Below are 57671 nucleotides of genomic sequence, written 5' to 3'. Positions count from 1 at the left end.
TAAATTTTATCCCTAAAGTTAATAATTCTATTAAATGTTGCAAGTGGTATTTTGATTGAATCATCACCTGCAAAAGGTGACATTATGATTGATTCACAGAAATAATTTTTAGTTAAGGCACTAAAAAGTTCATTTTTAGACTTATTTATCACTGAGAGTATAGAGGAAGAGGCTTTCTCTGCAATGTCATTATTATTTGTTATGTTGGCAATAATTGATTTAATTTCCATAGCAATGGATGGTATCTCAGATTCAAGATTTTTTTGGGCCTCTATAATTGTATTTTTAGGAAATATTAATTCTGATAAGTTATTTATTTCTATATCTGTGGTTAATTTAAAATTTTCCAATAATTTATCTAATTTAAATAAACAATTTGTTTTACTGTCCATTATATATTCTATTTTTTCTAATGAATCAGATAACATATTTTTTCTCAGGAAGTAATCTGCATTAGATTGTGATAATAAATTAATATTTTCTAATACAGAAATACTGATCAGTTCTATAGATCTATCTTTAATCATGCTACTAAAAATTACACTTATACTTATTGGATATGTTCCGACATAATTAAGAACTTTGTCACAAATTTTGGTTTTATCTTCTCTTGGATCTTTTTCAAAGGTGCTATTTTCGCTATGGAGACATGTATTTTCTACCATATTAGTTTTGCTGATATCTAATGCAGATTTTTTATTAGTTTTTTGATTAAACTCTGAATATTGTTCTTTATCTTTATAGGTAATTTTTTGTTTATGCAGTGAATTAGCATACGGTTGATGTAACGAATATACATCATATGAGAAATCTCTGTTTTGTTCTCCTGTAGAATTCATCATTGATGATATATCTTCATTTTGTTGAGTGACCTTATCGTTACATGAGTATGATTGTGCTAGCTGAGATGAGAGTAAATCATATGGTAAATCACTAGCATATCCAGTTTCAATAGTTGTTATTGATGGGATATTACTATATTGTTGAGTGGCATTATCGTTATATGAGTACGACTGTGCTAGCTGAGATGAGAGTAAATCATATGGTAAATCATTGGCATATCCAGTTTCAACAGTTGTCATTGGTGGGATATTGCTATATTGTTGAGCGGCATTGTCGTTGTATGCGTATGATTGCGCTAGCTGACACGAACGTACATCATATGGTAAAGCACTGGCATATCCAGTTTCAACGGTCGTTATTGATGGAATATTACTATATTGTTGAGCTGCATTGTCGTCGTATGCGTATGATTGTGCTAACTGACACGAACGTACATCATATGATAAATCACTGGCATATCCAGTTTCAATAGTTGTTGATGGAGTATTATATTGTTGAGTAACGTTATTACTGCATGCATATGATAATTCTGATTGATTATTAGTTACATGGCCTGGATTATAGTTATTACTATTATGTGTTGCTGTGTTTGTGCATGGTTGCTCTGAGTAGTATTGATCGTATTGATAGACATCATATTCGTAATCTGGATGTAATAGCGACGTAACTATATCTTGCTCTGCACCTGTATTTATAGGGGGTAAAAGAGGATCATATCTATGGTGTGGTTCTACATATGTTTGTTGTGGTGGTAAATTTGTGCTAGCTGACTGCAATTGCAAATTAGTTTCATATAATTCTACTTTTTCTGAATGTGGTTCCGCATTTTCTTCTGTAGATGATGTGTTGATGCTTGTGTTTTTATCTTGTTGTTCCGGTTCATAAAATGATGACGATCTGTAAGATATCATGATTAAATCCTGGAATGAAGATAATACTAGTGATTTTGTTTACCTTGATACAATACATTAAATATGCTCTATAAGTTGTGCCGAGATTGTTTTATTCACATAAATTTATTAACATATTACAACATAATTTATATTTTCATGTATTAATGTACAAACTAGTTTCGTGTATTCTTATACACCATACTGGTATGGCAGTATGTTACTTTCTTAAAAGAAATGATTTAATTAAATATATACTTATTTATATGTCATCTTACATCTGTACTTAAATATGCCCAATATATTAACATTAATTAAAATCAATATCCATTGATTTTATAAGCTACCTGTTTGTGGATATAAATAATGCTTACTACTAGATAGTTGCTATACTAAGAAATCCCGGAAATTATATTTTATCGGTAATATGTATAAATAGCGATCTACATTGGCTTATATGTGTTGAGATAATTTAGGGGGTAGTATGCACGGCGCAGGATAGCACTAAACATTTTTAACAAAGATGCATGTGTGACTAACAATTTTAATTATAGTAACTAGTTAATTTGTGGTGTTTTTGGACATTTTCTTGACAACTTTGGCCTCTTGATTTATGTACAAGTTGAATTCATCTACCATTTCTTCAATTAAATCTAATATAAGTGTTTCCCTCAGTGAATCACTAAGATTACATATGGTGCCTTCTTTATTTAGTACTACCACGCAGTCAGCAATAGTTTGCCTAATCACGTCTGGTAAATCTGGAACTGAGCGTACTAATTCGCTGGCAGAGATATTACTGTAGGCTCCCTCATGACATTCGAAATATTTACGTAATATTGAATATCTGTTATTGTATAACACCGTCTCGCTAAGGGAGCGTGCACTGTCAAATAGTTTTATCTGTATTTCACGTACTCTGTGAAAGTGCTTCCTAGGTAACTTGAGTTTTTTACTTACACTATCTGAAAATAACGAATGCTCCACATAAGTTGAAAAAAATCCAGAAGTTAGTTCTAATGACCTTACCTCATCGTTGTAAGTTGCAATATACCCTTCCAACATATCTTTAGTTTCGTCTGAACAAGGTAATATCATAGAACCAACAGTTCCTATTTTTGAGGGCAATGACCTCTTTACTTCTTCTAAAGTAATAGTAGATAGCTCCTTTATCTTACTTATTACCTCACTAGTAAAAATACTATTACTATAATTATCTATAGTATTTCCTGACTCTAATTTTGCACCTATTATTTTTGATTCTATATCGTTTGTATATACTTCAGATTTAAGTTTTTCTAGTACTAACGCAAAAATACCTTCATATGTGTGGATTTCAAAATTTTTGTAAGTTTTTGGTCCCTCTTGGGGATGTGCCTTTTTACATAAGTCAAGGATAAGTTTTGATATATTGCCTATTGGTGCATCCAATGTCCTCATTATGTAGAAGTGCATTCCTCTGTTGGTATATTCTCTATTACCCTGCATAATAGTTCTCTTTGCTATTATCCTATGTAGATAATCACTTTTAGTTCCATTTAAAAAATCGACAGCAAACTCTGAAATTTGTTGTCTATTGATATGGTAAACGTTCCCTTCATCCCCTATAACAGGGGTATTTTCTTTTAATTCATTGCAAATAAATTCAGAAAAAAGCTTCAAGCGTTCGTCTAATTTAATATATATCTCCGGAGATAGCTTTCTGGTACAGCAAATGCCATATATCCTCGGTATCATGCTAATAGATTTGATGCAATCTCGTTCTACATGTTCCAATTCGTAATAAATGCTATCCCTGAAACTCATGATTCTATTAAATATTGGTGTCGGTATCTTTGGCATTTTTTTACGTGATAAGGATGAGGTAATTATTGATTCACACGACGAATTTGTAATCAATGATTTAATTAAATCATCTTTAGATTTGCTCATTATTGACATGATAGAGTCAAAAGTTTTTTCAGCAACACTATCAACACCAGATATTAGTTCGAGAGCAAATTTAATTTCGGTAGCTCTGCATTCTATTTCTTCTTCAAGTCCAATTCGTGTTTCTTCAACTACAGCAGAAGAGAATATTGTTCTTGATAATTCACTCATTTTTACATCTGCAGTTAGCTTAAAATCTCTTAACAATGTGTCTAGCTTAAGCAAACAATCTACTTTTCTGTCTAGGGCAGTTTCCATTTTTGATAATGATTCACGTAACTTATTTCTTGAATTTTCTTCTACGTTTGCTTTTCTTGAGAAGGATACAATTCTACGAGTTTCAAATACATACACATTAACTGGCATCATACATTGATCTTTAATCATGCTATTAAACATAGTATTTATGCTAATTGGACATGGATTAATGTACTTGAGAACTGCGTCATAAGCACTTGTGTCTTTCTCTTGCAGATTTTTTTTATTGTACTCACTATGATTTTTGCGGGAACAAAGCATTCCTATCTCATCAGTCTTTTCATCACCTAATTTGGCTCTTTTTGCTTCACCAACATGTGAAGCATCTTTTTTTCTTGATTTTTTTTCACTATTATTGCCTTTGCCTAATTCTTTCCCAGCAGTTACTGGTGACGGTGTATTGTTTTGTTGTTGCGCAATATCATTGTCTACACACGATAATTTTGGCACTGCAGTGCTAGCTGTACGGCCTTTATTATTAACATTACAACCATACATTTCTGTATTTAGACTGCTGGGTGCACTTGTAGGTGGTTGCTGTGTACATACACGGGATAAATTACTGCATCCCATTTCTTCTTCAGAGGTTATCGATAATGATGTGTTTCCTGGTTTCTGTGTGATGCTGCTATCTTCGTATAACAATCCCATCAAATCTTGAATTTGAATAGTATTCGTGACATCGACATTGCTACAATCACATTCGTCTGTTGTAATATTAGACGTACTGGTGTGTGGCTGTTGTGCAAGATCACGTGCACATAGTAGTTCCAGCATTTCTTTAGTTTCGCTGGGTTCATTGACGTCTATAGTGCTGTAATCATGCCCATTAGTTGAACCACTACAATCACGTTCTTCTGTTGGAACACTACTCGCACTTGTGTGTGATTGCTGCAGTGAATGCGCACAAGATGATAAACAATCATAACGTTCCGCTGCAGCAGTCGTTAGTGGCTCGGCACTATCACATTGTGTACGAGGATAAGCTTCACCTAATTCAAGCAACAGATCAACAATTTTGCTGGTTTCCGCACCGGTTACGTCGTTATTGTGCTCTATTGCGTCCGTGTTACTAGCCGTTTCTTCATCCTGTTCTGCGGCTGCGCATGCGCCCTTTTCTTGGTTTTTCTGTATGTAACTACGCGGCAACATTATGTGTAAACCCTCAAACAAAGACAATTCTAGTTATTTTACCTATACCCACACACAGTAGGTGTATTGGGCGCTGCTTTATTCGACAATGCTACCAACTTTTACGGTGCAGTGCAGTACAATTAATGTAAGTGGTTGTTAATTGTTCCTATCTTTTCTGTCGTGCAGTTAGCACATTAACCGTACCCAACGGTGCAGCGATGGCTACATTGTACTAACACTGTACGTGTTACCCCATTCTCATCATCTTTGATACTTTACGCTTTTGTGTTGCCTTGTATCACGTACATTGTAGGTTCGTGATTTGTTGTGATCTATGTAATGTATTATGTGATCCATGTAATATATTACCTGATAGATCTAAATTATTTTATAACATTTGCAGTAGTTATATTCTATACTTCTATACCGCCGTAAGTTGCATTCGTCTGAGATTGATGTGAATTTTGTGGACGGAAGTGTTAAATTTTTTTGTCCTGTGGCACCGGAGTAATTTGTAAGTACTATGTTAGGCCCCTTAGAGGGCCTTTGTCTTTATTTCGGTCACGGTTGCTCCAACCAGATGGGTTATGTTTTCCTATTTGGTACCCTATTTTTTGAGCTGCAAGGTACACTACCCCTATTAGTTTTTTCATGGCTATGTCTCTATCCAGAGTGAGGTTTTTTTCTTTAGGAAGAAACTTTCTAATTACTCCTGTGTCTCTGTCTGTGAACGATAGGTTATTTTTCTCCTTATAGTAAGATACTCCCCTGGCTATGCTTTGTTGGAAGTACTGTTTTATTGATGGTGTAGGCGAGCGCAACACTGCCGCTTTAGGGCAATAATCTATAGTTTCTTGATTTTTCAGTAAGTGATCCATGACTATTATATCATCTGCTGCTATGACTTTGTTTGGAAGGTTATAGTTAAATTTTAGCAGTTTTTTTCTGAAATAAGCTGCGAAGGCATGATAGTATACGCACAGCCTCATTGCCGCTGGAAGTAGCTTCTCTATTTCATTAATGTTGAGATTGTGCGTGGGGAAAAAGCTTTTGTAAATTTGCTTTATGTTAGGTGGGGCATCATGGCCGCATTTTTGCCTGCCATATACCATGTATGAATTTTTTGATATTAGTTTGTCAACTAATTGCTCTAATGAATAATAGTCATCCAGGATGCAGTCTTGACTTAAGTACACTACTATGTCCGATTCCTTGGTTTGAGATGCGGCCCATTGTCTAGTGAACCATGGGTCCCAGTCTTTTGCGAATATTGGGATGACTCTTGCAAAATGATCTTCTGCAATATTGATTGTTGAGTTTGTAGATTCTATATCTAGAACAACTATTTCTTTGACTTTTATGGATTGTTTCTGGATGGCCTTTAGTACTAATGACCAGGTATTACCCGCATTATGAGTGGGAATAACAACAGCGATAGATGCCATTTTTAACTGTACCTTACAATTGTCGTAAGAATAATTTTATGTAGAGGAAGGTTTGTTATCCAGATTTCCCTTTGGGTAATATCGGATTTGTTCATACATGAATACGAAGCTATGATTTTTGTTAAGTACAGGTTTTAATTAACTAAATTTGGTGAGTTCTACAGTAGGGGAATAATATGGTTAGTCATAGTGATTTATCGCCCTTTGTGGGTTTGCTCAAGCTGCAGTTAGAGAGGTCATTGCTTGCTTCATATAGGAATAGCTATTCTGTTTACAATGGCAATGATGCGGATAATTTTCCTAATGTGCACGAAATGATGAGTATGAGTAGGTTGGTTGAGTTTTTTTACAGTAATGGTGTGGTTTCTGGTGTAAGTCTTACAAGCTTATCTAAGCCCGTTTTGGGGAATTTTTGTTACGTTATTTCTCATGCACAAAGGGTGTTAGCTAATCTACCACCTCAGTCAGAATTAGCATTGATTGACCTATCCTGGTTACGTATGCAACTAGACTGTGCTTATTCGCAATTTTTTCCAGAAATTTGTGATCCCCGCGCCAACTGTGCTGTTTTCTGTTTTTCTCTTAGGGGTATAGTCCAGGCCAGTCTTATGGTAGAGAAGCTTATTTCTATGTTTAAGCGTATGAACCGTTGGTCCGTAGAGCTTATGGCTGCATGCGACAAAAAATTCCTATCCAACTCTGCGTATTGGCAATCCCACCTGTTTGGTGATATTTCTACGTGCTCACCAACTGCGGTATCTCGCAACTTGCTGATAGAATACACTAGCTTTTGGGGGTGTTTAGAGAGCCTAAGATCAGAGCTGGGGGTTTGTCCGCACATAGCGCGGGAGGAAGTGAAAAGGACCAAGCATGAAGGACTTAGACCACGCGAACTGTGCTGCCACCTTCACGTCACCGTCAAACATGTCAACAAAGTCATAAGACCACATCAAGAGCACGGGAATAAAGCCCACTAGAAAAATTTTGGCATAATTAAAAAAACAACAACACCAGCGAGGCCCCTAGAAGGCCCCGCTTTTACCTCAACAAGAATACCTGGCGTCAGACCGTGGAGGGACAGGCACAGTGGCCAGTTTGCCTGATTCACAGGGTATCAAGTTTCAAGCAATGCTATTAAACAGGTAGTATCGCCATATGTCAACAAAAATTTTGTTATTTTCTCACATTAGGATAGTGTTAGCATTGGATCGTAAATAGCCAACTATTCACAAATTAATGGTGGGGTGGCTGATGGGGCTCGAACCCACGACAACCGGAATCACAATCCGGGACTCTACCAACTGAGCTACAGCCACCAAATAACATTGGCGCGCCTGGCGAGACTCGAACTCACAACCCCCGGCTTAGAAGGCCGGTGCTCTATCCGCTTGAGCTACAGGCGCCGAAGAAACGCCGACTTGTTTTATGTTAGTCAGGCAAAACGGGTCACGCAATAATTGTCACTCTAAGCTTTTACAGAGTTTACCTTGAGCTAAATTCGATGAGTAAGATCCTATACACATAACAAGACAAGTCTCGCGAGCAGGTGGTCGGGGTGAGAGGATTCGAACCTCCGACCTTCTGATCCCAAATCAGATGCGCTACCAGGCTGCGCTACACCCCGGCCAAGGCGTCCAATCTTATTACGCTTCATCCATCTGGTCAAATATAAATGCTCAGGTGTTAAGGTTCATACAATTTTTGCTAGAGCATGCTTTTCGGGCAAAAAGACGGCACGGCTATGGTTGTGCTAGTAGTTTCGTGTATAAGATTTTGCTTTATACTTTATTTCAAAGTAGGTTCATTATTGCTAGCGCTATGTCGTACTAGCTTGTACCAACTTCATAGTATTAACCTGTACTGGTTTCCTAGTACGTAGTGTTTTGCCACCTTGACTCTATCATTTTCTTTCTTTTACCATCCGTAGGGAGTAGAATAGTACGTGGTTTACTTTGTTTGGAGCGAGGGAGTTATGCGTAATTCTTCTTTTGTGTCAACTAGGACTTTATCGGGATCTTCTGCTAGGGTCCTCAGGAATGCCTATGTTTTGCTGGCACTGACCTTGGTTCCTACCGCCATTGGTGCTTGGGTTGGTATGGCCATGAGTTGGCAGTTCTTCATGAGCAGCCCTATTTTTGCATCTATTCTTCTTATGGCCGCCTTGTTTGGCTTGAGCTACGCTATTCAGAGGAATAGCAACAGCGTTATGGGAGTTTATCTTCTTTTCGCTCTGACGTTTGTTATGGGGGTTACCCTGGGTCCGTTGTTAACATTGGCCTTGTCTCTAAGGAACGGCCCAATGTTGATTTCGTATGCTGCTATTGCTACGTCTTTTACACTGTTTGGATTGTCTACATGGATTACTTCCACCGGTAAGGATTTGTCCTCCATGGGGCGTTTTATGTTTGCAGGCTCTATAGTTCTTATAGTCGCTATTTTTGCTAATTTGTTTCTTAACATTCCTGCATTTTCTCTCGTAATAACGTCCTTGATTGCTATGTTTTCAGTTATGGGTATTGCGTATTCATTGAGTGCAGCTGTGAATGGAGGTGAAACGAATTACATAATCCTGGCTACCTCACTGTATATCAATCTATTTAACCTATTTGTAAGCTTGCTTCGCCTTTTGATTGCTTTTTCTGGCCAACGTGATTAGGTATGTCTAGTTTACTTGCCGTTTAGTCAGCAGAGTTTTGTTACTCTGCTGGTCTCTTTCTCTTGTTGTTTGAGGGGTAGTGGTTCTCTCCCAGAAGGTAAGATAGCGATGATGTGAAGTTTTGTTCTGGCTTCCATGGTGTTTCGGTGGTGATTTTTTGGTTGTCTCCTATTATATTGTGAGTATCTTCTAGCTTCTCCCTTAGTACGTCCACGTGTAGTCCCACCGTTAGTCCGGATATCTTTATCAGTTCACTTACTAAATCAAATAAGCAGGATGCCTCACCTGAAGACACATTGTATATCTCTACTTGTTCTGATTTTTTTTGTATAAGTGTTAGAAGTGCTATGGCTACGTCCTCTATTGCCAAGAAATCGTAGTAAGAGTTTAGATTTCCTACCCATATCTCCGGAGGTCTAATGCCCCATCTTATGGTATTAATTTGGCTGCAATAGTACTGAAGAGGATGTTTGCCAAGGAAGTTTGGATACGTACTTTCAAACAACCTAGCAATTGTTGCTGTAAGATTATGTTTTGAAGAGTATGATTTTATGATATTCTCACATGATATCAGACAGTTGGATTCTTTTTTTTGCTTGTCTAGTTCTGAGTTTTCTCTTACGATATTTATGCTTGCCTTGGAGTTATATATGTCTACGCTACTGCAATATAGGTAGTGCGGGTTGTAGTTGGGTGCTTCTGTAATTATTTTTAACAGCTCCTCAACCTCATCTATGTGTTTTTTGTAGTGCTCTTGGACTTGTTCTCTCCTACCCACCTCTGAAAGAGGCCGTGGAAGTCCCAGATGTATTATGTACTTTGGTTGGCTTTGTTTGATTATGGCTGTGGCCTTGGGCATGGTTTCTATGTTGCTTTGCTCTTGCCCCCATTTGAGAATACGAATATCCTTGAACCTTTGTTCGTTGGCTGATGCCGTCTGTAATGCTGTTCTAAGTTGTTGGTTTAGTCCAACTATGATGATGTCGTTGTTCATTGCTCGCTTGGTTACTGCAAATTAGCTATTCTATTAGCTAAAGATTTTTATTAGTAAAAGTATAGTTTTTTCTAAGGTTGTTTGGGGGTTTACTGCTTATGGTTGCGAGGTAGTCTCTATGCTCATGAGAAGTTTTATATGTAGGTTCTTGTTGCCTTGTCTTACTGCCGTGGCCTGGCCTGTTATGCTCTTAGCAAACGATGTAAGCAGCTTGTATGAGTTAGGATCATATCCCGTACTTGTTAATTTATCCATTATACCTGAAGAAAAATCTGGTGAAGCTGTAGAAAACTATGGAGATACTCGAGTTCGTGTTGTTGTGAAATCAGCTATTTCAGGATTGTTTCACAGAAGAGGCCTCCTTAATGATGCTCGTGATGTTTATGCCCCGTTTTGCTCTACTGTACGTATTGTCTCTTTTGTTGATGGCTTGTCTGTGGCTCCCATTTTTAGGGATAATCTTCAAACTTATCTTATGTTGGATCGCGTAAAACATGCGGAATTTTTTTACGTTGAACCATTATTTTACCCCGATCATAGTAGTGTACAGCTTGTGTTTCATTTAGCACGCGATCCATCGATAGTTTTATCTTCTCCTACTAATGTAAAGCAAAGTGGCTTGCTTTCTTTGGATCAGTACCATGCCTATGACAGAACACAGATGTGGGTTTTGCATTCTAATATCAACGAGAGCGTTTCTATTTTGTCAACTGCTGAGCCTGGGTACTCTGTTAGTACTAGGGGTAGGGATTTGGGTGGAAATTTGTTTCTTAGCTTAAATGGTGCATTGGGTTTTCAGCAAGCATGGCTGCTGGTTGATTCCAGGACCAGTGTTGATTGTACTCAGTATTTACTTAATTTGTTTGCGCAACCGTATTTTTTAGATATTCGTTGGGGTAAAATGGATAGATGGTTGAGGTTGGATTTTTATGACCGTAAGCCATTTTTAAATTGGAGACGTAAATCTGATTTTATTGATGAAACAATTCCTCAATTTGTGTTTTCATATGACGATCGCTATACAAATATTTCTTCGTTTTCTAAAAAATTGCGATTGAGCAGTGGAGATTGCTTAGTTCCAGCTTGGAGACGTGGTTCTCAGGATGTTTCTCTATATAGCTTATCTTGTGCCGATGGGCATGCTTCTGTTTGGCGATATGGATCGGAACCTGGAGAGGATTTTTCTAAAACTCAGGTTTGTGTGAAGCATCTGCGGCGTGTGTTTTGTTTAGGTGCTATGCCGGATCCTAAGGATTCTTCAGTGCATTGGTTGCGTGAAAAGGTTGATGGAAGACTTAATCCTTACACAATTTTGTACTTTGGCCATGCTTCACCACAGATGAGTCTAGGAAGTAGGGGCATAGCTCTTTTTGATCGAGATAAAACAGGTTGTTCGCATGGAAGTAGTATAGATGGTGCGATATGTCAGGTTGTTTCTAAAGGCAGCTTAGGGTGGTTTTCGGGTGATTACTACTCTAGGTATTTTATGTCAGGTGGTGGTTTGTGTATGCCAGAATATTTTATTGATGATTTTTCCCCCTGTTGAATGATGCTTGGATATTCTAGTGTAAGTTTTAGTTGTTGTTTCTTTAGTATTCGATAAGTATCCTACCAATTTGTATTTAAAGACATTACGGAATTTTTCTATCTTGTTTACGTGGATGTACATTTGTTGATGAATGACGAAGTTTTATCGGTTTGTATTGAGTCAATTGACAATAGAGGGCGAGGTGTTGGGCGTCTTAATGGTAAGACTATATTTGTAGATGGGGCTATAACGAGTGAACGTGCTTTATGTGTTCCCATTAAAAAAAGGAAATCTTACGATGAGGTACTATGCAAAAAATTAGAGACTGCTAGCCCCTATCGTCAGGAGCCACGCTGCCCTTACTATGGAGTTTGTGGTGGTTGCTCAATGCAGCATATGTCTTCGGCTCTTCAAGTTTCTTCTAAGCAACGTGCGCTTGAACAGACAATGTTACGTATAGGTAATGTTAGGCCTCGCCGCATTTCTTCTCCTGTATATGGGTTGGATTGGTTCTACCGCAACCGTGCTTCGCTTTCAGTTCGCTTTGTTGCTAAGAAAGGCCGTGTCGTTGTTGGGTTTCGTGAAAAAAATGGACGGTATGTAACTGATATGGGAAGTATGGGATCCTGTTGTGTTCTGGCTAAGCCCATATCAGATCTGTTGCCTCTTCTTCCTGACCTAGTCCATTCATTAGATGCCTATAAGAACGTGCCTGTTATTGAAGTAGCTGTGGGACACGATTTATTAGCATTGTTATTTCGCTTCATGGTTCCTTTATCTGATCATGACCATCAGATTCTTCTCGATTTTTCTAAGGAGCATGGTGTGCAATTTTGGATACAGGAGAAAAAATCTCCTGATTCAGCATATCTATTGGATCCAAATGATTCAAGAGATTTGTTTTACCGCATATCAGATTTTAATCTAGACATTAGATTTCTCCCCTACGAGTTTACTCAGGTTAACCATGTAATGAATGCTGTTCTCGTACGTTTGGCCATGATGTACCTGGATGTTTGCGATACTGACCGTATCCTTGATCTGTTTTGCGGTATAGGAAATTTTACTTTGCCTATAGCTAGATTAGGAGCAGAAGTTGCAGGCGTAGAAATTAGTGAATGTTTGGTTAAAAAAGCAATAAAGAATTCTGAATTGAATGGCTTGAGTGATTTGGCAAGATTTTTTGCTATGGATCTGTATAAAACTCCACTGAATGAGGTTTTTAACCTAGTGGGGGAATGTGACAAAATTTTGTTGGATCCTCCTAGGTCTGGAGCGTTTAGCATTTGCCAACAGCTTAACTACTACAAGCAGCCTAAGCGTATAGTTTACGTTTCCTGTCATCCAGCTTCTTTAGCACGTGATGCTGGGGTTTTGGTTCATCAGAATAACTATGTATTATCTGAAATGATGTTGTTGAATATGTTTCCTCATACATCACATGTTGAGGTGTTGTCAATTTTTGATTTGGACTCTTGATATTCTTTTCTGAGAGTCTATTACATATATGTTGTGGTTATAAAATGGATTTTCTTCAAACTGGCATTTTGGATACTATTTGTAAAATCTCAGACATTGATTTGAGAGGTAAAAGGGTTTTTATTCGTGCGGATTTTAACGTACCGCATGATAATTACCACAGGGTAACTAATGATGCCCGGATTCGCGCTGTTATCCCAACGATTCAACAAGCACTTTCTTCTGGGGCTGCAGTAATGCTTTCTTCTCATTTAGGTCAGCCAGAACCTGGTGTTAATGAAGATAAGTATTCACTAAATTCAGTGGCCCTTGTGTTGGAAAGGTTATTGGGTAGGAGTGTTGTCTTAGTTAAGAATTGGCTTGATGGAGTTGATGTTAGCACTGGGCAGGTTATAATGCTTGAAAATTGCAGGCTTAATATCGGAGAAACTTCTGATGATTTAGTTTTGGCAGAAAAGATGTCATCTTTGTTTGATGTATATGTTAACGATGCTTTTTCTGTATCACATAGACAAGAGGCAACTGTTTCGGCATTGGCTCGCTGTGCCCATGAAGCTTGCGCTGGTTTGTTAATGTTGAGGGAATTGTCAGCATTGTCCTACTTGCTTCGTTCACCTCAGCGACCAGTGGTTGCTGTTATCGGTGGCTCCAAATTAAGTACTAAGTTAAGAGCTATTCAGTCTCTGTCGCACTGGGTTGATGCTCTTATTGTTGGCGGAGGAATGGCTAATACTTTTATTTTGGCATCTGGTTACTATGTTGGGTCTTCTTTGGTCTCTGAAGATATGCTTGATCTTGCACATGCCGTTTTTAAAAATATGTCCGAACGTGGGTGTTCGTTTCCAATTCCTACTGATGTTGTGGTGACGGGGAGTATTTCCGGCGGGGAACTTGGTAGAATCAAATCTGTTAGCGATGTTGTAACAGGAGAAATGATAGTTGATATAGGACCAGATACACAGTCTATTTTTAAGAAATTTATTGATAATGCTGGTACTGTGATTTGGAATGGTCCGATGGGGGTTTTTGAATATGATGCCTTTAGTATTGGCACATGTGCTATTGCGCGTGCTATTGCTGACTCTAGGGCTCTGTCTGTCGCTGGAGGAGGGGATACCCGTGCTGCTATTTCCAAGGCTGGTGTAGATGACCTTATTGATTATATTTCTACCGGTGGTGGTTCCTTCCTGTCGCTTTTGGAGGGTAAAGGGCTACCTGGTATAACGGCTCTGATTGACAGACAGAGACGATAAAATACCAGCAACTTTTGCTAAACTGATGATTTTATGCTCAAAAAAGTAACTGTAGTCGTCTTATACTGTGCGGGTATGCTTGTACTGTGTGCAATCACAATTCTTAAGGATCTGGCCACTACTCAACGAGCTCCTCGTTAATAGCTAATACCAGAGCCTCTCGAGCTTGGCTGGCGTCTATCTTTCCAGAAAACTTTTTCATTATTTTCCCCATGAGGGCATTGATGGCCTTTATTTCACCCGCTTTTACTTGTTTTGCAATATTGATATTATCACGAATAATTTCTTTGGCAGCATCGTTTAGTGAGCTCAGTTCGTTTATTTGAGCTAGGCCGCGCTCCTCTATAATGTTGCCTATTTCTTTGTCTTGCTCTTCTATTGCATACTTGAATAGCTCGCGTCCGGACGATTGACTGAGGTTTCCATTGCTGACATTCTTTATAATCTGTGCGAGTCTGCACGGAGATATTGGTGGTTGCTCCCAAGATACGCTATGTTCGTTTATGTAGGCTTGAAGGGGCCCATTCATCCATTTTATACACTGCTGGGCTTGTATGCTGCTACATTCTTTTAGGACGCTTTCAAAATACAAGGTATGTGCTAATGATTGAGTTATGAATGTGGTCTCATCAAGATCCAAGTTATGTTCCCTAGAAAGAGTTTCTTGTACTGTCCATGGCATAGGTGGCATTGATCTTTTGACGCTGTCTATCCACTCTTGTGAGACTATTAAAGGTGGGAGGTCAGGGTCAGGCAAATATCTGTAATCTATAGCACTTTCTTTTTGTCTCATGCTAAATGTTTTGTTTTTGTTGGCATCATATAGTCTAGTTTCTTGTACTACTTTTTCTCCCTTTATGTAGGCATTGATGTGCCTGTTTGCTTCATACTCAATGGCTTTACCAAGAAAGCGAAAGGAGTTGAGGTTCTTTATTTCGCACCTAGTACTAAGTGACTTTTCTCCACTTGGACGGACCGATACGTTTGCGTCTATACGAAAAGAACCATTTTGTAAATTGCCATCACATATATTTATCCACTGAACTAGGTGGTGAATTGCTTTTGCGTACGAAACAGCTGCTATAGGTGAGTGCATGACTGGATTGGATACTATTTCTAGCAAAGGTATGCCGGCCCTATTTAAATCTATTCCGGTATGAGAATTTAAGTTTTCATGTATTGACTTTCCAGCATCTTCTTCTAGGTGTGCGTGATCTATTCCTACCGTGATAGTGTTTTTACCTACAAGTATAGCTATATGGCCACCTAGTATTATTGGGTCCCTGTCTTGAGTGATTTGGTATCCTTTTGGCAAATCAGGATAAAAATAATTTTTTCTTACAAAAATACTTCTCTTATTTATATCTGCTTGTATTGCAATTCCAAATCTTAAAGCTAGTTCTACAGCTTCTTTATTTAAGCTTGGTAGAATCCCTGGTAAACCGGCATCAACATAGCTAGCCTGAGTATTACTGCTTTTACCAAAAGCAGTTGAAGATCCTGAGAAAATTTTAGATTGTGTTTTTAGTTGAACATGAATCTCCAAGCCAATAACTATCTCCCAATCCATAGGTAATCCCCTTATCTTTAGAAAAATTGACTTGAATACTACAAAGATACATAATATCCGCTAATGGTCCGTTGTGTGCAGTCATTTTTGTAACGTATTGAAGGGTGTGGGGTGGTGCGTACCGTATTTTGCAAAAAACTTAAAAAAGAGGCCAAGGGTCTTGACTTTCCGCCGTATCCTGGTGCTGCTGGCCAGCGCATTTTTGAAAATATAAGTGAAGAAGCATGGCAGATGTGGTTGTCCCAGCAGACTATGTTAGTCAATGAGTACAGGTTGAGCTTGGCTGATCAGAGGGCTAGGGCGTATCTAATGACTCAGATGGAGAAGTATCTGTTTTCAGATGACATTGTTGATACACCTGAGGGGTACCGTCCAGTAAATACTTAGTTTTTGCTCTGTTATTTTGTTAGGCCTTTGTTGTTTCTGGTGCCTGATGTTGGTTGCTTCCTCCGTTCTTTCATATAAATACTTCTAAAGTAAGTTTATCCCAGGCACTTCTGGTTGGTGTTTTGCTATAAAAATAAATATGTTGTGCTAAGCATCCGCAACTTATACATAAGGTATGTTTTGTTGGGAATAAGTTTTTATTTAAGGATTTGTATATTAAATTTGGGCTGTATCCTATGCAGTTGCATGTGTGCTTCATACGTTGTACATGCGTTGGGTAATGGTAACATTTCTTCGGTTTAATAACATAAATGATATGCTAATTGAGCAGCAGACAGTTCTGTCTTACTAACATGGCATTTTTATTAGTATTTAATATTAGCTATTACAAAAAATTATAGCAATGCCACCGCTAATTTAGTTACTTGCATAAATAATATGATGATCATATAAGTTACCAAGAATTTTAATTAATATTAACTACAACATAGGTCCATACGATTAATTACTACGCTAACAAATAGCGCTGTTGTTTGAAAATTTTTTGAGTTGACATTGGATTATTTTGTTCGATTTATGTTAGGTACATGCTATTGTGTTTGTGCATCACGTGTATTAAACACTGAACATCACAACATAATTTTTGTTACGCTTGGTTACATTTTACATTGTATTTTTTATTAATTATGTGGCATATAATTACTATGTTATGTTATTTGAAGTGGTTTGTTTATGCCAATTAGAAATAGAGTTCCTTTTCTTGCTGGTCCTAATTCAAATTTACATACAGGGGATCGACAGCAGCCTACCTTCTTGTTTCGGAGGTTACGCGACGAGTCTGCTTCACCAAGTTGGAGAAGAATTGTTACCGGAAACCGCTTTGGTATGGCTGGTTATTCTTTAATGGCAGTGGGTGCTGGTGGGTATGTAAATGTTATTTATAGGCAGAATCACGAATACAGTGAGGACAATGAGGTTTCATATTTCATACAAACTTTTATTTCTGTTTTAATAGTTTCTATAGGGGTGCTTTTTATATCTTTTTCTGAGTTAATAGAAACTAATAAAATGAAGTTGGAAGCTGAAAGAGATCTGGGATGATAACTAGATTGTTTTTATTCGGTATTTATTTTTTGTTTGACCTTTATGGGATAAGTTAATGAGGCCTGTTGCTAGCTTTGGTGCTTACGGAGGCGACCATAATAAGGTCGCCGGTATGCGTCGTAAAAGAAGGAGGGGTGATTCTTCCTTGAGAACAACTCAAGGTGGGAATATGCTAAGTTCAATTAGGGGTAGGGGATACTGTTCCGCTATTCTTAAGTCTGGTGCTTTTATGGTTTTAGGATCACTTCTTACTGCTTTTTCTCAGTCGTGCATTATGAAAGGACTGCACCAACAACGGCGTAGATCACTGGAGAACCCTGAATCAGATAATGATCCTATCTTTGGTGAGGCAGTTATGTATTTTCTTGCCAGCTTTTTTACTATATTTATCGGTTCACAAATGCTAACTTACTCCCAGCTACTTTCAATTTCTGTTTTCTTTCCAGATCAATCTGTGATAGATAACCCAGTTGCATCAGGTCAAGGAAGACGCAATGCTCACAGGCGCTGAATTATGTGGCTTATGTAGCGGTGGTGAGAAGGCTTCATTTGCATATCCTGCACCACATATTTTCCTAGCCGCATACAGGCTAGTACCCACACTACTTGAGGTGTAATGTGTCTTTGTTGTTTGTTTTTTTTGCTACGAAATATCTCACCTAGAATTATGTCTACCGACTCCATAATCTCAACATCGGAAATAAAGCGCCTACCATTTTTAGAGTTACTGTCCCACTCCGAACAACCGCATATATGCGAAATGTGGTCGTGCAAAATTCTCAGTTGACTAAAGATTTCATCCACATATTTCTTCTTTTGTAGAGCTATTCTGGGTTTGCCTGGTAAGCTAACCCCCTTTAGAAAATCTATATTGCGAAATCTTTTCAGAGCATCACTCATGCTTATATCAATGTTTAGTATATCCTGATTGGATTTTTCTATAAAAACATGATTTTTGGCCTTCTCATCTTCAATCTGCACTATTATTTCATTTATAGCGTGCAAGTGGTTCAGGATGTCTCTGGCCTTTCTAGATAAGGATAAACTTTCATCATCAACAATGCGATTTATCTCATGACTTTTTACTATAGCAGACCGAAGCACTTCTGCTAGATTACAGTCTTCTAACTTTTCTTGGTTGTGTGTACGTATCGTGTAGTTTGCAACCGTGCCGTTGGTGGAGGGGTAGTTACCACCATCTTCTTCTATTTTTAAGTACATCACTATCCCCCTCATAGTTACAAAACATCAATATAATATGAGGGGTTAGTCATTTTTGAGGAAGGCTAATTCCAGAAATTTTTTTAAAACCGTTATTTACTATCAATGCTTATTATGTGATAGTTAGTTTGCTTGGTACGTTCTGCGATTCATCTATGTCTTATCTCAACTTTAGTTCTACTCTTCTTTTTCAACATAAGCGCTTTCCGGCACGTGTAATGAGAGTAACCACCCCTCACGGGACCTTTGAGACTCCAACGTTTATGCCAGTTGCTACACGGGCAAGTATAAATGGTCTGCAGTGTGGCGAGATAATTCAAACAGGTACAGATATAATACTAGGAGGCAACACATATCATATGATGTGTTCCCCAGGAATGGAAGTTATACGTACCTGCGGAGGTATGCACCGCTTTATGAATTGGAGCGGTCCTATGCTTACCGATAGTGGAGGTTTTCAGGTATTTAGCCTATCTAGAAGGTCCCCACGTACTTGTATAGTTAATGATGAGGGTGCGCATTTTCAGCACCCCAACACAGGGCAGATCATACGTTTGACACCCAAAACGTCAATAATGTCCCAAAAAATTATTGGCGCCGACATAATAATGGCCTTCGATGAATGCACTACACATTCCTATGATCGCAATGTCGCCATAAGAGCTATGGATCGTACGCACATATGGCTTAAGAAATCAAAGGAAATTCACGAATTTAATCCTTGTTCTGAATACGGCCACAGGCAAGCATTGTTCGGAATTATTCAGGGAGACTATTTTCGTGATTTACGTGAACAATCAACTAATTTTGTTCTTAGTATGGAAACTGACGGTATAGCAATAGGAGGAGAAATAATTGGACGTGATATGAGAGCAACTGATGAGATAATAGATTGGGTGGTTCCTAGTTTGCCACGTGATAAGTTGCGCTACACGATGGGGGTAGGGTTGGGTCCTCAGGACTTGATCTCTGTTGTACAAAGAGGTATAGACATTTTTGATTGTGTTTCCCCCACTCGTAATGCACGCCATGGATCTTTGTACCATGGTCATCCTAGAATAGAGAATGATTGGTTAAAGTTTGATACAGAAGATATTCCGGGAGGAAAATTGTTAATAAAAAAGGGAACTTATGAAAATGATGATCGCCCCATACTAGAGGGGTGCGAATGCTTTACTTGCAAGACTTACAGCAGAGCGTATCTTCGCTATCTGTTCAAAAGCAGGCAGATGCTGTATGGTGCTCTTGCTGGTATTCACAACATACGGGTTATGCAAAACGTTTGCGATCATATGAAAACAGTAATAAAACAAAATCATGCTACGACTTAATTTTAAAGTTCCCATAGTTCATCAAACGCTTCATTCTCCTCCTCTTAATATCAGCTAGGCTGTGCTTTCTGCATTCCCGCAACTCATCAACTAGCGCCTTCTTCAAGTTTTTTGACGCCTGTTCATGGTCTCTGTGAGCTCCGCCCAGAGGTTCTGGGATTACACGGTCTATTAACCGCAAAGATTTTAGTCGCTCAGCTACAATTCCAAGGCTGTTTGCTGCTACGTCTGCCTTCTTCTGATCCTTCCACAAAATGGCTGCACATCCTTCAGGAGAAATTACTGAGTATATTGAATATTGAAACATCATAATTACATCGGCTACCGATATTGCTAATGCCCCACCAGATCCACCTTCACCTATAACGGTTGTTAATATAGGAACGTTTAAATTACTCATTTCATATATGTTTTTTCCAATAGCTTCAGATTGTCCTCGTTCTTCCGCTTCAATTCCTGGATAAGCACCTGGGGTATCAACAAATGTAATTATAGGCATTGCAAAACGTTCAGCCAATTTCATTATGCGTAATGCCTTACGGTAGCCTTCTGGACGAGGCATGCCAAAATTTCTTAATAATTTCTCTTTAGTGTCACGTCCTTTTTGATGCCCTATAACTACCACTGGTCTACCAGATAAGCTAGCTAAACCACCAACTATTGACAAATCATCAGCAAATTGTCTATCTCCGTGCAATTCTTCAAATTTATCAAATATGGATGATATATAGTTAATGGTGTAAGGACGGTTTGGATGACGCGCTACTTGAGTAATTTGCCATGGTGTAAGCTTGCAGTAAATTTGTTTAGCTAAAACAGACGCTTTCTTTTCTAATCTAGCAATTTCTTCAGAAATATCAACTGCAGACTCACCTTGCATGTACCTAAGTTCGTCTATTTTTTCTTCCAATTCTAGTAATGGACGTTCAAAGTCTAGCGCTACCCATTTAGATGTAGAAGACATAAAGATCCTTAACCATTATTTACACGGCGCCTAAATTCACCCGTCCTGGTGTCAATTTCTATTTTGTCACCAATTTTACAGAATGAGGCAACCTGAAGTTCATGCCCGGTAGATATCTTAGCCATTTTCATTAACTTACCAGTTGTATCCCCACGAACAACAGGTTCTGTGTAGACTATTTCTAGTACTACTGTTTGTGGAAGCTCAACCGATATAGCCATTTCCTTAAAAAATGTTAGAGAGCAATCTATTCCCTCTACAAGAAATTTGACAACACCTGATAATTGAGATACCGGAATTTCGTGTTGGTTATATTCACCATCAATAAATACATATATATCATCATGTATATATGAAAAAAGACAAGATTTTTTCTCCAGTATTAGTACCTGTAGTCTTTCATCAGCTTTGTAAACAGACTCAGACACTGCGCCAGTTAACAAATTTCTAAGCTTCATCTTTACTACAGACGCCAGACAACCAGGGCTATGGTACTCAGTTTGTTGTACCACTAGCGGGACATCCTTAACAAGTATTACATTTCCAACACTCAACTCCTGGGCCATTTTCATCTCATACACCTACCAAATTAAGTTTCAATAATTATTACTAACCCCAATAACCTGCTCAGTATTAACCAAATTTTGACTAGTATGGTATGTAGCTGATCACAGATTTACTGCCACTCGCTATTTTTCCTTTAAAACCCACAGTATTATCATAAAACTCGTTATCATCCGCAATAATAGATGGTAAGTAAGAACAATAAATTATATGAGATGATTTTAGCTATTTTAGGTGTTGCAGTTCAAGACGATAAGAACCAATTAAAATTACTCTGGTAGATTAATACAACTCAATAGTGTCAATATTTTTGACTAAGGTAATTGGTACTTCAAATAGTTATGGCATAGCTATCAAGTTAAATCGTAGTTATATATTGCCACCAACGGTACATATTGTAGTAGCATGTGCGTATATTTGCATTATATTATCTGAGACAATGGCAGGTTAGTGAAGAATAGATTTCCGGATCGTGCTTTTACCTATAGGTGATGGTAGTTTGTGATTTATGGGGAATCTGCCTCTTCAGTTACATTTTAGTTTTGATCTAACAAAATTTACTGCTCAAGTATGATAATGAATTTGATGCTATACTGGACCCATGAAGATACATTTGTCCACGTATTGTTGATTACACGTTTGTCATAAGTTGATTACATGATAATGTTTGTACTGATATTTTCGTAATTAATGTGTACATTCTCGGAATTAATTTTTTCTGTAGAGCTATCATTGGTACTAATAACACAAGTGCTAGGTATAAATTTGTGGATAGCCAATTAGTATTTATATTTTTAATAAGAGTGCTTAGTTTTTTTATTATTAAAGCATAAAAAATGTATAATTGCCCCATAAATATTTTTTATATATCATTAATCGTTTAATTCTTGATCTTGTCTATGTCTATTTAAATTATCTTGGGTAGAATGCAGTAGTCTTTTATATCAATAGAGCAGAGTAGCGCGGTTAGGTGTATAAAATGTTCTCTTACAATAGCGCAGGGTAACTTCGACATGATTATTGAAATTTTTTTAAGTGACTAAAAATTTATTAATCAGCACAAATCTGAGTTTTTACTGGCCCAAAAAAACAAGTTCGACTACAGATGATTATAGTATATTTCGTAGTACTATTTGCCATTTTTTCTTGAATACGTAAAATTCGTACGGATAAATAATTTTTTTCATGTATAGCAAAAGGTATAATCAGTTGTACTTCGTACTACATAATTAATGTAGTGTATGGTGGCTTTTTAATGTGACATTTTGGCAGAGTAAATATAGGATGAGCTGAATGCGCGTCAAGTGATTGCTTATGTGAGGCAGTAGATTTATATAAATATCAACTGTATAGAATTCTTCATGGTGGGCATTTTAGTTTAAATTGCCTTAACAGGTACATTATCAGTTAGTAGATGCAGTAAAATTATAAAGTAGCGATTTTTAATCATGTGTATCTAATGTATTATTCTATTCATAATCTAATTACAAAGTGGTTGCTTGTGCTTGTGAGTGATTGCTTACGTTATTTAGTAATTTATTGAAAGGAAAAAATAACTAACAAACTTTTGTACAAGATGGGACGGTAGCAATAATTTTATGAAGAACTTAGCAATAGGAAATAGTAAAAATTTAGGTAACAATATGCTTAAATAATACGGCTATTTTTCTTTGACAGGACAACGAGTCTAGCAAATTGATTTTGTCCTTACTAATTTTTTATGGATGATAACGACTTTATAGAGCTTAAATCCTCAAGCACTTTAAGAAATATTTATCGTCTAGTGACCATTTTGTGATAGTAAACGGTGGTTAATGATGAAGTTATTATTTTACCTTATACATAAATAAAATTGAAAGATTACGTACGTAATGTGTAGAGTGTATATGTTATTCCTCGTCAAAAAATATTTTTGGTCCAAAAATAGCAAATCCTTCTTCTGACATTGTGTAGCTATTATTTAGGTAAGCTCCGTTAATTCTTACTACTAATAGAGTTTACTAATAAAAATTTGGGACATATTTCCACCAATTTACAAAAAGACATATTCTAGAAATATATATTTTATTTACAGGGTATTTTCTATTAAGTTACCATTGGAGTATGAACAGTCTGTTGGAGTGGTCCTATGTTGCGTCGAACAAAAATAATAGCCACCCTTGGCCCTTCCTCTAATACGGAAGAGGCTATAACTGCGCTTGTAAACTCTGGAGTGGATGTATTTCGTCTTAATTTTTCCCATAGTAGCGCAGAGGAGCACATAAAAACTGCACAAATCATTCGTTCTGTGGAAAAAAAACTTGGTCTTGAGGTTGCCTTATTAGGAGATCTTCAGGGTCCTAAAATAAGGATAGGCGAGTTTGAGAATGGCAAGATCCTTCTTAAGGAAAATCAATTATTTACTCTTGATGCTGGAGACAAAAAATTTGGAGATGAGTCTCAGGTACACATAGGTTATCCCAAGCTTCCACAAGAGGTCAATGTAAACGATGTCTTAGTCCTTGATGATGGCAGAATTACAATGGTCGTTGAAAATGTTGAAGGATGTCGTGTTATCTGTAGGGTTAAAAATGCAGGGGTGTTGTCTAACCATAAGGGTTTGAATCGTCATGGAGGAGGATTATCTGCTGCAGCTCTTACTTCTAAGGATATTGAGGATATTAAGATTGCATCTAGTATCGGTGTAGATTATTTGGCCGTATCTTTTCCTAAGAGTGCGGCTGATATGTATATGGCTCAGCAGTTGATGCGTACATCCGGTGGTGATGCTCTTTTAATCGCAAAAATCGAAAGGGCTGAAGCAATTGAGATGTTGGAGGAGATACTGTCTGCATCGGATGGCGTAATGGTAGCCCGTGGTGATTTGGCGGTTGAAGTTGGTGATGCTGCTGTTCCAGCACTGCAAAAGACCATGATACGTATGGCTAGGTCGCACTATAAGATAAGTATTGTGGCTACGCAAATGATGGATTCTATGGTTGAATCTCCCATACCAACTAGGGCTGAAGTCTCTGATGTTGCCAATGCTGTTTTAGACGGTGCGGATGCTGTTATGCTTTCAGCTGAAACAGCTTCAGGAAAGCACCCTATAACAACAGTAGTGAGTATGGCCAAGGTTTGTGTAGAGGCTGAACGTTTTAGCTCCCCCTCTTTTGAAAAGCAGATTATTGATCGCAGATTTACACGTTTAGACCAATCTATAGCAATGTCTGCATTGTTTGCGGCCAACCACCTTAGTGTTAAGGCTATTGCTACATTAACGCAATCTGGTTTTACCGCTATGTGGATTTCACGCATAAATAGCGGAATACCTATCTTTGCTCTCTCACCAAGACTTTCATCTCGCAGAAAAATGAAACTTTTTAGAAGCGTATATCCTCTTTCAATACCTAACGACATCAGTGATACACAGCATTGTATTATTGAGACGGAAAAGGCTTTGCTTAGAGAAGGGGTGGTCTCATTTGGGGATACTATTATTATGACTTTCGGTGAGCCGTTAGGTATCGTCGGGGGTACTAACACTATGAAATTGCTACATGTTACAAAGAACAATAGCTCTTGAGGCCTTAGGAGGCGGTTGTGCCACCTGCATTGTCGTTGGTGGGGGCGCTTCTTGCTTACAGACCCGCCCATATCATAATTTACACTTCTACTGAATTATACCGCTACCGTTCAGGCTGGATTGTTTTCACCGAAAGTAAATTCATCCACACTGAAAACGTCCAACCCACCTAGTTCCCTGTTTAGAGAAAATACAACAGGGTTTGTAGTTTTACCGAAATAATCACTGCCTATGACTAATGCTGACACAGGCGATCTTGTACTTGAAATAAGGGTAGACACCGGATTACGCTTGTTACTGTCAAATTTTATCTTGTATATGGAACCAACAGAATTGGATGTAGAACTAAGCTGCGCAACCAAAAATATTTTATCAGAGTACTGAACCATAGCAGTTGGAGTGGTAGCGATCGTGTCGGAACCAATGGCCTGAGAGGCAGTTACTTTTCTTGTAGCTAGTGTGGTGACTATGTTGTATATCCTTGATCTTTTAGAATCAACAATGTAGTAAGAGATTTTGCCAGACGGTTGAGATTTTGCAGCTTTAATGTCAGTGACCAAATTACTACCTGTTAACTCCGCCTGGGTATAGTTTAAATCGCGTCCATATAAAACTTGAGGGATCATGGACGTTTGGGCATGTAGATTGTTAGCGTCTGCGTATGCTACTGCAAAGGAAACAGCAGGATTTGCTCCAGCAACAGAATTTGTTGCTAAAACAGAGTCACCAGCGCGAATTACAGAATAACAATGGCCCTGGGTTTGTTTGTTTGACGGAAAATTAATTGCATCTGTCCAATTGTATGAACCAGTATCCTCCCTTTTGAGAACAACAACACTAGGAGGTATTCCGGCTACAGTTGGATTAGAGCAGACATATAGATAATTATTCGGATCATAAAACATGCTTCCACCGAAAGAAAAACCACTGAGAGCTACGCCAGTTAAGTTTTTCTTACTCATTTGCGCAGATCCATAAGGAACAGACCACACCTCTCCTACATTTTTGCTTCCTAGTGCTGTAGATATAAGGTTATTTGTTGTGTCTCTGGTTAGCCCAACAGGCCTAGCGCTAGCATCATCAATAGTTATAGAACCGATATACGGAGAGTTATTATCGTCGTCATCTTGATCGAGGCAGCCTGATAAAGAAAGCGAAAGCGACACCAGCACTAGTAAAAAAATAACATGCTCTTTTATCACTTGTATATCCCCAAAACAATTGGCACCTGGACTCACTGTACCATAAGTATTTGGGCAATGGAAAAGCCTTTTTTCCACTATACTAGTTGCTATAGAGAAAATTCATCAACGTAAAAAATTCCTAATTGGCTTTCAGTACGCAGGGCAAATACCACTGGACCCTGGACTTTCCCAAAATAATCAGACCCGAAGCTAAGTGCTGATACCGTTGATGAAACTGACGCTAAAACTTTGTAATGTGGCTTGAGGTAACTGTCGTAATATACCTCGGTAATTCTTGGATCCCCATAATTTTTTTCAGATATGGCAAATAAGTTATCATTCATTTGCGCCATTGCTATCGGCTCCTGCAAATTCATATCTGTCCATACTTGTTTGACTATTGCCGTGGACGGCATCATAATAAAATTCACATAAAGCAGTTGATTTCTTTTAGTGTCTACAAGGTATAAATTGTTACTGCCAGATTTTTCCTGGCTACCTTGCACGTCTGTTATCAAATCACGATTAAGTAACATATCACCCGATTTGTAGCCTATGTCGGCATACGTTAGAGATTTATTCAACGTTGGTGGCAAATTACTACTGGTGCCGGATGTGGATGTTATATTTACCGAATATACGGCTATTTCTGTTAATTTTGGTGTTTGAGGACGAGAGTTGGTAGCAAATAAATATCCCTGAGTTTTAGCAAGTGAGTGACAGTAGCCGTTAGAAGTAAAATTAGACGCTGTCTTCCATGTAAATGATCCATTCGCAGACCGTTCAAAAACTATCACGGCTGGCATTACACCTGGTACCTTGGAATTGGAACAAGAATAAAGTAGGTTATTTGATGGATCGAAAACGCTTCCTGATAATCCAGCGTAGGTTTTTCCTACTGCTGCTGAAATTGTTGCTCTATCAAATGCTTTTCCTGTGGTGCCAACGGTAAATATGCGTCCCAGAGGATCTGCAATTGTTTCTGGTCCCAGAGCAGTAACTATCAACCCATTACTTCCGTCTAATGTCATTCCAACTGGGAAAGCCGTGGAATCTTTTATTGGTAAGGATCCAATATAATTGTCTGACGGTGTGTCATCGTCAAATATTTTACAAGCAGTAAGTAACAGTACTGATAACAATAACCCTAATTTAAGGGGGGAGATTAGTGTTCTAGTTATGCTCATTGCGTTTCTCCTTACCAGTTGCTTAGTTAGTGTATACGCACGTAAACTCTAACAATTTTTTTAATGTACAAACAAAAAATATCAATCTACGTGGATTCTGGGCATGTTTCTAATGAGTAGTTCCTATCATGAGTTTGGTGTGTTAAAAACGCACCAGGTAACACTAACCTAACATTTTTTAACTCTGCAGCCAATATGTATTGATTGGTCCACCATAAGTAGTGGAGGTGCCAGATTGCATGAATTTGGTAATTTCATCACGATCCTTACCTTATATTGCCAACTTTGCTGATCTTTAGCCTAAATTTTTGCCATCTGATTTTGTGGCGTGTTAATTGCAAATAAATAACCGTTAACTATGCTTAAATTACCATATATATTGTTGTGATGATGGCGCTCAATATCCGTTGAGGTGGGTAGAAAAAATTAGTCATCTCGAAAATAAAATACTATTACTTTTGCTACTCTTGTTTATTTATTTTTAGAATTAGCATATAAATACAAGATACCATGGGCCCCGACATACACCTTACCTACTATTTTTCATAGACTGTTATGGTAGTTATCGTGGAACGAAGTATAAGTTAGAGGGTATGTTTTCTTGCAAGCTAAACTTTTTCTAATTCAGTGGGAGGTAGTAGATTATTTAGTTGCTAGCAGAGCCTGTTCTTTCATGAATAAAGGATAATACAATAAGTGTTTGGTTGTACATACTAAGTTTGGGGTAATGGGTTTGTTTGCCATTCTTGTTAGTTCTCACATAGACGTAACAAAATTGTTGATTTTACTACCGGATTCAAAACATCCAGAGGCACAATATAAAGTATTCTAGCAATATTTTCATTAGCATATTAGTAGAAATTTTTTCTCATACGTAATTTATTCTGCTAAAAATTGAGATTATAAGCAAAATAGGTATGATATTGATAAAAGATGATATGACATAATACCTTCGTTATTGTGCTCAATAGCTGTTTGTATACTTATTCAGCCCATTACTTTAAGAGTTACTGTTGACGTACGTATGTATTAAGCAAAAAACCATTTATCACAAGTGGTTACTGAGAATTTCATGGCCAATTGATAGCGTTTTTATTACGTATTATTTGGATTAAAAGCATACTCAATGACATTGGAGTACTTTAACCCTGCAGGGGAAGATAGATAGAATAACACCGGTAGCGATGTTTTATTGAAACGATCTTCACCAAGTACCATTGCAGAAGATCCACTGGCAAGAGGAGCAATACGGGATGACTTTACCAATTTACCATTATCGTCAAAAAATGACTTATATAGGGTGTTCCTGTCTATTAGTAGAAAGAGTTTGTCAGTATACGGAATCATTGCTTGTAGTAGTTTTTTGCTAGTAGCAGAACCACCTGGTTGCATTAATTTAGGATTTTCAACACGAGTCATTGTGGCACCAATTAAGCCGAATTCTAACCCAATAATTCTCTTTGTACCATCTGATAGTACCCACATACCAAACTGTTCCTTAGTTTGTTCCACTTTAGGCTTAAGGTCAGTTAGCATGGGTACGTTCGGTTGTATTTGTGCTGCTTTGTACCCCAGATCTGCATAAGTTTGAAGTGGATCCATTTTAGTAGGCAAGTTACCTGATACATCAGCATAAAAAATAGCGATATCCGTTGGAGCGGTTGGGGTACTGTTAGTTGCAAATAGGTAATCGTTAATGAGGACCAAGTTAGCACATGTCTTACCAGCTTGGTTATGGTTAAGGCTCATGGATCCAACTTGAAAAAATCTATTGCTACCTAGACGACTAAATGCCAATACTTTTGGTACTCCCTTTTGTTTATTTTTAGGATTGGCGCATACGTATAGCCTATTAATATTTTTGTCATAAATGTTACCTGTAAACTTGCCATAGTTTGCGGTAGTGGCTAATATGGTACGAATTACAAACGATGATTCACGTTTTGCTGCAAGCCAAATTTCTCCCAATTCAGCCGAGGGGTTTCCCTCTGCTGTTACTAGAAGCGCTTGTTCTTCAGGAATAAAAGATAGTCCGGTTGGTTTGTTTGCGTATACATAGCTTAGAGGAATAATTCCTATTTCTCCCTCAATTGGCGGTAGTTTTGCAATCGTAAAGATGTTCCTTATTTTGCCACTATGTTCATCCTCGAAACATCCAGCGCACAGTACAAGGGCACTAAGTAGTGCACCTGCCAGTAAAAAATTCTTCCTCATAATATGGATATTCCTTTTATTAAAATAATAACTACGAGAACAATGCTAGTAAGCCGGTGCTATCTCCCCCAATTTTATTACACGTCATAACTAGTACCTACGCACTTATATTAGCCCCTGATATTAGGGTGGGAATAATAGATTAGGATGATTTTTTAATATGTATCACTACTGCTTACAATCTAGTGATTATATTTTTATCTTTGTTATTTATAGTAGTAAACGTACCTATGAAATGATTATTTGTTATTTTACCGCTTCTAGTTATTTTACCTAATTCGAGCCTTTTTATGTACTTGCCTAATTTTAAGTTTGGATATTGTATGACATTTTCCTTATATTACAAGACTATTAGGCAAGGTTAGGTCCGGATGTTTATATTAATGGTGTTTCTTGCCCGTCCATTAGTTCTAACAAAACGCAAGTGCCCTTGTTATCAAGAATTTTACAGGCACTGAGATAGGAAGAACTATACTGCAAAATATGGTATTAAAATTTCGGGTGCATGATTTATGAACTTATATTTACTAACTCTTTTATCCTATATCAATCTTTTACATTATTAATTACTATTGGTACATGCAATTCATAAAAATGTCCAGCACATGCATTAGCTGGACATTTATATGGTTAATCAATACCTTTCTGTTGTGTATTTTTTGGATCAAAAGCATATTCAATAACAGCAGAGTTTTTTAACCCTGCAGGAGCAGACAGATAGAAGAACACCGGTAGTGATGTTTTGTTGAAACGATCTTCACCAAGAACCATTGCGTAAGAGCTGTTGGCAAGGGGACCAATGCGAGATGATATTACCAATTTACCCTTATCATCAAAGGTTGATTCATACAGGGTGTCCCTGTCTATTAGTAGAAAGAATCGGTCAGTATATGGGATCATTGCTTGTAGGAGTTTTTTGTTAGAGATAGAGCCGCCAGGTTGCATTAATTGGGGATTTCCAACACGGGTCATTTTGGCGCCAGTTAAACTGAACTCCAGCCCAATAATTCTTTTTGTACCATTTGATAGTGCCCACATACCAAACTGTCCTGCAGTTTGCTCTACCTTAGGTTTAAGGTCAGTTAACATAGGTACGTTAGGCTGTATTTGTGCTGCCGTGTATCCTAAATCTGCATAAGTTTGGAGCGGTTCCATTTTAACGGGCAAAATACTAGAGGAGACATCGGCATAAAAAATAGCAACATCCTGGACATTCTTTGGGGTACTGTTGGTTGCAAATATGTAACCATTAATGAGCACTAAATCAGCACATGTCTTTTCAGTTTGAGCATGGACAAGCTCCATTGATCCAGCTTGAAAAAATCTGTTGCTATCTAGACGACCAAATACCAACACTTTTGGTGTTCCTTTTACTTTATTTTTAGGATTAGCACATACGTATAGCTTCTTGTTATCTTCGTTATACACATTACCAGCAAATTTGCCATATTTTAGAGTAAGGCCTCTTAGTATAGTACGAATGCCAAACGATAGATCACGCTTAGCTGCAATCCAGATTTCCCCTGTTTCGGCGGAGGGGTCACCCTCTGTTGTTACTAGCAGAGCTTGTTCTTGAGGAATAAAAGATAATCCGATTGGCTTGTTTGCGTATATGTAGTTTAGAGGAATAACTCCTATTTCCCCTTGAGTTGGCAGTGGTGTTGCAGGCACAACAATATCTTTTTTGGTATCACTACATTCATCAAAGCATCCAGAGCACAATACAAGGGAGCTCAACAGTGCGCTTATTAGTAGAAAATTTTTCCTCATCAGATATTCCTTTTACCCAAAATATAAGCACAGGATCAGCTAGTTACTCCCCGATTCTACTATACGGCATATCTAATATCTACTTGCCTATATTATCTACTAGTAGTCAAGTGGGAACAATAGATTCAGATAACATTTTTAATGTGTACAACTACTGATCTCAACTTGTTGATTATATTTTTATCTTTGTTGTCTGTAGTAATGTCTTTGTTTATAGTAATAAAAATACCTGAGAAATAATCATTTGTTTTCAATTTGTATGCCTTATGACATTTTGCTATAGCACTGATAGGATTAATTTTAATTGTCTCTATTGAACGATTTTATTTTGCCTATCAACGAGTTCTAGTAGTGCCGTAACCTTTGTCAACGTAAAAGGTTTTACAAGTAGAATAGGTAATATTTGTATGAAGAACCATCTAAAAGATGTTACAAAATTGGATATCATGTCAATTATATTTATGTTATCTATGCCTACATAGGCTCCTTACGTTAAGAATTATGCTGATATATGTACTCACAAAAAAACGTCCAGCACACACGAGTTGCCGGACGTTTTCATGCTAACTGGCGCCATACTATTGCGTATTATTCATTGGATCAAAAGCAAATTCAACAACATTAGAGATTTTTAATCCACTGGGTGCAGATAGGTAGAACAATACTGGTAGAGATGTTTTGCCGAAACGATCTTTACCAAGAACCATCGCACGGGAGCTATTGGCAAGAGGGGCAATACGAGTCGTTTTTATCAACGCGCCCTTATCGTCAAAATATGATTTATATAGCGTGTCTCTGTCTATTAGTAGAAAGAATTTGTCAGTATATGGGACCATTGCCTGTAGGAATTTTCTGCTACTAGGAGAGCCACCTGGTTGCATTAATTTGGGCTTTCCGACACGGATCATTATGGTACCATTTAAAGTGAACTCTATCCCGATAATTTTTTTTGTGCCATCCGACAGCAACCACATACCAAATTGGCCTGCAGTTTGTTCTACCTTGGGTTTAATGTCGGTTAACAAAGGTGGGCTCGGCTGTATCATTGCTGCCGTGTATCCCAAATCTTTATAAGTTTGGAGTGGTTCCATTTTAGTAGGCAAAGCACCGGAAACATTAGCATAAAAAATGGAAATATCCTGCGGAGTTTTTGGAGTACTATTAGTCACAAATAGATAGCCGTTAATGAGGACCAAGTTAGCGCATGTCTTACCAACTTGATTATGGTTAAGTGTCATTGATCCAACCAGAGAAAATCTATTGCTCTTTAGACGATCAAACACCATCACTATCGGTTGACCCTTCTGTATGTTTTTGGGATTAGAGCATACATATAGGAGGTTGTTGGCTTCATCATACGTGTTACCCGTAAACTTGCCTGCGGGGGCATTTAGCAAAGTACGAATACTAAACGAGGTGTCACGCTTTTGTGCAAGCCAAACTTCTCCTACTGTAGCGGAGGGATTTCCCTCTGCCGTTACTAGCAGAGCCTGTTCTTCAGGAATAAAAAATAGCCCACTAGGCTTGTTCGCATATATGGAGTTTATGGGAACGATTCCTATTTCCCCTTGATTTGGCAGCGGTGTTGCAGGCACAACAATATCTCTGGTGTCGCTAGATTCATCAAAACATCCAGAGCACAATACAAGGGAGCTCAGCAGCGCGCTTATCAGTAAAAGATTTTTCCTCATAGTACAGCTGTTCCTTTTGATAAAAATGAAAACTATGGTCTTAACTACTCAATACATCCAGTCTTTGCTATGTATGCATATATCTAAAAGGTTCCTATGATGCTCCTATGACTCATAGCAAAGTATGAGAGACAGTTTCAAAGATCCCTATATTGCATTATCAGTAAGTGCACTCTCGTAAATTAGTTTATATATGGTTAAACATGTATACGACATATGGTACTTTTTGTCCCATTATTTTTTCACAGCTTACTGTTAGTACGATTTTCTCATATGATTACATTACTGCGTACAATAATACGGAGCATATTATGGTTTCATAAATAACCGTACTATCATATGAGATATACATAATTAATTACAATAGTTCATGTATCTGCAGAAATTATACTCCCAGCACATTTTTTACAAATATGTCAAAGTAATCGTACATACAACGCTTTTTCCATATAGGTATTTCCTTGCTCTCATTTGACAGTATGTACTGCTATAATATCATTTGCATTATACTTTGTTTTGGGCTAAGAATAAAAAGCCCAATATAATTAAGTAGATGAGATAAATTATCTGTAAAAAAACCAAATTACTAACTTATCATGCTACTCATGTACCCATATATATATATACTATTAAGCATCTAGATTAGAAGCGTATTTAGTAGCTTGAATATTTATTTTTTGAAGGAGGAGGTAAGCAGAAAAACCCATAAAGGAACAAGGTATTAGATCGTGCGCCTAATATCGATTACTTAATGTGAAGAAAGAGTGACCATCCGTATACAGCATTTAAGGCACCCTGGTTGCCAAATCTTGATGAGTACAACTCACATGATCTTGGGGTAGCACTGAACTTCATGCCAATAATTTGCTTGGTTATTGATGATAATATCCATACGCCAAATTGATTTGGGGTTTGTACAATCTTGGACTTAATGTTTATTATCATATTGTTAATAGCCATTAACAATAAGTGTTAAAATGCATATTTCAAGTTTTTATGCTCGAGCTTTAGATTTACGCATACGTACAATATAGAATTATCCCTGTTCATAAGCATGGTCGGGAAAATTAACATATGTGGCTGTGGCGCCTGAAATTATATGGGCACCAAATTAGTTCTCCATCATTGATGCCATTTAAACCTTACTTTTCTCAAGTTCAGAATTGTCCTCAGTAGTTACGAAAATAACTGCTCCTTTATAAAGATAGTGCTCTATGCGTATTTTCATCTGGAAAGCAAAGAGAAATTGATTCTATTTCTCTTTTTTATAGAAAGCAAGTTATGCGGCAACGGTAAGAATGTTGTTTGCATGACATTACTACCATCTGAAGACTCACTTATTTTTAATACACGAAAATAGCGCTAATGGAGCAACAAATATGTGTTTCTTTCATGATACTGTGCTGCTGTGCCACCTTTCTTAAGCAATACCATGCACTGTATTTTACGCATGTATTAAAACTATGGCATTGTATATATGATACTAACTATGAAAACAATAAACAAAAGCTAAGTCTACAATTAAAGAAGCAAGCGCAGTTGGCATGCTACTTCATATATACTTAATATAGCAAGTGCACTAATTAGTATTAAGTTGCAGGGCAGTAATATTTATTCTTACAAAGAATGCTGTACATTGCAACTTGTATATATGTAAATACAATGTTGCGATTTACGTAGAATAATAAAGGATAGTGGAGTAGGGCGGGGTGGTATCCTTATTCCTTAGCTAATAATACATTTTGCTCCTTCTCAATTTGTGAGTAGCAAGATGTACAAAGATAGCAGCAGTTGTAGCAACTCTACAATAAAACGTTTTTTCCCTATAGTTGTGTTTCTAGCGATGCGTTGTTTTCTGTTGATGATTTAATATCTAATTTGCCTCTGCGTCGGTTAATTAATTTCGATATTGCAAGCACCAATGTTGCCAAAAACATCATAGCAGATATGCATAGTATTAAGGTATAAATTCCATTATTGCTGGTGATCCAATTTTCTTCTTCAATAAAATACGGATTGTCAGTTGTTAGTGAGTAGGTAGAGTTTGCGCTTGCAGTTTCAGAGACAAATGATGATAAAGTGTTTATCGTAGTATCAGAATATGATGTATTTTCATACATGGCAGTTATATTATCGATAACTGATGTTGTTGGTGTATCCGTTGTGGCTGGTTGGTTGCATATCAAAGAATTAATATGATTTAGTGTTGAGCTTACCAATGTCATGTTGCAGTTACTATTTCTTGCACATTCTAGTGCTCGCCCCCTAAAGTCTGCTACTGATCCAACCAAATTAATACCAAAATTTTCTCCGTACCAGTTGGTGCCTCCAAGTTTTTCTATAGTATCACCTATGATGGATGATATATTAGAAGTCATTTCGCTGGAGTCGTGTGTACGCACAAGAGATCCTAAAAATTCACCTACAAATTTTCTTACATGATCGTATGACAAATCTTCGGGACGAAACACGTGAGTGCATGGGATGGCAGTTGTAGTCGGTACTGACGTTGTAGTTGGTAAACTACATACCAAATCATTGATATAGCTAAGAGTTGAATTTATTAGTGTTATATTGCAGTTATTGTTTTCCACACATTTTAATGAAAGATGCCTAAATTCTGCCATAGATCCAGCCAAATTAATGCCAAAATTTGTTCCGTATAAGTTAGTACCTCCAAGCTCTTCTATGGCATTGCCTACCATGATAGATACGCTGTAAGACATCTCGGGAGAATTGTATTTATCTACAAGCATTCTCGAAAGTTTATTTATACATTCCCCCAGATCTTTTTGAGAAAAGCTTTTGGGAGGGAAGACATTATAGCACGGTGCGGAAGTTGTAAACGTAGTTTGGGTTAGCATTTCCATTACAGAATTAGCATATTCTAGAGCGTCGGACAGAGCCCGAGTACTGCATGGTTTTCCGCTTTGGAAACATTTACGTACAGAGTCCTTTAATTGTAGCATTGATCCACCGAGATCAACTCCATCATTACCGCTTTTATACCTACCAACCTTAGTCCCAAGAGTTCTGGTTGCTCTGTGAATCTTTGAAAACAGTACTCTTACATAAGGATTTCCATTGCTAATATCACCGCACTTACTCAAAATATCACGAACAATTGGCATTCCATTCGTTAGGAAACTATTGTATGTGGATACGTTAATCGTTGATCCATGTGCCACATGTATTAGATTAAACAAGGATCCCATGGTGTAGGCATAAGATACCATTGAACACCGGCGCAGTGTCCCACCTGCTACGTGTAGTATTGAAGTATGGTGAACTATGTTGGATCTTTGTTGGGTATGTGCCAAACCTTTCAAGGTGCTGCTTTTTCTTCTTTGGGTGGTTTTTTCAGGCAACATACCTTCTAATTTTGGTCTAATGTGCACTTTTTTACTTCCTTATAAAAACTTTATCAGCTACAAAACCCTGTTTTGGGAACGTGAACCAGGACCTATGTCCTGTATAAAGCGTTTTATGGCCAAGATGTTGCAAACAAAGTAACGTACATATTGCAACTGAAGAAAGCTATTGCAAATTACCATAGACATTTACCACATGCTACAGCATGTCACCCCATACAACCTCACAACCTCAGAAATAACTTAAGTAGTGTAGTAAAACAAACTACAAAACGAAGTACATTCACATATTTTGGCACAACAAAGATGTACTCAGCTGCGCCAGAAATTCATGACCATACCTCCACCTAGGACTGCGTAAACAGTACAGTACAGGCAATCCCTGATGTCCAGGTATTATAATTATTGCGAATGCAGTAACACCTGTCCTGCCATATCGGCAACGTACTAGAGGGAGGATTGGCAGTGTACTAGTATTCATTATTTTTATGTTAGGAACTATAATTATATTATTTAGCCATATATATCATATTGTTATTAAATTTATTTTTAGTGGAAGGTAGTATTTGTAGGGTGTATAGCATCTGCTAGCACAAAATTGTTTTGTCCTGTTCTTTCGCCTGTTCGTATACTAACTTCATTTTCACTTTATTTTTATAAGTTTTACATATTTGTAATTGTATGTGTGAAATGGATTATCAGGGCAAGGCATGCGGCAGTTTATTTCAAGGCTTACCAATTGTATGGATGATACAATATTTTGTTCTAGTATTCTTATAATTAATAATAATGCATTAAGTTATGACTATTGTACAAGAATGTAATATATTTGATGATAAGTTATAACTGTATATCTATTATTTTGTAATTTTAATTATGGTGCGGTAAATTTTTAAAGCAAGTATAATGTTTGTGCATATACTAGTAACTTAACATGTATATATACGACATAGGGTGTAATCATACAATTATTACTGTATTGCTAATTAGAGTAGTAGCTATGAAAAATCTTCTCCTAATATTAGACGAGAGCGTAGTTTTGCATATTATAGGTCCACTATTGAAATCAATGATTACTCACTAATCATTGATGTTTATATTAACAAGTCTAATTGAGTTATTGTCATTTTTATTATTTGATGATCTACTTTCTCTTTGCTGTTTAATTTGTTTCGACACAGCATATGATAAAGCTAAAATAAATAATATTACTGCTACTGCTGCCTTAATAAATGCACATGATTTTTTGCCACTAACATTAGTGGGTTCAATGATTGTTAAGTTAGTAATTACAGAAGTATAGCCTTTTATATCTCCTGCTGTTGTACTGCTTATGTTTGTTGTTGTTATCGACTGTTGTTGCATTGAAATAGTTATCTGATGTTATTTATAGAAGTGATGTTGTTGTTTCTCTTGTTGTTGTGTATGGCAATGTGGTACTTTCCAGTATACAGGTGGTGTTATTTACTACATTAAGATATATTATTTGCAGTACCTTCACTACGACAAAACATTTGTTGTTTCTACTATAGTTAAAGCTAGAAATACATTCTACTAATTTTTTGATAAATTATTTTACAATTTTTGTCATGTTGCTTGACGTAGTACCATTTGTTTTATTGTTCAATGAAACATTTTCCATGTTAGAAATGACATCACTAATAATTATCAGTACATTCTTCTTAGTATCCGCTTTTATGTAAGTATTATCTAGGTATTGCATAGTTTAAGTAAGTTCTGATATAGAAAAAGAGGTTGTATTCGCTTTATCAGTAAATTTGAATTAACTACCTTCCACATCTGATAGTAGTAAACTGCAAGCAAAAATTACCTATTATCGTGACAGGTGTTGGCATAAGCAATGAGATTGTTCTTGAAAGTGCTAATTGATGATCTTTCCTGAGTCATTTCAGAGGTAACAGCAGATTATAGAATTATTCTTCAGAGATCACAATTTTCTTGAAAATAACTATTGTATTTGGCGTTATTGATGTTCATACGACTTTTACTTTAAAATATTTAGTTAGTATGGTGTAAATTACTTACAATATTGAGGGGGGGGGGGGTATTGATTGATTTAGTGATATTGTACGAAGGTTTTTTGTATGCAGAGTGTGACACGTACGAAGAAACGGTAAATAGCAATATTTTTATTTAATTACTAATTTTTAAAATTAGCAAATATAGATATGCTGAGAATTACTGTTTTTTTGGTGTGCCCTCTTTTTTATATACAGGACGATTTATTATTTCACAAAATTGGGCCAAAAAAAAGGCTCAACTATGCGAGAATTGAGCCTTTTGTTATATCTAATGTCGATCAGATTAGAAGTCTGCTGGATCGAAGGCAAATTCGTCCACCAAAAATTGGTCACCCGACACGGTAGTAGCGCTAGTAGTGAAGAAAACCGGGAGCGAGGTTTGTTGGAATCTGTCAATGCCATAAGTCATTCCAGTAATACTTTGCTGATATCCAGTCAAGTTTGCAAATATTTTGTTGGAAGCTATCCCCCCTTGTGCAGAGTAAACTACGGAATGTATTGCTGAGCTACCTGCAACGAAGAAAGTAAAATCGTTATAGTTTAAGAATACTCTTGGGTAGTTAATATCAGTAGGCAGATTCATAGTTTTTATATTTGCAACATCTGGAACTAGCGGTCCTGCAACTTGTGGTATTAAGAAATCAACTCCCACAATTTGCTTCTTATCTAAATTTAAGAAAAATAAACCCCAACCGTTTTCCTGTACAGACTTAGGCTGCGATCCTGTTAAGAGCTCCTTACTTGTCATTTGATCATTTGGTGTATAACCTAAATCACTATATTTTAGTGATACACCTAGAGTTGCTGGTAGAGGGTCGTCTACATTCAAAGAGTATACAGCCGCATATGTACTGTCATCAGCATATTTATTTGTGACAAATAGGTATCTATGAACTATAGAGAGCTTGTCACAAAATTCGTGATCTTTGGATTCGAAATTTATGGCAGCATGCCATACAAAATTACCTTGAGAATCACTATCAAATACTACAACAGAAGGTATGACTGAGCTCATGCGATTGGCTGGGTTAGAGCACACAAAAAGTCTTTGATTAGCCATGTCGTATGCAATTCCATAGCCTCTAAGGAACGTTTGAGCAGCAGTGATTGTTAGAGGAACGTTGCTAAAGGTGTTCGTACCGTCGTCCTTAGATTCCCATACTTGTCCTCTTTCTAGAGTTGGGTCTCCAGAACCAGATAATATAAGTGAATCTGATGCTTGTTCGAAAATAATATCCTGAGGCACAACAGATGGATCAGGAACAACTAAAGAGCCAATTAATCCCTTTTTACTGGTAGGGGCAACGATACCACCATTATTGTTGTTATTTCCAGAGTTATTATTGCCAGCGTTATTGTTATTGCCAGCGTTATTATTATTGCCAGCGTTATTGTTATTGCCAGCGTTGTTGTTATTGCCGCCAGTAGAAATAGAGGATGAGCTTCTCAATCCTTCTGTATCAGAGCTATTAAGACACCCAGAAATGATAATGGCACTTAAAGCACTCAGGATAGTACCTGTTATCGAAAGAGTTTTTTTCATACATGTATCCTTTGTTTGCACCTCTAAAGTACCTTGCTGTAATTTTGCGAGGTCTACGACTGCCCTTAACATCAGTTTTTAGGCGGATCCTATAGTCACGCGCTACTTTCTCTTGGTAAAGAGGGTATATAACCATGGTAAATGCCTATCATATATGAATATCGCATTCCATGTTAGATTACCTTACCGCTAAAAATGATATCCATTCATTAGGTGCAGAATACGGAAAGTAACTCCTACAGATCTATAGTCGGGAATGAGAACTTGCTTATCACATATTTGTCCTTAACTAGTACAGGAGAAGTAGTGTATACCGTACGCACAGGTTCTTCTCCTTCACTTGATTTTTCTGATCCCACCGTTATACCTGTTATTAGAGATGGTGAGCTAGCTGTCCAGATAATCGTTGCCTCTCCCTCAGGGCTATATCTTATCAGGTAGATATTTATGATTTCTGCAGCTACAAAGAAATTACTATCATCATAATTGTAAAAGGTAATGGGAAGGCTCATGTCTTTAGGTAAGAGTAACTCAGTAATTTCACCTGATCTCTCAATGACACCTGATTTTTCATCTTTCTTAAAAGACACCTCCATGATATTTAAACGAGCAGAGTCAAGTAAGTAAACAGACCACGAATCTTCTGATTGATGATTTTTTCCTCTAACGCTTGTAATTAGGTCATATTTTTTTATTGTTTGTTCAGAGGTATAACCTATATCACCGTAAGTTTGTACTACTGGCATGGTTTCTGGTAATTTGCTAGTATTGCCTATGTCTGTTGCGTATACTGCAGGGTATGTCGTGTCTGTGGCGTATTTATTTATTGCAAAAAGAACTCCCTTTACAATTGCTAATCCACCGCATATTTGCCCAGGTTTGTCCGTAAATTTTGTCGATCCAGCCCATACGAAAGAACCATCAGGAGAAAGCTGAAATGAAACTACGGACGGCGCTACTTCAGAGGAGGATTTCTTGTCAGTTTCCATCTTGTTTGAGCAAACGAACAACCTGCCTGATGCCTCGTCATATACGTGAGAACCAAGTGACAGATACCCTTGGCCTTCACTGGATTCTATCGAAATTCTACTTGTGCTTCCCTCCTCAGGTTGTGCTTCCCATATCTGCCCATTTTTTTCTGCCAAAGAGATATCCCCTAATCCCGTTATAGTTATACGGCCAGACTCTTTGGAAAAAGATAAATCCCACGGCACGGCTTTGGGGTCATCTATTGTAATTTCTCCTACAGGTAATTCGGGATGAATTAGTCTATTACTTAGCTTCTCCTTAGCAAATGCATTCCCGTATAATACTAGAGTAGAAAAAAAAATCGCGTACATTCTCATAATTGCAGGAGACTTTTTCATTTTGGGGCCCCAAGATTATGTTAATCATTGCTACCTAACAGTTGGGAAGGATAACAACTTTCATTTAATAAGTTAAGTTAACTAAATAATTTTCTGTTTGCAATTTTTCACTTGCATGAGATACAAAAGAGCCCAACTTGTTGTTGGGCTCACTAAATTATAACTACCTATAAGTAGCTACTTGGACGAGGCATGATTTGTTTTTTCGTTTGAGTCTATTCTATATTCGGCAACGTTATAAACACCCTTACTGTCTTGAGTAACGAGTGTTGCGAACAAGGAATTTCCTATTCCCTTATTAAAGCGGTCTTTTGATATTATCATCTCAGCTATAGTTGAGTATTCCTCTCCAAGCAAAGACATTTTGGGGCTTGGATTGTTGTCCCTGTAAGTGAGCTTATATATGGTAGCCAACTCATGATTTACAGCATTGTATCTGCTAACGTCAATCGACCCTGATATGAAGAAATTCTTGTTATCTAGAGAAGCCAGAGCCGTTGGGCTCTTGATAGTGTCACCATCAAATGGCATTTGTTCAATGCTAATACGATCCATATCATCCACGTTTTTACCCTTGCCAAAAACTACAGAGTCAATTTTGGAATGAGTTACATCAAGCAAATACAGATGATAGTTACTATCTTTTTGTGGAGATTTAGAGGTTGTTATGTCAGAAATGGCCATGGATAATGGGCTTTGGTCCCACGTATCATCATCAGAGAAACCAAGGTCCCCATAAGTTTGAATTACAGCGAGCTTGCGTGAGCTTTCGGGTTCAGCTAGATCTGCTGCATATAGGGCCGGGGTTTTGGGGCTAGAGTACAATGGATTAAGAGCAAACAAGGTATTGCCAATGATAGAAATTCCCTTACAGCACTGTAAAGTACCTTCCTGAAAATTCATGACAGAGGTCCATACATATTCACCAGCTTCGTTTTTCTTAAATTCTATGACTGCAGGAGCTATGTTGGTAGCAAGTTCAGGAGCTGGGATTGAGCAAACGTACAGAGAGTCATGAGATTCACTATATGCACTAGAAGTAAGTATGTTTATTTCGTGTGTTTCAGGCGATATCACGTTTTTATAAAATTTTGTTGAACCAGGAGATGCTGTCCAAATTTGTCCAGAATCGCTTTCCTGGAACAGATCCCCTGCAGCTGTAACTATCATAGTGCCATCTGATTTTACTGATATTCCTATGGGCCTTACTAATGGATCTTCTAAACTCATGTAACCAACTAAGTTATCGCTAGAAGAAACAGCTCCAGCGAAGGAGGTTGGTGAGATAATAGAGCCAAGCAATACTAGAGCATTAGCTAAAAAGGTTTTTTTCATCATAAACAAGTCCTTTTTATTAAAGATGTACACATATAGTGGATGGGGTATAACTGATATTCCACATTTTGGATGGTAACACTTATTGTAGGACAATGTTATTTTTTTGTTATATCACACGGAGGTAAACGGCTATCAAGAGATAAGACCCGCTAGACAAAGCAAAAACAAACTGATTGCCCCAATTAAGGAGCAATCAGTATGACCTAGTAAATAGCTACCCAGTAAACGTATACTCCGATACATAGAATTTGTTTGAAGTAGTTTCTTTATATGGAATTGCTGCATACAAAGATTGACCACTGTTATCCCTGCTTTTTCCCATTATCATGGAGTAAATGGGGGCATAAGATTCAGCAAGTAGATATTGTTTTGGAAGGACGGCAGGGTTTTGACTATACAGTAGCTCATATATAAATGATTTAGATGATGGATTCAATCCATTTGCAACTAAAAATTTACTGTTGTTTAAGTTAACTAATGCAGAAGGCTCATTAATGGAAATAGGATCATATCCCATAGGGATAACATCTCTTAATTCCATGACATTTAAGGTGGTGTTGTAAACTAACGACACCTTATCTATAGAGTTTCTTCCCCTGTCTAGGAGGTAGAAGTTATACATGTTGAGAGGCATATCTTTTTCTAAAGCCATATCCATTAAGGTGAATCTCAACAACTGAGAGCGTTTAAGTCCTAGTTGACTGTATTGGAATGCCATTTTCATATTTGCTGATGGCGCGGCCTTGTCTGGTAGATCAGCCCAGTACATGGCCGGGTATCTATCATCAATTGCAGAAGCGTTTATAACAAAGATCCTATTTTCTATAACTGCTAGTGACTTACATATTTGATTAGGCTGAATACCGGGAGTGCCAAGATTCATTACTGAGGTCCATGCGTACTCTCCAGCCTGGTTAACCTTAAACTCCACAACGGTAGGCAGGGATACAGGACTTGCTATTTTGGGATTTGAGCAGATAAAGAAAGAATCTCTTGTTGGGCTATATGTTAAAGAATGGAAACCAAAGTAAGTCTGTATCCCGGTAGTTTTTACAATTTTAGCAACAAGATCGGAGCTTCCTGGATCAGCTACAAAAATTTCACCCGATTTAGTACCACCAGACCCTGGCCCAACTGCTACTAACGTGCCATCGTCTTTGATGTATAACCCCGCAGGCCCAGTATTTGTGGCGGAGCCATACTCAATAAGCTGTTTCAAAGAGAGACTGTCAGTCTTTTTGTGATCGTCTTCATTATTGATATCAAAACACCCTGCAACAAGCAGCGTGCTAACAACGGCAGCTACAATGGATAACTTCTTCTTCACGGCTCAGTCCTTTTCAAGTAAAACCTCGGAGTTGAAACCCTCATGAGGCAGCAGTATAACGACACCAACTAACATATGTTAATATACATTGTTTTTGTACAACATTAACCGACACCACGCAAATGGTATCCATTCCTAGTTTATACAAGCGATCTTCATTATCATTTAAATAAATGCCTATGTAAAATGATGCAAAAACAGCGACTAGCAGAGTAATTTATACTTCCTACTAATAGTCTAAGTTCCATTATAAATTATGCTAAGTAACAATATGTGTTATTACCCTTATGTCATGTCTGTCTTTGAAAGATCAATGGAATTAAAGTTCTTGCATAGCTTACGGTATGTACAGAATCTCTGTCTTGCTAAACTCTTCTCTTTATTGTTGTCTATCGATACTATCTCTACTATCTTGGTGGCTCTTTCCCAATTTTCTAGTAATTGATCCATGATACTTATGACTAATGTACCACCTTCAAAGACGTCAATTCGATGATGTATTATTAATACGTTAGTATAATCTGACACGGGTGAACCATAGACTGAGTGTGGCACAAACGACATTTTCTGAAAACGCCAAAGAAGGTTGTCTAGATCGTTTGCTAAAGACTTGCTAGGACAGAATACGAGGGTTCTTCTATCAGGCATTTTTTGGTAATGCTCACAGATGATCTGACACGCACTAAAAATGCGCTTAGGTGCGTTAAAACAAAACAAAACCTCAGGATAAATCACAGCGCTAGGATACAACGTTACTTTGTGAAATTAACCACTGACTTAACATAGCTACAGGTCTACCTGTAGCCTCTGCTGTTCCTTGTCCAGATACCCAAGCCACACCAGCTATGTCAAGATGAGCCCATTTGTAGTTTCTAGTAAATCGTGACAGAAAACATGCAGCAGTTACTGATCCGCCCCACCGTGTTCCTATATTTGCGAAATCAGCAAATTTGCTCTTAAGTTGCTCTTGATATTCTTCCCATAGAGGCATAGGCCATGCTCTATCCAATGTTTTTTCTCCTGCAGAAACTATATCATTTCTTATAGAATAATCTTCAGGACGCGTGTAAATTGCCGCGGCCTCATTTCCCAGAGCAACAACACACGCTCCAGTTAGGGTGGCGATATCCACAACTACCTTAGGGCTAAATCTTTCTACATACGTTAGGGCATCGCAAAGAATAAGCCTTCCCTCAGCATCAGTATTAAGTATCTCAACTGTTTGCCCACTCATAGTTTTAACTATATCACCCGGCCTAGTTGCACAGCCACCTGGCATATTTTCAGTTGCTGGTATGATTCCTACAACGTTTATAGGCAACTTCAAGAGAGCAACTGCTTTCATGACGCCAAGGACTGCTGCTGCCCCACACATATCAAATTTCATTTCATCCATGCATGCAGATGGTTTTATAGATATGCCACCACTATCAAAAGTTACACCCTTACCAACTAACACATAAGGCGAGTCATTCTTATTGGGGGAATTTTTATAGCTAATCTCGATCAGGCATGCTGGTTCCTTAGATCCTTGAGATACCGCAGCAAACGCTCCCATACCCATTTCCTTTGCTTGTTCTAAGGAAATGGTGTTCGCGGTCATTCCCATTTCAGAGGAGAGAGCTTTAGCGCGTAATGACAAATAGTAGGGAGTGCAGATATTAGCAGGGGCATTTCCTAAATCCTTTGTAAGACTTATACCAGCTGCTATCGACATGGATTCTTTAAGCACCCCATCGAGGGAATCCGTTTTAGGACCTTGTTTGCTAACAAACAACCAGGCTTTACTAAAAGTAGATGTATGATCATCGCTGATTTTAGAGCGCATATCATTGTAGTTGTACAGTACATGTTCCCCAACTAAAACTATTTGTCTAACCATCCATACACAATCATCGCTGGGAAGGATAAATACTGCATCCTCTATCCGTAGCTCAGCAAGTTTTTTCCATGCTTCAGTTATCGCTTTATGATAATCATGATGAGTTTGTTCTTCCTTGTTTTCTCCAAGAGGTACTATTAGTACATTTTTGACCTTGGTATCCTCCCCCCATAAGTTGATCAGAAATGATGATCCCACTTTACGAGAAAAACGCGATTCCCGTTGAGCAGAATGAGCAACGTGTGCCCATTTTGCATTTATGTGAGTAAATTCTTCCTCAAGGGATGATGAGAAGAAAACTGCACAAGATGTTTCTAGAGCAGATATGTCCTTGTCAGCTACATATTTAAAATCTAACGCCACACTCTTCTCCCAAGGTCAGAAAGTTCAATTTTCCGTGTCAAGCTCAACTGTACCCGGATTTTATACTAAAATACTGGAGTATAGCCAATCAAAATATTCTGCATATTTAAAAATGATGTGTCCCTACATTTCCGAAATGACACTACTGAATGCACTATTAATTACAGATAGTATGATAACTCTCCCGTTACCACGATTATTTTCATCCATGCTTATTTGGATATCTGCTTTTGGTATTACTGGAAGTCCATTTTCTGCCCATTCAATAGCTAGAATGGACATAGGACGCTCGTGGTAAAGTTCCAAGTCTAGTGTGGCAGCGGCTATGGGGTTGGTTATACGATAAAGATCAACGTGCGTTGCTTCTATAGGAGGTATAGAGTATGTGTGTATAAGGTTGAAAGTCGGGCTTTGAATTGCCCCAGTAACTCCTAATTTGCTGAGTAATCCTTGTACAAGGGTGGTTTTACCACTTCCAAGATCACCACTTAAGTAAATTGTTGCTCCTCTTGTGATAAAATACTCGTTCTTCGCTATCGCAGTAGCTAGCTTTCCTCCCCATAGTTTTGTTGCCACTACCCCAGGGAGCATATACTTTCCGGTGACTATTGACATGGTACCTGCTAATAGTAATGTCCTTACGGACCGTGTGATATAGGTATTTTCTGCTATTCTACAATTATTTATTACCTCGTAGCGAGGGAAGAGAAAAGTTATGCTGAAATCTTCTACTCATAGTGCGGTTCGGGCTTCTGTGGGGCGTTGTTTTTTGTCAATTTTGTATGAGCTATTGTTTTTGTCTTCAGTGTTAGTAGCTCTAGCTATTTGTTCTACTGTCCTAGAGTACTTGTTTGGTGTTGTTCCTACCCATGGAAGTTTGCACCTTGTACCACTTGCTGATTGGGCTTCGCTGTCATTGCAGCTGGTGTTTTTATTTGTTGTTGGTTTTTACTATACCTACTGCTGGCACAAATCCGGACAAACTTTGGCCATGAAATCTTGGCGCATTCGTTTAGTTTGTCGTAACGGGGACGAACTAACTTGGAAAAGACTCTGGATGAGATATTTTATTGTATTTATGACTTTTCCAGTAAATTTTATTTGGTTTCTGGTAGACAAAGATAGACTGTTTTTACATGATCGCTGGTGTAAGACTATGTTAATTTCTGTTGATCGTGATTCTTAGATTTGGAGTGATTATATGATGTTGTTTTTTAATAGTATGTATGGTGCTTTTAACGATTTTGATGATGTTGGTTGGGTATTGTCTCTGCGCTACGGGAAGGGCCGAAGGTACATTTTTAGGAGACTTTTACTTTATGTTACATCTATCATTTTCTTTTCTACAGAATACTAAGAATAGTTTAAGAGCTGTTTCTGATTTGCTAGTTTTACCTCACTTGAGGCGTTTTTTTTCATCGGGGCTTACTCCCACTAATCGCTGCCTATCATTTCTAAATCAATTTCGTCGTAGGCAGATTGGATCGTTTCTCTACCTATCTGAGCTTGATGGATCTAGGGTTAATGATGCAAGGAAATTCTTGGATTCTTGCTCTTTTTGCCCGTTTCCACAATCTGCATTTACTTGTGTTGAAGATAATTTTCAATACTTGACTTCTCAGTGGATTGTATCCTCGGACGATAGGGTTGTGCTGTATTTTCACGGTGGTGGATTGTTTTTTTCCACAGTGGAGAAATGTTTTCCTCATGTTCTTTTATCTTGTCTAAGGGCTAGGGTTTTTATACCGCGATATCGATTAGCCCCAGAGCACAAATTTTTGGCTCAGTACGATGATGCACTTATGTCCTATCAATATCTTCTAAAACAGGGCATTTCTCCCTCGAAGATTATTGTTATAGGACAATCCTGGGGAGCGTCGTTGGCACTTTCGTTGTTGTTGAACATAGAAAAAAGATCGCTACCTCATCCTTCATGTGCCGTACTTATGAGTCCTTTTATTCCTACATCTTGTGATAATCTTTTTCTTGGCAGCAACGAACGTAAGGGTGATTGGTTGCTGCCCGATCACGTTTCTTCATATATGCGCTTGATGGGTTTTCCTGATAGCTTTGATGTTGATAGATCATGGTCTAAATTACCACCGATACTGATTCAAATCGGCCAAGACGATATCTTTGTTTCTTCTATGCAAGATATGTTTGATCGTGCATCGCATTTTAGTGAAAATCTTAGGTTGCGTACTTATCCTAACATGACGCACAATTTCCACCATCTATATTCCTTGTCGACAATTTCTGAACAGGCATTTAGTGATATGTCTGGCTTTGTTGATGTTCAATGTTTGCTGTAAAGAATTGAGGTATTTGTGTCGTTATTATCTAAGGGTTATGACTCCGCTAATATAGAGTCATTTTGGAGCAATGAGTGGTCTAAGCGCGGCTACTTTAACATGGGTTGTGATATCTCTAAGAAAGGCAAGCAGTTTTGCATATTGCTTCCTCCCCCTAATGTAACTGGTACATTGCATATGGGCCATGGCTTCAACCAAACCTTGATGGATATTTTAGTTCGGTATCATCGCCTTTGTGGGTATAACACTCTATGGCAGCCAGGTACTGATCATGCTGGTATAGCAACACAGATTGTTGTAGAGAGACAGTTAGCCCGTGAAGGAAAGACGCGCTACGAGATAGGTCGAGAAGGTTTTTTAGAGAAGGTTTGGGAGTGGAAGGATAAGTCTGGCGGTATTATTACTTCTCAGATGCGCCGCTTAGGTGTCGGCTGTGACTGGTCTCGAGATATTTTTACCCTCGATCCAAAATTATCACAGAATGTGATAGCTGTGTTCGTGCGTTTGTACCGCGATGGATTAATTTATCGCGGCAAAAAAATGATAAATTGGGACCCTTTTTTAAAGACGGCTGTTTCTGACTTGGAAGTTGTTAATTCTGAGGAAGATGGATCAATATGGCACATATCTTACAATGCTGTCGATGGTAACGGTAGGATTGTTGTGGCTACTACACGTCCTGAGACACTATTTGGTGATATGGCAATTGCCGTTCATCCCGGAGATAATCTATATAAATCCTGGATAGGTAGGAAAGTAGTTGTTCCATTATGTGGTCGTATTATTACGATAATTGCTGATGAGTCGGTCGATCCTCATTTTGGAACAGGATGCGTAAAGGTAACCCCTTCTCATGATTTCGAGGATTATGAGAGAGCCATTAAGCACTCGTTGCCGTTTTTATCTATTTTTGATGATGAGGCTCGACTTAATGATGAAGTTCCAGAAGCTTACCGTAACTTGGACCGTTATGAAGCACGTAAGCTTCTATTACGGGATCTTGAAGATTCAGGATTGCTCGTGGATAGTAAACCTCATCGTCTTGTTATTCCTAGGGGGGATAGAAGTGGTGTTGTTTTAGAACCACGTATTACTAACCAATGGTTTGTTGATTTAACTAGAGTCGCCCAAGATGATGGTCGTCCTGGCGGGTGGGCTGTGCTATCTGAGCCGGCTCTAAATTTATGCAAAAATAAGACAATAAATTTTATTCCAGAAAATTGGTACAACACATACCATCAGTGGCTGTCAAATATTCAGGATTGGTGTATATCACGTCAGCTTTGGTGGGGACATCGTATCCCAGCCTGGTTTTCTGATGATGGTCGTGTTTGGGTTGCCCATAATTTAGATGAAGCTACTCAATTAGCTAAGCAAGATGGGTATTATGGAGACTTAAGTCAAGATGATGATGTTTTAGATACATGGTTTTCGTCTGCTCTTTGGCCCTTCTCTTCATTAGGATGGACCCCAGGTTACCCTGATGTTTCAAATATTGCTCTGGACCTGTATTTGCCTTCTTCTGTTTTGGTTACTGGTTTTGACATTATATTCTTCTGGGTTGCCAGAATGGTTATGCTCACACACTATATTACTGGGAAGGTTCCGTTTCATGATGTCTATGTTCACGGTCTAATCCGAGACAGTGAAGGTCAGAAGATGTCCAAATCTAAGGGTAATGTGTTAGATCCCATAGATTTGATAGATGGTATTTCTTTAGATGATCTTTTGAAAAAAAGAACATCTGCCCTCATTAATCCTTCTAAAGAAAGAGAAATTGTAGAAAGAACATTGAAACTGTTTCCACAAGGTATTCCATCTTATGGTGCTGATTCACTAAGGTTTACTTTTGCTTCTCTTGCCAGTCCTGGAAGGGACATAAAATTTGATTTGGACCGATGTTATGGTTATCGAAACTTTTGTAACAAGCTTTGGAATGCTTCTCGCTTCGTTTTGATGAATGTTGAAAACAAGTCTGTTCGTTGCGACTTTACTTTTTCATCTTGGGTAGATCTGTGGATTGTTTCGTCTCTGAATCGATTAGTTGATACTGTTCATAAGTCTTTTAAGCAGTATCGTTTTGATTGGGCTGCGCAAGCCATTCATTCTTTCTTTTGGGATGAATATTGTGACTGGTATATTGAGATGTCTAAGGTACAGCTTGCCAGTGATAGTTTTGATATTGTTTCGCACACAAGATATGTTCTGTGTCTCGTGCTTGATATTGGATTACGTATAGCTCATCCGATTATTCCTTTCTTAACTGAGGAGTTATGGCAAAAGATATCACCATTTGTTCATAGGAATTCTTTGCCTTCAATACTGGAGATTCCCTATCCAGAATATGATCCATCATGCAAGAAAGATGAAGCTGAAGATATTATGGCATCTTTTAAAAAAATGGTTACAACCATTAGGAATCTTCGTTCTGAAATGAATGTGCCCCCTTCTCAAAGGGTGTCGTTATTGGTTGAAAGAAAGGGATCATGGCCATACGATAGTCGGTACCTGCTAGAATTGGCAAAATTAAGTAAGCTAAGCTTTATAGATGACATGGATGCCGTAATGTTTCCTAAGAAACAGGTTGATGGGTTGATTATTGCTATTGATGTTCCGGTTGATCATGCAGATGAGGAAAAAAAACTAGAAAAAGAACTTGCTAAACTAAAGTCTACTAGTGACTCCATACGAAAAAGGCTTGATCAACCGGGCTTTCGCGCAAAAGCTCCAGAGCATGTTATCAGGAAGAACGAGGATATGCTTAGGAACATCGAAGACGAAATAAGGGTAGTAGATGACAATCTTAAGAAGATCAGAATATGGCTCCTCGAGTTGGACTCGAACCAACGACCCACGGATTAACAGTCCGTTGCTCTACCAACTGAGCTATCGAGGAACAAAGTCGACATTATGTATAATTAGGCTACCTCGGTCAAGACTGTTAATTGTACATTTGGGTATATAGTGGCCATACGGGTAAAGTTGATTAATCAACTTAATGACCTAGATGTATTTAATTCCTTCTCCAAGGAGAGCATTTGGGAAAGGACCCATCGCTTTATTGTTCCAAGTAGAGGACACGCAGATTTTTTGTCTTACCAAGTAACTAAGAATAGTGGTGTTTGTATTGGTTTTTCCTTTGATTTTCCGGCTACTTTTTTATGGTCAATGGTAGGTTACTTTGATGGGCGTGTTGATGAAAAAATCATTAAAAAAAACCAAAGTGAGCGTCTTTATAAGCTTTGGTGTGAACTCGCTAATCATCACGAACACGATTTTGCTCCTAGTGAAACTTTTACCGATGTTCATAGATATCGTTGGGCTTTGCAATTACTTAACATATGGGAAAGATATGACAGGTATAGACCAGATTGGCTAGCTATTTGGAAAAAAGGAGAGCTTTTTTCAAGTAATCCAGATGAAATCTGGCAGTCGTCTCTTTGGAACAAGGTCGTATCTAATGATTTATTGTCATCAGAAATTTTATCTAGTTGGATACAACACCTTTATAGCACTAATGTTTATCCCTTGCCGGATCATGCTCCTAAATCTATCACCTTATTTTGCTTGTCCACATTGCCTCCACTATATTTGTCTGCCTATTATGCTTTATCTTTGTGGATGGATGTTTCCGTCTGGGTTATAAATCCATGTGAGCATTACTGGGGTGATATCTGTCATAAGGGAGATATGACCCCCTCTTCTATAGGTAGCAGTATTGAAACTGGTAATTTTCTTCTTGCATCATGGGGTAGGGCGCGTTGTGAGTTAGTTGAGTGGCTACTAAAAAATGACCTACCAGTAGAAGAAAATTTTTCTGATATTACCCCCGATACAACATTACATAGTATGCAAAGCGATATTTTAACCTGGTCTAACAAGGGAAATTGGTTGCCAGATGATTCTTTGCAAATACATAGATGTCATAGTTTTGTAGATGAGCTACACGTTTTGCATCGTTTCCTTCAAAAACTTTTCCATGAAGACAGATCACTGTGCCCTGCTGATGTATTGGTTTGGATTCCAGATCTAGCCTCAAATGCAGCTTGGGTGGATGCAGTGTTTTCCAATGCACAATACTCTATACCTTACACCATAACAGGATTGCCAAGTACGGAAATAGTAGATATGTATGTTGCTATTACCCAATGGCTTAGTGTTATAAATTCTCGTTATGAATATTCTGTAGTTTTATCTTGGCTTAGATTGCCAGTAGTAAGGCTGGCATTCAATATTGAACAAAATGAATGGCAGGAACTAGAGAATATTATTTACAATCTTGGTGTGCGTTGGGGCTTAGATTCATCACATCGAGCAGATTGGGCTGTTGATGAGCATAGACATACATGGATGTTTGCCTTAGAACGATTGTTTAGAAGCTTTTGTTGCGGGGAATCTGAGGAGTTAGGAATTTCTTTTAGTACAGAACAAATGGAGGTACTGTCACTTTTAGTGGATTTGTTAAAAGATTGGCCGGATAGACTAAGACGCAAGCATCGTATAGTAACCTGGGTTGCCTGGATTAAAGATTCCATAACTAAGTGGTGTCCCGCAAGAAAAAATGATATTTTTGAAGAGATCTCTGTGCAATGGAATCAAGTTTTATCTTCATTTTATGAGGGATCGGAGCTTGTAGAATTTCAACTAATTGTGGAGATGCTAAAGGATACTTTCCGTGATCCTTTAAGGGGTGGGGTTCCATCTGGATCTGTTACATTTACTTGTTATGGTTCTTTGTCTGGGTTACCGTACAAATTTTTGGCGTGCTTGGGCTTGGAAGAAGGGGTATTTCCACGCTCGGTTACTAAGTGTCGTTACGATCTAATGTCTTTGTTTCCTCGTCCTGGAGATGAGCATTGTACTAGGGACGATAGAGCGGCGTTTTTGGATGCTTTGATGCATTTGGACTACTTACACCTAAGTTATGTTGCATGGGATCAAACTACAAACTCACTACGTGTTCCATCGAGTTTGATAGAAGATATTATGCGTTACTTGTCAGATAAGATGCCATTTTGTAACAGCTTATCTTCAAGTGATGAGGTAGAGAAGTATTTTGTTCACGAACATATGCCGTATCAGGTATGTTTTTCTGCTAGCGCAGATGAGGCATCCTGCAATGTTCCTTGTAGTGGATCTGATTCTCTTGACTATATTGTATCATCTTCGCTAGAAGATATTTCCCTAGATAAGGTAGTGAGCATACTTAATCACCCAGTGCGCTATTTCATGACAAAGATAGCTAATATACGTGCTAGTAATATGTACTACCCAAGGAATGATTATGAGCCTTTTTATCTTAATTTTTCTAGCAAGAAGAAGTGGATCATGTCTTGCCTGACGTCTGATGTTTCCTTTTTAGATGCTAAACAGAGTATAGATTTTCCTTATGGTATATATGGAGAGAGGGAGTGGGGCTTGCTCTGTCAAAGTGTTGCTGCAGTTCGTCAATATCTCTCTGCAAGTGGGGTTTCTCACATTGATTTAGGTGAAGAATCATATGAGATTGAATCAGGATGTTATGGCTCTGTTATTACTAATAGGAAGCGCATGATTAAAATACTTCCATGCTTATCTATTTGTGATTACCTAAGATTTTGGATTGAGCACGTTTTTTATTGTATTGCTTCCTCTCCCAAATATCCAAGCTTGCTTGTTGCACCAGATGATGCTATTAAATTGGAAGTAATTGAAAAGAGTAGTGCTAGTTGCATTTGGGAAGACATAATTTCTATTTGCATGCAATCTCAAAAAGAGCCAATTCCATTTTTTCCCAGAACATCATATGAATATACGACCAAGGAAAAGGATTTAGCATCAGCATACCGCATTTGGAGAGGAAGTGAGTGGCATCATGGTGAGCAAGACGATCCATACTACCATCTCTTGTACGATTTTGGCAGAATAGATGCCCTATGTAATCCAAATTTTGAATATTATGCTAATTTAGTTTGGTCATCTTATTTTAAAATGTTGGTGTGATGCACTTTGTTTGGTCTATTCCTCTTAACGGTCGTTTTTTAATCGAAGCAAGTGCTGGTACTGGAAAAACATGGAGTATCGTGTCACTATACCTGCGACTATTAGTTGAGAAGAATTATACTGTACAGTCTATATTGGTAGTAACCTATACACGTTCCGCAGTTGCGGAATTAAGCCATAGAATTCGCTATAGATTAACTGAAATATCACAATATTTAGCTACTAATAAAGAAGAATTACTTGTTGAATATGAATGGTTAAAATCACTCCACTCTATTAGATCGCGTGATGATTTGCTATCCTCTATAAGATCTGCTCTATATGATTTTGACCAAGCGGCAATATATACAATTCATGGTTTTTGCCAACGTGTATTGAAAGAATTATCTATTGATTCAGGATGGATACTAGAACAAACTGTTGTTTCTAATAGTTGTACTATTTATGAATCTGCTGTAATACAAGCTATGCGATTATTCTTTAGCCCCAAATATTGGCCCACACAATATAATGAGTACTCACAGTGGGCATTTAAAACGCTATTAGATAGCTATTATAATACTAAAAAAGTAATGTCTTTCATGAAAAATTGGATTTTTCGCCAAGAGATTAAATGGTGCTTTCCATCTATTCCAGAAATACATATCTCGGATATATATAAGGATATTATAGAAATCAGGAAGGTAATTGCACTTATTATAAATTCCGAAAATGTTATACAGGGAATAATAGAAAATCTTTGCAGTGGATCCTTCAATTTACGAAAGTATAATAATGATAAACTGCAAGAAGCTTTTAATTTATTAAAAGCTTATATTTTATCTTCTGATATTTTTAATTGGGAAAATGAATGGGATATACTAACCTATCCTTCTTTAGAAAAATCACTAAAAAAATCAGAAAAAATGTATTACCACCCATTGATTGATGCAGTTTCAAAACTTAAACACCTTTCTAGTATTGTAGATAAGTGGTTTAAATATGATAGTTCACATTTTTGGTATTTTATAACCCAAAAAGTTCATCATTTTTTGACAGAGGAGAAGGGTAGACAAAAGGTAGTTTTTTACGATGATCTATTGAAATTGTTATATAACTTACTTAATAAAAAAGAAGATGTGGTTTTATATTTAGCTGGGCAATTTCCTGCTGTCTTAATTGATGAATGTCAAGATACAGATTTTTTGCAGCAAGAAATATTTCGTCGTATTTTTTCCCTACCGAATCAATTTATTGCTCATGTCGGAGATCCAAAGCAGGCGATTTATGGTTTTCGTGGTGCAGATATAGATGAATATATGGATATATCTAATGACAAAAATGTTACTAAGTATACTCTTACTGATAACTATAGATCTGTTCCTTACCTGTTAGATGGTATTTTTCATCTTTTTAATAACAAAACTGATCCATTTGTTTCACATGGAATTAAATTATATCCATTAAAATCAATGAGAAAATCTGTTTTGTTGAGTGATAATGAAGATAGTCCTATACAAATTTCTTGCTTACCTCAATCTTTAAATAAAACTCAATCATCATATTGGTCAGCAGAGCATGTTGCCGACAAAATTTTAGACCTTTTACTTAAGGTACAGAATAAAGAACTTGCTTGGGCAGATAGAGATTTTAAACTTAGGGATATAGTTGTTTTGGTGCGTTCACATGCACAAGCCAATCTAGTGAGTAATTCATTAAGAAAGCGAGGAATTCCTACTATTCAAAATCATCAATCAAGTGTTTTTATGTCTGAAGAGTTGCAATGGATAACTCTTTTTTTATGGGCATTATATGATCCTAATGATGCTTACAAGTATAGGGCCTTTTTAATGACACCCATGATGGGCCTAAATATAAATAATTTAGATTATAAATCACCTTTATATAGTAAATTTTTACATAATTTTGCGCGTGAAGCAGAACTTATACATATATGTGGGTTAGCAAGTGTGTTTTACAAATGCTGTTATAACTACGGCATAATAGATCGCATAATAAAACTTGATAATGGAAAGAGACATTTAGCTAATTTATTTCATTTAATGGATATTATTCAATCATATTGGATAAAATATAATGACCTACTTACAGTAATAGATGAAATTGATAAACGTCGTTACGAAGCCATTCAGGGCAGTATACCAGAGGATAGCCAGTTACGTGTTGAAAATAATACTGACGCAGTTTCCATTGTTACTCAGCATTCTGCTAAAGGTCTAGAGTATCAATTTGTATTTTGTCCATTTGCTTGGTCATCTTCTGCTATATCATCTATATTTCCATTAATAGTTAGAGACAAAGGAGGATATTGCTGTGATTGGGGTTCAGAGCAATATGATAATAGGTTGTGTAGCTATGAACAGGAGGTACTATCTGAACAGGTTAGGTTACTATATGTGTCACTTACCAGAGCGTGTGAAAGACTGTATTTAGTTGTAGGTAGCTATAAGTCACGGCAATCTAGGGAGCCTTTGTTTAATGCAATTAATTGGTTGCTATTTGGTGGTTCTAGTACTTCTAGAGAGTGGTTGTTGCGTGATAAATTTGATTGGTCTGATAATCTATTACAGGAATGGAGTGATACTTGTTCTGGAGTGTCGATAGTTGGTAACATTAATTTAATCAACGACAATTTGCAATTAACTACTAAAAACGATTTGCCAATAAAATTTACTCTTCCAGGTGATCGTTTTCTAATTAAGGAAGTGTGGCATAGCCTTAGTTTCAGTAGGCTATTTGTTAAAAATACTTATACACCAATTTGTAATGCCAAATGCTCTTTGCCTTTTTCACAGGAGGATTCATTTATATCAATTCCTGGGTCTCGTTTTTTAGGCATTATGGTACACAAAATACTAGAAACTATAGATTATACCGATTCTTCACTTTGGTACGAACAATGCTCAATTATACAACGTGATATGTTGCAAGATGTGTTTTTTCACCCTCATCAAGTTGACATTATTTTTCGTTCCCTTAAAGC

37 protein-coding genes and 4 tRNA genes (2 of these 41 cut by a window edge) are annotated in these 57671 nt (G+C 37.6%); 15 read left to right on the top strand and 26 right to left on the bottom strand.

Features of this window, described 5'->3' with window-relative positions; translation table 11 throughout:
• The 3 genes from A6733_RS04750 to A6733_RS04740 form a co-directional block, all read right to left on the bottom strand.
• Window positions 1-1754, bottom strand: partial view of a hypothetical protein gene (locus A6733_RS04750; RefSeq protein ID WP_092411145.1) — the 5' portion only. 1222 nt of this gene lie to the left of the window's left edge; the window shows 1754 of its 2976 coding nt (coding positions 1-1754); it begins with the start codon at window positions 1752-1754; its stop codon lies beyond the left edge, outside the window.
• Between the two features lie 540 nt (window positions 1755-2294).
• Window positions 2295-5093 carry a hypothetical protein gene (locus A6733_RS04745; protein WP_141663456.1) on the bottom strand — a complete coding sequence of 933 codons (2799 nt, stop codon included), beginning with the start codon at window positions 5091-5093 and terminating at the stop codon, window positions 2295-2297.
• A gap of 482 nt (window positions 5094-5575) precedes the next feature.
• Window positions 5576-6499, bottom strand: a complete 924-nt coding sequence (locus tag A6733_RS04740) for a glycosyltransferase family A protein (RefSeq protein WP_092460515.1) — start codon at window positions 6497-6499, stop codon at window positions 5576-5578.
• 176 nt (window positions 6500-6675) lie between these two features.
• Between A6733_RS04740 and A6733_RS04735 the strand changes: the two genes are divergently transcribed.
• Window positions 6676-7476, top strand: a complete 801-nt coding sequence (locus tag A6733_RS04735; protein WP_092402803.1) for a hypothetical protein — start codon at window positions 6676-6678, stop codon at window positions 7474-7476.
• Window positions 7477-7739: 263 nt separating this feature from the next.
• Here the strand turns inward: A6733_RS04735 and A6733_RS04730 are convergent.
• The 3 genes from A6733_RS04730 to A6733_RS04720 all read right to left on the bottom strand — a co-directional run bounded on the left by A6733_RS04730 (window position 7740) and on the right by A6733_RS04720 (window position 8123).
• Window positions 7740-7815: transfer RNA gene (locus tag A6733_RS04730), tRNA-His, on the bottom strand.
• 10 nt (window positions 7816-7825) lie between these two features.
• Window positions 7826-7902 (bottom strand) — tRNA-Arg (locus A6733_RS04725).
• Window positions 7903-8046: 144 nt separating this feature from the next.
• Window positions 8047-8123 (bottom strand) — tRNA-Pro (locus tag A6733_RS04720).
• A 318-nt stretch (window positions 8124-8441) separates the two neighbouring features.
• On the opposite strand from A6733_RS04720, the gene A6733_RS04715 reads away from it, so the two are divergent.
• On the top strand, window positions 8442-9155 hold the full coding sequence (locus tag A6733_RS04715) for a Bax inhibitor-1 family protein (RefSeq protein WP_092402805.1): 714 nt from the start codon (window positions 8442-8444) through the stop codon (window positions 9153-9155).
• A 40-nt stretch (window positions 9156-9195) separates the two neighbouring features.
• Here the strand turns inward: A6733_RS04715 and A6733_RS04710 are convergent, their stop codons facing one another.
• Window positions 9196-10149, bottom strand: coding sequence for an NAD-dependent epimerase/dehydratase family protein (locus A6733_RS04710; protein ID WP_092402807.1), 954 nt, complete (start codon window positions 10147-10149; stop codon window positions 9196-9198).
• A gap of 118 nt (window positions 10150-10267) precedes the next feature.
• Between A6733_RS04710 and A6733_RS04705 the strand changes: the two genes are divergently transcribed.
• The 3 genes from A6733_RS04705 to A6733_RS04695 all read left to right on the top strand — a co-directional run bounded on the left by A6733_RS04705 (window position 10268) and on the right by A6733_RS04695 (window position 14409).
• The gene (locus A6733_RS04705) at window positions 10268-11695 is read left to right on the top strand and encodes a hypothetical protein (RefSeq protein WP_092402809.1); all 1428 of its coding nucleotides are present in this window, start codon (window positions 10268-10270) and stop codon (window positions 11693-11695) included.
• Window positions 11696-11824: 129 nt separating this feature from the next.
• Complete coding sequence (gene rlmD / locus A6733_RS04700; RefSeq protein WP_092402811.1) at window positions 11825-13156, top strand: 23S rRNA (uracil(1939)-C(5))-methyltransferase RlmD; 1332 nt, start codon at window positions 11825-11827, stop codon at window positions 13154-13156.
• Window positions 13157-13200: 44 nt separating this feature from the next.
• Window positions 13201-14409 carry a phosphoglycerate kinase gene (locus tag A6733_RS04695; protein ID WP_092402812.1) on the top strand — a complete coding sequence of 403 codons (1209 nt, stop codon included), beginning with the start codon at window positions 13201-13203 and terminating at the stop codon, window positions 14407-14409.
• A gap of 118 nt (window positions 14410-14527) precedes the next feature.
• On the opposite strand, the gene gatB is transcribed toward A6733_RS04695, so the two are convergent.
• Window positions 14528-15979, bottom strand: a complete 1452-nt coding sequence (gene gatB, locus A6733_RS04690; RefSeq protein WP_092402813.1) for an Asp-tRNA(Asn)/Glu-tRNA(Gln) amidotransferase subunit GatB — start codon at window positions 15977-15979, stop codon at window positions 14528-14530.
• A gap of 111 nt (window positions 15980-16090) precedes the next feature.
• Between gatB and A6733_RS04685 the strand changes: the two genes are divergently transcribed.
• The 3 genes from A6733_RS04685 (at window position 16091) to A6733_RS04675 (ending at window position 17981) form a co-directional block, all read left to right on the top strand.
• On the top strand, window positions 16091-16366 hold the full coding sequence (locus tag A6733_RS04685; protein ID WP_092411148.1) for an oxidative damage protection protein: 276 nt from the start codon (window positions 16091-16093) through the stop codon (window positions 16364-16366).
• Window positions 16367-17098: 732 nt separating this feature from the next.
• A complete protein-coding gene (locus tag A6733_RS04680; RefSeq protein ID WP_092403548.1) occupies window positions 17099-17467 on the top strand; it encodes a hypothetical protein in 369 nt (122 codons plus the stop codon).
• Window positions 17468-17525: 58 nt separating this feature from the next.
• The gene (locus A6733_RS04675; RefSeq protein WP_092403549.1) at window positions 17526-17981 is read left to right on the top strand and encodes a hypothetical protein; all 456 of its coding nucleotides are present in this window, start codon (window positions 17526-17528) and stop codon (window positions 17979-17981) included.
• Here the strand turns inward: A6733_RS04675 and A6733_RS04670 are convergent.
• Window positions 17969-18691 (bottom strand): hypothetical protein, encoded by a 723-nt coding sequence (locus tag A6733_RS04670; protein ID WP_092403550.1) that lies wholly within the window; start codon window positions 18689-18691, stop codon window positions 17969-17971. The two genes, A6733_RS04675 and A6733_RS04670, sit on opposite strands and share 13 nt — an antisense overlap.
• 155 nt (window positions 18692-18846) lie before the next feature.
• Here A6733_RS04670 and tgt point away from each other — a divergent pair, with 155 nt between their 5' ends.
• Complete coding sequence (gene tgt / locus A6733_RS04665; protein ID WP_092460513.1) at window positions 18847-20022, top strand: tRNA guanosine(34) transglycosylase Tgt; 1176 nt, start codon at window positions 18847-18849, stop codon at window positions 20020-20022.
• On the opposite strand, the gene A6733_RS04660 is transcribed toward tgt, so the two are convergent.
• Together A6733_RS04660 and A6733_RS04655 are read right to left on the bottom strand one after the other, a co-directional pair.
• Window positions 20012-20986, bottom strand: coding sequence for an acetyl-CoA carboxylase carboxyltransferase subunit alpha (locus A6733_RS04660; RefSeq protein WP_092411149.1), 975 nt, complete (start codon window positions 20984-20986; stop codon window positions 20012-20014). The two genes, tgt and A6733_RS04660, sit on opposite strands and share 11 nt — an antisense overlap.
• A gap of 8 nt (window positions 20987-20994) precedes the next feature.
• The gene (locus tag A6733_RS04655; RefSeq protein ID WP_092403632.1) at window positions 20995-21558 is read right to left on the bottom strand and encodes an elongation factor P; all 564 of its coding nucleotides are present in this window, start codon (window positions 21556-21558) and stop codon (window positions 20995-20997) included.
• A gap of 2120 nt (window positions 21559-23678) precedes the next feature.
• Between A6733_RS04655 and pyk the strand changes: the two genes are divergently transcribed.
• Window positions 23679-25115, top strand: a complete 1437-nt coding sequence (gene pyk / locus A6733_RS04650) for a pyruvate kinase (protein WP_092403560.1) — start codon at window positions 23679-23681, stop codon at window positions 25113-25115.
• 110 nt (window positions 25116-25225) lie between these two features.
• Here the strand turns inward: pyk and A6733_RS04645 are convergent, their stop codons facing one another.
• The 14 genes from A6733_RS04645 to tsaE form a co-directional block, all read right to left on the bottom strand.
• The gene (locus A6733_RS04645; RefSeq protein WP_092460511.1) at window positions 25226-26317 is read right to left on the bottom strand and encodes a hypothetical protein; all 1092 of its coding nucleotides are present in this window, start codon (window positions 26315-26317) and stop codon (window positions 25226-25228) included.
• Between the two features lie 89 nt (window positions 26318-26406).
• The gene (locus A6733_RS04640) at window positions 26407-27486 is read right to left on the bottom strand and encodes a hypothetical protein (protein ID WP_092411151.1); all 1080 of its coding nucleotides are present in this window, start codon (window positions 27484-27486) and stop codon (window positions 26407-26409) included.
• A 1095-nt stretch (window positions 27487-28581) separates the two neighbouring features.
• Entirely contained in the window at window positions 28582-29700 is a 1119-nt protein-coding gene (locus A6733_RS04635; RefSeq protein ID WP_092411152.1) for a hypothetical protein, read from the bottom strand.
• A gap of 630 nt (window positions 29701-30330) precedes the next feature.
• Window positions 30331-31371 (bottom strand): hypothetical protein, encoded by a 1041-nt coding sequence (locus A6733_RS04630; RefSeq protein WP_141663455.1) that lies wholly within the window; start codon window positions 31369-31371, stop codon window positions 30331-30333.
• A gap of 677 nt (window positions 31372-32048) precedes the next feature.
• Entirely contained in the window at window positions 32049-33161 is a 1113-nt protein-coding gene (locus tag A6733_RS04625; protein ID WP_092415100.1) for a hypothetical protein, read from the bottom strand.
• Window positions 33162-34984: 1823 nt separating this feature from the next.
• On the bottom strand, window positions 34985-36292 hold the full coding sequence (locus tag A6733_RS04620) for a hypothetical protein (protein WP_141663454.1): 1308 nt from the start codon (window positions 36290-36292) through the stop codon (window positions 34985-34987).
• A 1320-nt stretch (window positions 36293-37612) separates the two neighbouring features.
• Complete coding sequence (locus A6733_RS04615) at window positions 37613-37897, bottom strand: hypothetical protein (protein ID WP_092402945.1); 285 nt, start codon at window positions 37895-37897, stop codon at window positions 37613-37615.
• Between the two features lie 960 nt (window positions 37898-38857).
• On the bottom strand, window positions 38858-40117 hold the full coding sequence (locus A6733_RS04610) for a hypothetical protein (RefSeq protein WP_092415098.1): 1260 nt from the start codon (window positions 40115-40117) through the stop codon (window positions 38858-38860).
• Between the two features lie 236 nt (window positions 40118-40353).
• Complete coding sequence (locus tag A6733_RS04605) at window positions 40354-41484, bottom strand: hypothetical protein (protein ID WP_092411299.1); 1131 nt, start codon at window positions 41482-41484, stop codon at window positions 40354-40356.
• 177 nt (window positions 41485-41661) lie between these two features.
• Window positions 41662-42822: a hypothetical protein gene (locus A6733_RS04600; protein ID WP_092411300.1), complete on the bottom strand. Its 1161-nt coding sequence runs from the start codon at window positions 42820-42822 to the stop codon at window positions 41662-41664.
• A 214-nt stretch (window positions 42823-43036) separates the two neighbouring features.
• Window positions 43037-44149 carry a hypothetical protein gene (locus A6733_RS04595; protein WP_092411301.1) on the bottom strand — a complete coding sequence of 371 codons (1113 nt, stop codon included), beginning with the start codon at window positions 44147-44149 and terminating at the stop codon, window positions 43037-43039.
• 285 nt (window positions 44150-44434) lie between these two features.
• A complete protein-coding gene (locus A6733_RS09870; protein WP_242641808.1) occupies window positions 44435-44884 on the bottom strand; it encodes a DNA polymerase III subunit chi in 450 nt (149 codons plus the stop codon).
• 4 nt (window positions 44885-44888) lie between these two features.
• Window positions 44889-46394: a leucyl aminopeptidase gene (locus A6733_RS04585; protein WP_092411303.1), complete on the bottom strand. Its 1506-nt coding sequence runs from the start codon at window positions 46392-46394 to the stop codon at window positions 44889-44891.
• Window positions 46395-46517: 123 nt separating this feature from the next.
• A complete protein-coding gene (tsaE, locus tag A6733_RS04580) occupies window positions 46518-46985 on the bottom strand; it encodes a tRNA (adenosine(37)-N6)-threonylcarbamoyltransferase complex ATPase subunit type 1 TsaE (RefSeq protein WP_175330584.1) in 468 nt (155 codons plus the stop codon).
• A gap of 124 nt (window positions 46986-47109) precedes the next feature.
• Between tsaE and A6733_RS04575 the strand changes: the two genes are divergently transcribed.
• The 3 genes from A6733_RS04575 to A6733_RS04565 are packed head-to-tail and all read left to right on the top strand — an operon-like array spanning window position 47110 to window position 51568.
• Window positions 47110-47580, top strand: a complete 471-nt coding sequence (locus tag A6733_RS04575; RefSeq protein WP_092402873.1) for an RDD family protein — start codon at window positions 47110-47112, stop codon at window positions 47578-47580.
• A 40-nt stretch (window positions 47581-47620) separates the two neighbouring features.
• Window positions 47621-48706: an alpha/beta hydrolase fold domain-containing protein gene (locus tag A6733_RS04570; RefSeq protein ID WP_092402871.1), complete on the top strand. Its 1086-nt coding sequence runs from the start codon at window positions 47621-47623 to the stop codon at window positions 48704-48706.
• A 15-nt stretch (window positions 48707-48721) separates the two neighbouring features.
• Window positions 48722-51568, top strand: coding sequence for a valine--tRNA ligase (locus A6733_RS04565; RefSeq protein WP_092411321.1), 2847 nt, complete (start codon window positions 48722-48724; stop codon window positions 51566-51568).
• On the opposite strand, the gene A6733_RS04560 is transcribed toward A6733_RS04565, so the two are convergent.
• A tRNA-Asn gene (locus A6733_RS04560) sits at window positions 51527-51602 on the bottom strand. The two genes, A6733_RS04565 and A6733_RS04560, sit on opposite strands and share 42 nt — an antisense overlap.
• A 68-nt stretch (window positions 51603-51670) precedes the next feature.
• Here A6733_RS04560 and A6733_RS04555 point away from each other — a divergent pair.
• Both A6733_RS04555 and A6733_RS04550 read left to right on the top strand, forming a co-directional pair.
• Window positions 51671-54688 carry an exodeoxyribonuclease V subunit gamma gene (locus A6733_RS04555; protein ID WP_175330558.1) on the top strand — a complete coding sequence of 1006 codons (3018 nt, stop codon included), beginning with the start codon at window positions 51671-51673 and terminating at the stop codon, window positions 54686-54688.
• Window positions 54688-57671: the 5' portion of a UvrD-helicase domain-containing protein gene (locus A6733_RS04550; RefSeq protein WP_092411304.1), read on the top strand. It continues 529 nt past the right edge of the window; the window shows 2984 of its 3513 coding nt (coding positions 1-2984); its start codon is at window positions 54688-54690; its stop codon lies beyond the right edge, outside the window. The genes A6733_RS04555 and A6733_RS04550 overlap by 1 nt, the downstream gene beginning before the upstream one ends.

Origin of the sequence: Candidatus Ichthyocystis sparus (assembly GCF_900078745.1) — a bacterium.
GTDB classification, from domain to species: Bacteria; Pseudomonadota; Gammaproteobacteria; order Burkholderiales; family 2013Ark19i; genus Ichthyocystis; species Ichthyocystis sparus.
This window is presented reverse-complemented; position numbering and strand designations above follow the sequence as displayed.

Coding starts and splice junctions, on each gene's coding strand:
- A6733_RS04740 (WP_092460515.1), bottom strand. CDS start 6,499: ATGGCATCTATCGCTGTTGTTATTCCCACTCATAATGCGGGTAATACC.
- A6733_RS04735 (WP_092402803.1), top strand. CDS start 6,676: ATGGTTAGTCATAGTGATTTATCGCCCTTTGTGGGTTTGCTCAAGCTG.
- A6733_RS04710 (WP_092402807.1), bottom strand. CDS start 10,149: ATGAACAACGACATCATCATAGTTGGACTAAACCAACAACTTAGAACA.
- A6733_RS04705 (WP_092402809.1), top strand. CDS start 10,268: ATGCTCATGAGAAGTTTTATATGTAGGTTCTTGTTGCCTTGTCTTACT.
- rlmD (WP_092402811.1), top strand. CDS start 11,825: ATGAATGACGAAGTTTTATCGGTTTGTATTGAGTCAATTGACAATAGA.
- A6733_RS04695 (WP_092402812.1), top strand. CDS start 13,201: ATGGATTTTCTTCAAACTGGCATTTTGGATACTATTTGTAAAATCTCA.
- gatB (WP_092402813.1), bottom strand. CDS start 15,979: ATGGATTGGGAGATAGTTATTGGCTTGGAGATTCATGTTCAACTAAAA.
- A6733_RS04680 (WP_092403548.1), top strand. CDS start 17,099: ATGCCAATTAGAAATAGAGTTCCTTTTCTTGCTGGTCCTAATTCAAAT.
- A6733_RS04675 (WP_092403549.1), top strand. CDS start 17,526: ATGAGGCCTGTTGCTAGCTTTGGTGCTTACGGAGGCGACCATAATAAG.
- A6733_RS04670 (WP_092403550.1), bottom strand. CDS start 18,691: ATGTACTTAAAAATAGAAGAAGATGGTGGTAACTACCCCTCCACCAAC.
- tgt (WP_092460513.1), top strand. CDS start 18,847: ATGTCTTATCTCAACTTTAGTTCTACTCTTCTTTTTCAACATAAGCGC.
- A6733_RS04660 (WP_092411149.1), bottom strand. CDS start 20,986: ATGTCTTCTACATCTAAATGGGTAGCGCTAGACTTTGAACGTCCATTA.
- A6733_RS04655 (WP_092403632.1), bottom strand. CDS start 21,558: ATGAAAATGGCCCAGGAGTTGAGTGTTGGAAATGTAATACTTGTTAAG.
- pyk (WP_092403560.1), top strand. CDS start 23,679: ATGTTGCGTCGAACAAAAATAATAGCCACCCTTGGCCCTTCCTCTAAT.
- A6733_RS04640 (WP_092411151.1), bottom strand. CDS start 27,486: ATGAGCATAACTAGAACACTAATCTCCCCCCTTAAATTAGGGTTATTG.
- A6733_RS04635 (WP_092411152.1), bottom strand. CDS start 29,700: ATGAGGAAGAATTTTTTACTGGCAGGTGCACTACTTAGTGCCCTTGTA.
- A6733_RS04625 (WP_092415100.1), bottom strand. CDS start 33,161: ATGAGGAAAAATCTTTTACTGATAAGCGCGCTGCTGAGCTCCCTTGTA.
- A6733_RS04620 (WP_141663454.1), bottom strand. CDS start 36,292: ATGCCAATTGTTCGTGATATTTTGAGTAAGTGCGGTGATATTAGCAAT.
- A6733_RS04615 (WP_092402945.1), bottom strand. CDS start 37,897: ATGCAACAACAGTCGATAACAACAACAAACATAAGCAGTACAACAGCA.
- A6733_RS04610 (WP_092415098.1), bottom strand. CDS start 40,117: ATGAAAAAAACTCTTTCGATAACAGGTACTATCCTGAGTGCTTTAAGT.
- A6733_RS04605 (WP_092411299.1), bottom strand. CDS start 41,484: ATGAAAAAGTCTCCTGCAATTATGAGAATGTACGCGATTTTTTTTTCT.
- A6733_RS04600 (WP_092411300.1), bottom strand. CDS start 42,822: ATGATGAAAAAAACCTTTTTAGCTAATGCTCTAGTATTGCTTGGCTCT.
- tsaE (WP_175330584.1), bottom strand. CDS start 46,985: ATGCTCCCTGGGGTAGTGGCAACAAAACTATGGGGAGGAAAGCTAGCT.
- A6733_RS04575 (WP_092402873.1), top strand. CDS start 47,110: ATGCTGAAATCTTCTACTCATAGTGCGGTTCGGGCTTCTGTGGGGCGT.
- A6733_RS04570 (WP_092402871.1), top strand. CDS start 47,621: ATGGTGCTTTTAACGATTTTGATGATGTTGGTTGGGTATTGTCTCTGC.